The following is a 55,697-nucleotide window of genomic DNA, read 5'->3' on the forward strand; positions in this document are numbered from 1 at the left end:
GCGCCAGCGAGGCCACGCCCCGTACGGCCGCCCGCCGCGTCCGTGCGCCGCGCCCGACGACCGCCATCGCGGCCGCCGTGCCGAACCAGAGGAGCCCGTGGTTGGCGGACCGGCTGAGCCTCGGCAGAAACAGGTCCGCGCCCGGCCAGTGGCGGGTCGCCACCGTATGGAAGACGCGCCGGTCCCAGCCGGCCGCGGCCGAGGCGAGGTGCCGGGCAGTGCCGGGACGCGAAGTGGTGGCCGGCGAGGTTTCCGGGGCGAAGGCTGACATGGAACGCGGGTACCCCATGTGTCCGCGGCCCAAGCGGCCCTTCGCACAAGTTCCCCCGCAGCGCCGAGGTGCCCGGGGAGAGCGACCGGGCACCGTCGCAGTGCTCGCGTGGGCCACGGGGCGCCGTCCGAGGGCTCGGGTGGGTCCCGTGGGGCGCCGTCGGAGCGTTCGCGAGGGTCCCACGGGACGCCGTCGGAGCGTTCGCGTGCGCCGCGGCGCCGGAGCAGAGTGGACCGTATGGACAATCGCCTTCTGGACCGGCATGCCCGGGCGCTCGCACTCTTCACCGACCGGGTGCACGCCGTCCGGACCGACCAGTGGGACGCGGCCACGCCCTGCTCCGAATGGTCCGTCCGGGATCTGGTGAACCATGTGACGAGCGAGCAGTTCTGGGTGCCGCCCCTGGTCAGTGAGGGCCGCACCATCGCCGACGTCGGCGACGCCTTCGACGGCGACGTCCTGGGCGACCATCCGGCCGTCACCTGGGACCGCGCCGCCTCCGCGGCCAAGGCGGCCTTCAACGAGCCCGGCGCGCTGGACCGCACGGTGCGGCTGTCGTACGGCGAGAGCACCGTCGCCGACTACTGCTCGCAGATGGTGGCCGACACGGTGGTGCACACCTGGGACCTGTCGCGCGGCATCGGCGCGGACGAGACACTGCCCGACGAGCTCGTCGGCTTCACCGAGGAGGAGATCTCCCCGTACGCCGCGGACCTCGTCAAGAGCGGGCTGTTCGCCCCGGCGGTGAAGCCACCGGCGGGAGCGGACGCGCAGACGAAGCTGCTCTGTCTGCTGGGACGCCGTCCCTGACGATGCCCGGAGCAGTCTCCGGAAGGGCCTGACCCGGCGCGCGCGGCGCGCCTACGATCTCGGCATGGCCGTCAACAGGCAGGACCGAGCGGCTCGTACCACCCTCGCCGCCGAATCGTGCCACCGTGCGCCGCGGCACGCCTGTCGTCGCTGTTGCCGCTGCTGCTCTCGCTGACAGCGACTTTCCGCCTCCTTTCCCCTTCTGTGGCCTTTCTTCCTCTCTCCTGGCCTTTTCCCCGTACGTTCTCGCTCCCGCACTCGTTCTCGTAGCCGTACTCGTTTCCGTACTCCGCCACGCCCTTGGAGGAGCGCTGTGCCGATTCCGCCTGCCCGTACGCCTGCCCGCACACCCGCCCGACGTTCCCTGCTCAAACTGCTCGCCGCCGTGCCGGCGGCCGCCGGCACCCTCGCCACGGCCACCCCGGCCGGCGCCGCCGCTCCCGGCATCGTCAAGCCCCTCCCTCCTGAGCTGTTCACCGTCCGTGGCACCAACGCCGAGGCGAACTTCGCGGCGTTCCGGGACACCGGACCCCTCACACCCCTCGACCGGTTCTTCGTCCGCAACCACACGTCCACGCCCCGGCTGAACGAGACGGACTGGAAGCTCACCCTCTGGGGCACCGGGCTGCACGGCCGCCGCCCCGTCGAGTTCAGCTACGGCCAGTTGCGCTCGATGCCGTCCGTCACCCGCACCGCGTTCCTCGAGTGCGCCGGCAACGGCCGCAGCTTCTACACCAGTCAGCAGGGCGAGGCCGTCAGCGGCACGCCCTGGACACTCGGCGCGATCGGGACCGCGCGCTGGCGCGGCGTGCGCCTCGCGGAGGTGCTGCGCAGGGCCGGCGTGGCCTCGGACGCGGTGGACGTGATGCCGCGCGGCCTGGACGGCGAGTACGTCTCCGGCGGCGTCGGCCTCGGCCGGGTGCGCCGCCCCCTGCCGCTGGCGAAGGCACTTGACGATGTGCTCCTCGCCTACGAGATGAACGGCGAGCCGCTGCCGTACGACCACGGCTACCCCGTCCGGGTGATCGTGCCGTCCTGGGTCGGCATCGCATCGATCAAATGGGTCGGTGACATCGAGGTGAGCACGGCGCCGCTGCGCTCGCCCTGGACCACCGACACCTACCGGCTGTTCGGTGCGGCCTATCCGCCGGAGGGCGGCGCTCCGCTGACCCGGCAGACAGTCAAGAGTGCTTTCGAGCTGCCGCTGGGAGCGACGCTCGCGGCCGGGGAGACCCATCTGCTCACCGGACGTTCCTGGTCGGGTGCGGCGCCCGTGCGCCGGGTCGAGATCAGCGCGGACGGCGGCGCGCGGTGGCACCCGGTGCGGCTTAGGGACACCCCGCGCCGTGACGGCTGGGTACGCTGGTCGGCTCCCTGGCACCCGCGTCGCACGGGCGGGGCCGCGCTGCTGGCCCGTACGACGGACGCGGCGGGCAACACCCAGCCGGTGCGTACCGTCCACAACACCCAGGGCTATCTGTTCGACGCGGTGGTGCACCACGGGGTGACCGTGGTCTGACCCATGGGCCGGGGCGGGGCGGCTGCCCATCGCGGAGCCCTCGGCGGAACGGCCCGTCGCGGAGCCCTCGGCGGAACGGCCCGTCCGGTGCGGCGGCGCGGTCGGTCCGAAGCTGCCGAACGGCCCGTTCGAAGCTGCCGAACGGCTCGTCCGGAGCGGCGGAACGGCCCGAACCTTCGTATAAAGGGCACGTGGGCCGGGCAGGGGTTCCCGGGTGGTGAGCACGGGAGGTGGGCGCATGCAGCGGTCGGATCCGGAAGACCACGGTCCGGTCCGTTACGGTCCGCCCTCACCCGACCCCGGCCTGCCCGTACTGCCGGAGCTCGCCGCCGTCCTCGCTGCCGCCTCCGGGCGCACCTCGCCCGAACCGCCGGGCGGCGGACCGGTGCTGCGCGAGGCGGCCGCCGGGTACTGGTGGCGGCGCGGGTTGCGCAGCCGTCCCGAGGACATCGCGGCCGCGCCCGGCGCACAACCCCTGCTGCTCTCCCTGCTGGCCGCGCACGGCGGCGATGTGTTGATGCCGCGGCCCTGCCCCGCCTGGTGGACACCGCAGGCGCGGCTGCTCGGCCGGCCCGCGTACCACGTGCCCACCCCGGCGGAGTGCGGGGGCGTGCCCGACCCGTACGCGCTGCTGGAGACCGCGCGCAGGGTGCGGGCGGAGGGCGGTGCGCCGCACGTCCTGCTGCTCTCCGTCGCCGACGACCCCACGGCGACCGTGGCCCCGCCCGAACTGGTCCGCGAGGCCTGTGAGGCGGCGGTCGACGAGGGCATGCACATCATCAGCGACGAGACCTGGCGGGACACACTCCACCAGCCGCACGAACGGGTGCTGCTCAGCCCCGCCGAGATGTGCCCCGACGACGTGACCGTCGTCAGCGACCTGTCGGGCGCGCTCACCCCGGCCGCCTGGCCGGTGGCGGTTGCCCGGTTCCCCGCGACCGAGCGCGCCGTCGGGCGGCGGGCCAGGGTGCTCGACATCCTCACCGCGCTCGGGGCGTTCGTCGCAGGACCGGTCGCGGCCGCCGCCGCGCACGCCCTCGGCGAGCCGGGGCCGGTCAGCACCAGGTCCACGCAGGCCGCCGCGCTGCACGGGTGGGTCGCGGCCGCGGCCCATCGCGCGATCCTCACCGCCGGCGCAGTGGCCCGTCCCCCGCAGGCGGGGCGTCATCTCTATGCCGACCTCGGCCCGCTGCGCGGCCGCCTCGCGGAGCGCGGTGTCAACGACTCGATGGAGCTGGAGGACTATCTCAGCGACCGCCTCGGCACCCAGGTCCCGGGCGGCCACCGCTTCGGCGACGAACTCGGCGCCCTCCGCGCCCGGCTGCCCACCGGCCCGCTCCTCGGGGCGAGCCCCGAGGAGCGGCTGGAAGCCCTCGCCGCACCGGCCCCCCTGGAATTGCCCCACATCGCACAGGCGTTGACCCTCTTTGCATCGGCGTTCGACGAGCTCCGATGACCCGAACCGCGAACCGCGAACCGCGAGCCACCGACCGCGCTGAACGGAGCCGCAGATGACGGACCAGACGGAGCAGCCGCCGCCCCCCTCCCCGCCCACCGTTCCGAAGGCGCCGACCGCCCACACGACAGGGTCGGCCACCCCGGTCGGCACCGGTCGAGCGGCGCGCTCGACGCGACAGCAACCGCAATCGCACCCGCAGACGCAGTCGGCTCCGGGAACAGCTGCCGGGCAGGCCGGTCCCGGTCCCGGTCCCGGCACCGGCCCGGGCACCCGGCCGCGCCCGGCCGGAGCGACGAGCACCACCGGCGCCGACGCCGCTGTCACCACCGGCCTGCGGCCCCTCGGACTCACCCGTCGCTGGCCGAGATCGTTCGCCGACCGGCTCACCGCGCCGCTGCCCGGGGTGCGGGCCATGGCCAGACTGGCCAAGGAGGGCACGCTGCGGCCGGCGGCCGCCGGTCTCAGGGACATCCCGCAACTGCCGTTCGCGCCCGGGCCGCTGCCCGCCGCAGATCCGGGAACGGTCGCCGTCACCTGGGCCGGGCACGCCAGTTGGGTGCTGGCGATCGGTGGGCTGACCGTGCTCACCGACCCTGTCTGGTCCCGCCGGATCCTCGGCACCCCGGCCCGGCTGACCCCGGTGGGCGTCCGCTGGGAGGATCTGCCCACCGTCGACGCCGTCGTCATCAGCCACAACCACTACGACCACCTCGACGCCCCGACCATCGCCCGGCTCCCCAGGCGCACCCCCCTGTTCGTCCCCGCGGGCCTCGGCCGCTGGTTCCGGCGCCGGCGGTTCACCCGGGTGACCGAGCTCGACTGGTGGGAGGCGGCCGAGCTCCCCGCCAGGAACGGCTCGGACACGGTCCGCTTCGAGTTCGTACCGGCGCACCACTGGTCCAAGCGCACCCTGACCGACACCTGCCGCTCGCTCTGGGGCGGCTGGATCCTCAGCGACCGGCTCGGCCGGCAGGTCTACTTCGCGGGCGACACGGGATACGGCCACTGGTTCAAGGAGATCGGCCGCCGACACCCGGACATCGATCTGGCGCTGCTGCCGATCGGGGCGTACGCGCCGCGCTGGTGGCTCAGCACCGTGCACACCGACCCGGAGGAGGCCGTACAGGCCTTCGAGGACCTCGGCGCGCGCAACATGGCCCCGATGCACTGGGCGACCTTCCTGCTCTCCGCCGAGCCGGTGATGGAGCCACTCACCCGGCTGCTGACCGCTTGGGAGCACACCGGCCGGCCGCGCGACGAGCTGTGGGACCTGCCGGTCGGCGCCTCACGTGTGCTGGCCGACGGATGACCGGGGTGCCGTTCGGGCCGGCCACGGGATGACCGGGGTGGCGTTCGGGCCGGCCACCGGATGACCGGGGTGCTGCGCAGGCCGATGACCGGATGACCGGGCCCTCAGGCCTGCGGATCACCGGACGAGCCGGGCGGCCGCCGGACTCTGCGCCACAGCGCGGGCGCCCCGGCCAGCAGTACCGTCAGCGCCACGGCCGCCACCACGCCCTGCCAGGGCTCGGCGAACAGCGACCCGCCGAGAATCCCGATGAGCGCGTACGTCGCCGCCCACGCGAGGCACGCCGGCACATCGCCGCGCGCGAACCACCCCACCGGCATCCGCGCCAGCAGACACGCCAGCATCACCGGAATGCGCCCGGCCGGCACCAGCCGGGACAGCACCAGCACGGTCGCACCGTGCTCGTCGAGTCGGCGCTGCGCCAGCGCCAGCCGGTCCGGCGTCGCCCGTTCCCTCAGGGCCACCAGCCACTTCGAGCCGTTCCTGGACCCGACCCCCCGCTTACCCAGCCAGTACAACGAGATGTCCCCGAGGAAGGCCGCGGACGCCGCGACCAGGAACACGAACAGCAAGGAGAACGGCGCCGTCTGATGGAGCGCCACCACGGCCGCCGAGCTCACCACCGCCCCCGTCGGTACCACCGGCACCAGTGCCCCCAGTGCCACCAGCAGAAAGAGCGACGGATAGCCGACGGCCTGCTGCGTCGACTCCGGCGGCAACTCGGCCACCACGTCCACGATCGTCACCGGGCGACCTCCGGCCGGACGCTCTCGCCGTGCCCCAGCCGGTGCACCGCCACCCTCGGCGCGAGCCGCGCCGCCTTCCGTGCGAATTCGTCCCCCGGCGAGTGGAACTCGTGCGGCCGGATCGCGTCCATCCCGATCGGCCAGTACGTGCCGTAGTGCACGGGCACGGCCGAGCGGGGCGCGAGCGCCGCGAGAGCGCGCGCCGCGCGGTCCGGGTTGAGATGCCCGTGCCCCAGGAACGGTCCCCAGCCGCCGACGGGCAGCAGCGCCACGTCCACCGGCCCGACCGCGTCCGCCATGCTGTCGAACAGCCCGGTGTCCCCGGCGAAGTACGTCCGCGCCGCGCCACGGATCACATAGCCGAGAGCCGGCGAGCGGTGCGGCCCCACCGGCAGCCGCCGGCCGTCGTGAGCCGCCGGCACGGCCCGTACGCGCAGTCCCTCCACCGCCACCTCGTCGCCCGGCGCCACCTCGCTGATCCGCAGCCCGTCCAGCCTCCTGAGCCCGGGAACCGCGCGCTGCGCGCCGCGCGGCACGATCAGCAGGGTGCCCGGGGCGAGCCGGGCGAGCGACGGCAGATGCAGATGGTCGGAGTGCAGATGCGAGACGACCACGGCCTCGGCGACGGCGGCCTCGGGTGGCGGCAGCTCACCACGCCGACGGCGCAGATGGGCGAGCCTGCCCACGAACAGCGGGTCGGTCAGCACCCGGACCCCGGAGTCCTCGACCGTGCAGGTGGCGTGACCCCACCAGGTGACCTCCACCGGCACGCGATGCCTCCTTCTTCGGGGCTCGGTCCACCCGCTTCTTCGGGGCTCGGTCCACCCGCGGCCTCCGGCGGCGGGGACCGGCCGCCGTCTGCGTACGAGCGTAGGCGCTCGCAGGCCCGGCGGTCTTCCGCCAGCCCCCGTTGTGCGCCTCCCTCGCGCGGTCCCGGCCGGAGTAGTGTCGGCGGCGACAGCCGACGCAGGGGGACGGTCCATGGACGACGTACGGGACGACGTACCGGAAGCCGCACGAGACGATGTGCGGGTGGCGGCGATCGCCAGCCTGACCCCGCTGGAGGAGCTCGACAGCGACCCCTTTCTCGTCGACACCCGCAGCCAGCACGCCATGTGCGCGCGCTGGGCCGCGCGCAGGGGCTACGTCGTCATCAGGGAACTGCTCTTCTACGGGCTGCGCCCCGACCACTGTGGCCTGTGGGCCGATGTGGAGGCGGGTCTGGTCGACCTCTTCGTCGTCCCCAACGAGCGGGTGCTCGCCCGGGCGCTGAGCTCCGTGCCGGGCTTCTCCGCCGAATGCGAGCGCCGCGGCGTACGGCTGGAGACCGCGGGTCTCGACGAGCCCGCCTACGACGCCGCGATGAAGGCGAGTGTGCACCGGCGGCTGTCGATGCCGACGGCCGGGTACGACGGCTGCTGAGCCTACGGCTCGTCACCGGGCGCACAGCCCAGACCTCGGACCCCGGACCCGGTCCTCACTCCGAGCCCCGGGCCTCGAACCCCGGGCCCCGCACCCCGAACTCCGCACCCCGGACCTGGGGCCAGGGCCGGGGCCCGCGGCTTCGACCCCGTTCCTGTCGGCGCTGTGTGCCACGCTGGATCCGAGGCGAGTCGAGAGGCTGTGACGGCGCGTGGGTGAAGGGCGATGGCGGACCGCTGGCAGCGCCCTGTTCCGGGTGATCGTGGTGTGGGCGGTGTCCACCCTGACGCTGCTGGCGCTCGCCGCGGCCCTCCCGGACTTCCAGCTCCAGTCCGACGACGGGGACAGCATCACCAGGACGGCGATCACCGCGGCCTGGGGGGCCGGCGCGTTCGGTCTGCTCAGCGCCCTGGTCTGGCCCGTGGTCGTACGGGCGTTCCTGCTGGTCCCGGCCCTGGTGCTCGGGCTCCTGGTGTTCTTCCTCAACGGATCGCTGCTGCTGCTCGCCCTCTGGATGATCCCCGACGGACGTGGCGCGGCCGACCCCGAGACCGCCGTCGTGGTCGCTGCCGTCATGTCCGCCGTCGCCTCCGCCACCTCCACCGCGCTGGCCGTCCGTGACGACAACGCCTACCGGCGCCGCCTCTCCCGCCTCGCCCACCGCCGGCGCCGCAGACGCGGTGAACGGATCGCGGGCAGCGCCCCGCCCGGCGCGGTGTTCCTGCAGCTCGACGGGGTCGGGCACGCCGTGCTGATACAGGCGGTCAAGGACGGGCTGATGCCGACCGTGGCGCGCTGGCTCGACGAGTCACACCGGCTCACCCGCTGGCGCACGGACTGGTCCAGCCAGACCGGCGCCAGCCAGCTCGGCATCCTGCACGGCTCGAACCACGACGTCCCGGGATTCCGCTGGTACGAGAAGGACACCGGCCGGATCATGGTCAGCAACCGCCCGGCGAGCGCCGTCGAACTCCAGCGGCGCGCGGTGACCAGGACCCGTGACGCCGGACTGCTCAGCCTCGACGGGGCCAGCCGCGGCAATCTGTTCAGCGGCGGCGCCGACCAGCTCGCGCTGGTGCTCTCCGTGGCTGCCCGCCGCGGCCGTGCCAACCGCTCCCGAGCCGGCTACTTCGCCTATTTCTCCGACCCCGCCAACGCCGTCCGAACCGCCGTGTCGTTCGTCGCCGAAGTCGTCCGCGAGATCGGTCAGTCGATCCGCTCCCGGCTGCGCGGCGACGAGCCGCGGATCGGCCGCGGCGGCCTCTACCCGTTCATCCGGGCCTTCGCGACCGTCGTCGAGCGGGACGTGGTGGTCGCCGCGGTGATCGGTGACATGCTGGCCGGACGCACCGCCGTGTACGCCGACCTCGTCGGCTACGACGAGGTCGCCCACCACTCCGGACCGCACAGCCGCGATGCGTCGAAGGTCCTCGAGCGGATCGACCGTGCCGTAGCCCTGATCGCGAAGGCCGCCGAGCACGCCCCCCGCGGCTACCGGATCGTGCTGCTTTCCGACCACGGCCAGAGCCCCGGCGAGACGTTCCAGGGCGTGTACGGGCTGACCCTGAAGGATCTCGTCCGGGCGGGCTGCGGGCTGCCGGTGTCGCGGCGCGCCGGACGCACCAGGAGCGGCGCGGAGGCCCGTGACGCGGCCCGCGACGCGCTGCGCGGCGCACTGCACCGGCCGGTGGGGGAGGAGGACGCCGGGGAACGGCCGGCGTCCGGCTCGGACCCCGTCGTCCTCGCCTCCGGGAATCTGGGCCTGATCTTCTTCCCCGGCGTGCCGGGACGGCTCAGCCGGGAGCAGATCGACCGCCGGCACCCCGCCCTGCTGCACACCCTCGCCAGCCATCCCGGCATCGGCTTCCTGCTGGTGCGCAGCGAGCGGCACGGCTCGGTGGTGCTAGGCAAGGACGGGGCGGGGACGGCGGAGCTGCCGGTGGACACGCTCGACGGCTCGGGGCCGATGGCCACCTTCGGGCCCGGTGCGGCCGACGCCGTCCGCCGCACCGACTCGTTCCCGCACGTCGCGGACATCATGGTCAACTCCGTGTACGACCCCGGGACGGGCCGGGTGCACGCCTTCGAGGAGCAGATCGGCTCGCACGGAGGGCTCGGCGGCGAGCAGTCGTACCCCTTCCTCCTCTCACCGTGCGAGCTCTCCGAGCCGGTCGCGGGCGGCGGGGAACTGGTGGGAGCGGAGCAGGTGCACCAGGTGCTGCGGCGGTGGCTGGACGAGTGCCGGGGCGAGTCGCCGGGCTCGCAGGTGCCGCTCGGAGCCGTGGAGGATCGCCGGTCGCCGCGCCCGCCGGACGGAGCATTTCCGGCGGCCGGCGGGGCCGTGCAGGACAAAAGTGAGTGATTTGGTGCAGCGTTCACCGTCCCCGACCATGGTCGGGTTTGCACGGAGAAAGGCGTACCACCCTCATGACCAGCACTGTTCCTCAGCACGACGCGACCACGGCCACCGCCGGGGAACAGCGCAAAGAGCAGAGCAAAGTACAGGGCGCAGAGCAGGGCAGTGAGCCGAGCAGGCACGCCCGGCGCTTCGGGCTTCCCGTTGCCACCGCTCTGGTCATGGGCAACATCATCGGCGGCGGGATCTTCCTGCTCCCGGCGTCCGTCGCGCCGTACGGGACCATCAGCCTGCTGGCCTTCGCCGTTCTGACCGTCGGCGCGATCGCGCTCGCCCTCGTCTTCGGGCGGCTCGCCGAACGCCATCCGCGCACCGGCGGTCCCTACGTCTACGCCCGCGAGGCGTTCGGCGACTTCGCCGGCTTCCTGGCCGCGTGGTCGTACTGGATCACGGCCTGGGTGTCGAACGCGGCACTCGCCGTGGCCGCTGTGGGCTACCTCGACGTCCTCGTACCGCTCCATGACTCCACGCCCGCGACGATCGCGGCGGCCCTGCTCCTGCAGTGGCTGCCCGCCGCCGCCAATCTGGCCGGTACGCGGTACGTCGGCGCCGTCCAGCTCGTCGCTACCGTCATGAAGTTCGTACCGCTGCTGCTCGTCGCCGTCGGCGGACTGTTCTTCTTCGACGCGGACAACCTCGGCCCGTTCGAGGCGAGCAGCTCCGGCACGGTCGGCGCGCTCTCCGCCTCTGCCGCGATCCTCCTCTTCAGCTACCTCGGCGTGGAGTCCGCGGCGGTGAGCGCCGGCGAGGTCCGCGATCCGCAGCGCAATGTCGGCCGGGCCACCATCCTCGGCACCGTGGGTGCCGCGGTCCTCTATCTGCTCGGCACCCTCGCGGTGTTCGGCACCGTCGCCCATGACAAGCTCACCGAATCCACCGCGCCCTTCTCCGATGCCGTCAACGCGATGTTCGGCGGGGCCTGGGGCGGTACGGCCGTTGCCTGCATGGCTCTCGTGTCGATGGCCGGTGCACTGAACGGGTGGACGCTGCTCAGCGCCCAGACGCCCTACGCGGCTGCCCGCGACGGCCTGTTCCCGGCCGTCTTCGCCCGGAAGCGGCGCGGCGTGCCGACGGCCGGGGTGCTCGCGACCGTCGTGCTGGCCTCGCTGCTGACGGTCTACAACTACACGGTGGGCTCGGACGGCGTGTTCGAGATCCTGGTCCTCGTCACCACGTTCACGGCGACCGTGCCGTATCTGCTGTCCACGGCCGCGCAGATCTACTACCTGGCATCGGGCCGGTCGCACCGCGTCAGCCGGGCCCGGCTCGTACGTGACGGGGTCCTCGCGGCGGTCGCCGCCGGCTTCTCGGTGTGGCTGGTCGCCGGGTCGGGTTACGCGGCCGTCTACCAGGGTGTGCTGTTCCTGTTCGCCGGAGTGCTCGTCTTCGCGTGGATGTCGGCGCTGGGCCACCGGGCGGCGGCGCGGGCAGGGGATTCGGCCTAACGGACGTCCCCCGGAAGAGCGCATTACCGGCCGCGGACGGCGAGGCGGGGGTGGATCGCGGGCACAGGTGGCATGTCCAGGAGGTTGTGCCCCGTGAACCGTCCCGTGCGCTGTGCCGATCGTGTCGTGCTCGCCGTCCTGATGGCGCTCGTCGCCGTACTCGGTACGAAGGCGGGCGCCGCGGCCGTCCCGCAGCTCGGCGCGGAACGCACGTCGCCGGCGTCCTCACCCGCCGATCCCGCAGGTGAGGTACCACAGGACACGTCCGAGACGGAGCAGCCCCCACCCGGCCGGGCGGAACAGCGACGCGGACCGGCCTGCGGGCGGGACGCCGCCGTGATCACGGACGCCGCAGCGCCCGGCGCGTATCCGCGCGCCCCGGCCGCGGCCGGGGCGCCGCCGCCCGCGCCACCCGTCACGAGGTTCGTGGTCCTGCGTTGCTGAGGAGCCGTACGGGGCCGGCACCCGAGGTGCCCTGTCCCGCTCCGGACGCTCATCCCCTCAGCACACGCAAGGAGACAGCCATGCCCATCGACCCCTACGCCGCCCTGAACGCCATGATCCGTGCCGAGGTCGCCCGCACGGGCCCCGCCGTGCACGGCGCCCCCGGTTCAGCCGCCCGAGAACCGGAGCCTCCTGAGCCCGCCGAAGCGGACGACGGGCCCGAGCCCGGGACCGACAGGGCCCGCTGACCCGGCACTGCCGACGCAACCGCCGCCGAGGCCCCTGCCCCCGGTCCGACTTGCTTTCGGGTCCGACGCCTTCGGGTCCGACCCGCTTTCCGGTCCGCCACGCCGCCGGGCCTCCGCCGCGTTCGCCGCATCCGTCGGACCGTCCGGCGGATGCGGCGACGGCCGACCGGGCCCCGTCCCGCCGACGCGACAGCCGGCATGGCACCATCGGCTCATGACTGCCTATCAGGAACGCCTCGTCGTACCTGTGCGCTGGTGGCTGCTCGCCTGTGCGGCCTGCCTCGCCGTCGCTCTGACGGTCGCCCCGCTCGGCACCGGACCCGCACTGGCGGCTGCCGCGGCGAGCGCCGTGCTCCTCACGGCGGGACTCGTGAGCTACGGCGCGGCGCGCCTGCGTGTCCAGGACGGCGTTCTGATCACCGACGGCCTGGCCGTGCGGGTGGAGCGCCTCGGCTGGGTCGAGATCCTCGACGAGGACGAGGCGCTGGAGTGGCGTACCTTCCGGGCCGGCCCGCATGCGCGTTTCGCCCTGCGTGCCTACATCCCGACGGCGGTCAGGGTCGAGGTCGCCGATCCGACGGTGCCCTTCCGCTATCTGTACGTGTCCACCCGGCACCCCGTGCAGGTCGTGCGGGCGATCAACGCCGCCAGACCGGTTGTGCGCTGAGCCGCTCGCGGCGGGCGGCGACGGAATCCCGAATCCCCGGCCGGCCGACGGAAATTCCGGATCGTCCGGCCATCGGCATACGGAATGCCCCGCGTACCCCACGGACTGCCCCGGCGGTATTCGTGTCATATACATGAATAAGGTTGCCGATTATCCTGTTGGTGACGCTAGCGGAGGATCGATGGCTGGTTTCACGATCCACGACGACCCCGGCATCACCCCCGGCACCCACGCGCTGGTCATCGGTGTCGGCACGTACCCGCACCTCGCCGGTGGCGAGAAGCCGGTGGCCAATCCGGACGGGATGAGGCAGCTGTCCTCCCCTCCCGTCTCGGCTCGTGCCTTCGCGACCTGGCTGCGCGCCGATTACCACCATCCCGGCAAGCCCCTGGCCAGCCTCGCCCTTCTGCTGAGCGAGGAGGAACCCGCCCCGTTCACCGATCCGGAGACGGGTACGGACCACTCCGTCGCATTCGCCGGCATCGCCAACATCGTTGAAGCGGTCAAGGAATGGAAGGGGCGCGGCGAGAGCCATGAGGACAATCGTCTCGTTTTCTACTTCTGTGGCCACGGCGTCTCGCAGGGGGACGACATGTCCCTTCTCGCCGCCGATGTCTTCACGGACGAGGGCAATCCGCTGGGCGGCGCGCTGGACTTCAAGAACCTGATGAACGGGCTCAAGAATTGCCGGGCCAGTCAGCAGGTGTTCTTCGTGGACGCGTGCCGCGCGAGTTCCGATGTGCTCATCGAGCAGAGCGGCGGTTTCGCGGGCCTGGTGCCGCTCGGGCCCGGGAGCCGTCCGGCGAACCTGCCGAGGCGGCTGCACATCCCCTACTACGCCACCCTGGCGGGGGACCGGTCACATGCCCGCCCCGGCCAGGTCAGCCTGTTCACCCAGGCGCTGCTGAAAGGTCTCGACGGCGTCGGCAGCGACGATCCCGAAGGCGACTGGCGCGTCACCACGGCCGGTCTGCACGTGGCCATCGACCACTACATGAAGCAGCCGGTGTTCGCCGACGCGCTCACGGGCGTTCAGGTGCCGACGGTCGGTGAGTTGCCCGTGTTCGACCTGCATGAGCTGCGCGGCCTGCCGGTCGTTCCGGTCTACGTCACCTGCGTACCGCCCGAGCAGAACGCGATCGCCGACTTCACCTGCCGTCGGGCGGGGCAGGAACACCTGCGGCGTGCGGCCGCCGAGGCCGATGACGAGCACCCCGACGGAGAGTGGGCGATCGATCTGGTACTTGGCGACTATGAGTTCGAGGCACGGCTGAGCGCCCAGGACGTGCGGAAACTGGCGAGAGCCGTACGCCCGCCGTTCCGCCGTGTGCCCCTGGCGGCGCCGCCCGAGGCGGTCCCGCCATGACCGCCACCGCGATTCTCAGCGTGAGCGTCACCGTGCTCACCTACGAGCACGACCTCGCCGGCGGGGCGCGGATCGTCGGCAACATCTACCCGGCCGACGCCTCGGGAGCCGGGCTGCGCAATGTCGTCCTCCCTTGCGGGTCCGGAGTCAGGCCGGCCCGGTACGAGGTCGAGCCCGGCCGCTATGTCGTGTCGGCGACGCTGCCCTCCGGCGTCGTCCTCAGCGAGGACGCCGAAGCACGGGAGGGCGAGGAGACCCCCGTCGTTCTCGACGCCTCCGAATCGCCGTACGAGACGCACGCCTGGCAGTACCTCATGGGCAACATCGAGTCCGGTCCCGTCTACCACGGCCCGGCGACGGCCCCCGTTCCGCGCTCGACGGGGTCGCGCTACATCGACACCGGCCTTCAGCAGGAGGCCGCCCCGGCCCCGGGCGGGTCCGTCAAGGCCACCTGGATCAGCGACGCCACACCGGAGAGCTGGACCTTCGAGGCGATGAACACGCTGATCGCCGAGCCGGCGGACGCCTCGATCGCGGACGAGGTCGCGGCGGCGCCGCACTACGTCCTCCCTCGCCCCGACGAGACCGACGGCACCTCGCATCTGTTCCGCTTCGGCGGGACCAAGCTGACCGGCCCGGTCGGCTGGCCCACCGGGCGCCGGCAGTTCCTGCTCGTCGAGATGGCGGGCACCGCCCACCTCGTGACCCTGCCGGTGCCGTGGGGCTCCGCGAGGGTCGAGATCCTGGTCAACGCGCGCCAGAGCCCGACCGGCAGCCCCGTCGCCGTGACGGTCCGCGACCGTGCCGTGGGGGCGGGTCTGGCCTATATGGCCCGGGGAGCCCTCGACCTGGCGGCGGCACTCTTCACCGATGTCGAGGCGATGCTCTTCGGGGAGCGACGCAACCGGCTCGCGGCCACCGCGGGCGGCTACGTCCTGGTCGGCACCGACCTGGCGGACGGACCGAGGCCCTGGGATCCCTTGCTGGTCAGTCTGCGCGAACGGTACCCCTGGATGAGCGACGGCTCGGTGCTGTGGGCGGTGCGGCAGCTCCGCCGGGCCACGACGCAGGCCGACAGGGACACGGCCAGGGCCGGGCTCATCGAGGCTTACGACCGCGGCGTGCCCCTCTACACCCTCGGCCTGAGCTGGCTCATCGACGGCCTGTCCGAATTCCCGGACGACCCGGAGTGCGTACGCCGGCTCGGCCGGGCGCGGCAGTTGTCCTGGCGGGTGGACATGCGGGAACCGTTCGTCATCGTCAACGCGCGCAGGGGCCTCACGTGATACGGCTCAGAACGCTGCCTGGCGAGGACGGCGACTGTCTGCTCCTGGAGTACGGAGACGGTGACTTCACCCGGCGCGTTCTCGTCAACCGCAGACGTTGCTGCGCCGCTTCCTCGCTCTCGACGCCGTCGTCACCGGCGCCAACGGGCTGGCGTATCTCGCGGCTTCCGGACCCCTTGGGCGACTGCTCGGGGTCGACGCGACCCTGCTGCTGGAACTGGGTGTCTTCCTCACGCTGTTCGCGGCGGGCGTCGGCTTCCTCGCCTCGCGGCCGCAGCCGCCCGTCGCCCCCGTCAAGCTCGTCGTCGACGCCAATGTGGCCTGGGCGGCGCTGAGCATCGTCGCGCTCCTGCTGTGGCTGGAGCCCAGCGCCGCCGGGACCATGTGGATCCCGATGCAGGCCATGACCGTCGCCGGGTTCGCCGCACTGCAGTGGTCCGCGCTGCGTGCCGCGGCTACGGCGTGAGGGACTGCAGGTACTTCACCGTCGCGGGGTCGGCCGGGAGGAATGTCTCGATGGCCAGCTCGGCGACGGTGACATCCATCGGGGTGTTGAAGGTGGAGATCGACGACACGAAGGACAGCACCTGGCCTTCGTGTTCGATCTGCAGCGGAAGCGCGAAATAGGGGCAGGGAACCGGGTCTTCCCGGTCGTCGGGGCCGCCGCCCGTCTCCGGGAGGGGATACGCGGCCACCTCCTCGTACAGCTCACGCAGCGTCTCGGAGCGGGCCAGGGCGATCTGGCGCTCCATCTGGGCCAGCAGATGCCCGCGCCACTCCCGCAGGTTGCGGATCCGCGGAGCGAGGCCCTCAGGGTGCAGCGTGATCCGCATCGCGTTCAGCGGGGGAGCGAGCAGATGTTCAGGGAGGCCCTCCAGGAGCATCGCGATCCCCCGATTGGCCGCCACCACCGTGTACGTGCCGTCGACCACGAGCGCCGGGTACGGCTCGTACCCGTGGAGCAGTCGATCCAAGCCCGCGCGCAAGGACTCCAGCGACGGGTCGTCCAGCGGCGTCTGTGCGTATCGCGGTGCGTAACCGGCCGCCAGCAGCAGCGCGTTCCGGTCGCGGACCGGCACATCCAGATGCTCCGCGAGCCGCAGGATCATCTCCTCGCTCGGTCGGGACCGGCCCGTCTCGACGAAGCTGATGTGGCGGGCGGAGGAATCGGCGCGCAGAGCCAGTTCCAGCTGACTCAGCCTGCGCCGCTCCCGCCAGCCGCGCAGCAGTGGCCCTACTCCCGTGTCGGGCGCGACAGTTGTCATACGGAAACCGTAACGTCGCACGGAGACAACCCGGAGGGAGCCTCGCTCATGGCCACAGAGCCGCTGTCGCAGAAGGAGATCGAGGACAGACTGCGCGAACTGCCCGGCTGGTCCCAGGAGGGCGACCGGATCGCCCGTACGTACCGGCTCGGCACACATTTCGCCGCAACCGCGCTGGTCGTCCACGTCGCACAGATCCAGGACGAGCTGAACCACCACTCGGATCTCACCCTGGGCTACAACACGGTCAACCTCACCGTGAACACGCACGATGCGGGCGGCGCGATCACCGAACGCGATTTCGAACTAGCGCGCCGCGTGGAAGCCGCCGCCCCGAACCATGGTGTGAGCTGACCGTGCTGCACGACGACGAGACCCGCGAGACGGCGGGGGCCGTGGGCGCCGGCCGTGACACGCTGCTCGACTACGACGTGGAGGCCGCCGTCTACGACGCCACCCGCGGCGGCGTGCCCCGGGCCGCGGCCGCCGCCGCGGCCGTACTGTCCCTCGTCCCGGACGCCGCCCGCGCGCTCCTCGACATCGGCTGCGGTACCGGGCTGGTGACCGAGCGGTTGACCCGGCCGGGGCTGCGGGTACTGGGCGCGGACTCCTCGCCCGGCATGGCCAGGAAGGCAGCCGGCCGGGTCGCGGGTGTCGTCCTCGCCGATGTCCGCAGGCTGCCGCTGCCCGACGCCTCGGTGGACGCGGTCAGCGCGGTGTGGCTGCTCCATCTGGTCCGGGACGCCAGGGCCGTCGTGGCCGAGGCGGCGCGTGTGCTGCGCCCCGGCGGGGTGTTCGTCACCACCGTCGACAAGGACGCCGGGCACGACGTGAGCAGCGACATCGACGCCGTCCTCGCCCCCTACCGGACTCCCGAGGCGTACGACCGCGCCGACCGCATCGAGGCGTTCGGCGCGGCGCACGGTCTCGGCCCGGCAGGTGAGACCCGCTTCACGGGCCATGGTCAGGGCCGGTCGCCGCGCCGCACCGCCCAGGCGCTGCTGCGCGGCGAGTACGCATCCCGGCTCACGGCCCGTGGTCCGCTCGCCGAGAAACTCGCCGCGGAGCTGTCCGCCCTGCCCGACCCCGACGAGCCGCGCCCCGACCCCCGCTTCCGGCTCATGGCGCTGCGCCGTCCCGGCCCGTCTTCGTGAAGTCCATGACCCAGTTCGTCACCCACGTCCCGCCGTCGTCCACCGAGAACGCCTGTTCCCAGCGGGCCGTCGTGTCCGTGATGCCCGACCACACGAAGCGGACCACGACGTCCTTGCCCGCGTAGCTGTCCCGGCCGTGGAAGACGCCGGTGCCGTCCGGCCCGAACCGCCCCACCACGGGCGGGTCGAGCCGCCCGGTCCTGTTGCTCGACCAGTTCAGCGACCACTCCTCGCGCTCGGGGTCGTACAGCCTGAGCGTCAGCCCGGAGAAGCCCTTGGTGGGGAAGTCGATCTCGTCGAAGTGCGCGGCACCGCCGAAGTGGGTGCGGCCCTCGGTGGTGCCGTCGAACTCCTCCCAGCCGCTGTCCGGGTCGAGGAAGTCGAGGAGACGGCGGTTGCGGACGTCCCAGCGGCCGGTGAGGAAGCCGAAGCCGTGCGTGTCGTTGCTCATGTGCGGTCTCCGGTGGTGCCGTCGGGCAGTGAGTCGGCGAGATAGGCGTCGAGGTCCGGGCGGCCGGGCGCCAGCATGTGGCGGACCCAGGCGTCCCGCTCGTGGAGGATCGGCGGCAGCTCCCAGACACAGCCGATCCACGGCCGGCCGGTCACCTTGATGAAATGAGCGGGATCGCGGTCGGGGCAGCCGAGGACCGGCTGGCCCGCCGCCGCGCCGCCGAAGTGCAGGACGTTGTCCCAGACCCAGCTGTACGCGTTGAGGTAGGCGCCGTCGTCGGCGCCGCGGTGCAGCACGACGAAGGTCGCGGGCGGGGTGCCGTCCGGAGCGGGGAGCAGCTCGGGGAGGATCTCGTACGCCGCCTGCTCGACCCGGGGATCCATCCCGGCCGGGTCGGCAGTGACGTGGTAGCGCTTGACGCTGCGGCCGGCCGCCTCGACGGGCGGCAGAACCCGCAGCAGTTTCTCTGCGAAAGCCATGGCTGGACGGTAAGGGCGCTTCACTGACACCTTGTGTCAGTGAAAGCCGGGCGACTTCTCTCGATCCTGCTGCTGCTCCAGACCAGGGGGCGGATGACCGCGGCCCAGCTCTCCGAGGAGCTGGAGGTCTCCGTACGCACCATCTACCGCGACGTCGAGTCGCTGCACCTGGCAGGAGTGCCGCTGTACGGGGACGCCGGTCACGCGGGCGGATACCGGCTGCTCGCCGGCTACCGCACCCGGCTCACCGGTCTGAGCGCCGGTGAGGCGGAGGCGCTGTCGTTCTCCGGAATTCCCGGGCCTGCCGCCGAGCTGGGACTCGGCGCCGAACTGGCCGCCGCGCAGCTCAAGCTGCGGGCCGCCCTGCCCGATGGCCTGCGCGCCCAGGCGGACCGGATGCGCGCACGGTTCCACCTCGACGCGCCCGGCTGGTACGCCGAGGACGACGAAGTCCCGTATCTGCCGCAGGTCGCGGACGCGGTCTGGCACAGCCGGGTGCTCGACGTCCGCTACCGCCGCTGGAAGGAGCCGACGGATGTTGACCGGCGTCTTGAACCGTACGGTCTCGTGCTCAAGGCGGGGCGCTGGTACGTGGTCGCCGGGCCGGGGCCGCGTACGTACCGCGTGGACCAGATCCTCGGACTCACGGAGACCGGCGAGGAGTTCGCCCCGCCCGAGGGTTTCGACCTGGCCGGGTACTGGCAGCGCTACCAGGACGAATTCCACGCCCGGCTGCACCGCGACGAGGCGGTCGTCCGGCTGTCCCCGCGCGCCGCGGCCCGCCTCGGCGGGTCGGCGGCGCGAGCCCTCGTCGCGACCGGCACGCCCGAGCCGGACGGCTGGACCCGGGCGGTGCTGCCCATCGAGTCCCTCGACCACGCGCACGGTGAGTTCCTGGCACTCGGCGCGGAGGCGGAGGTCCTGGCCCCGCCGGAACTCCGCGACCGGCTGGCCCGGACGGCCCGTGACATCGTGGCCAGGTACGGCGCCGCCGGTGAGGGTGGCGGGGACCGCTCGTCCGGCATGGCCGCTTCGCCGGAGGGTGACCCGGTGGACCGGTCCGGGCCGGCTTGCGACGATTCCGGCATGACTCACGACGACGCCCCGGACCTCCCGGCCACCCTCGCCGCTCCTGCCCGCCGCGCCCTCCTCCAGGCGGGCCACACCCGCCTGGACGACCTCGCCGGCGCCGACCCCGCCGCGCTCGCCGCCCTCCACGGCATGGGCCCCAAGGCCCTCGCCCGCCTCCGCGAGGCCCTCGCGGAGCGGGGTCTCAAGCTCGCGGACCAGTGATCCCGCCCGGGGCGCGCGACTGACCGGTCCAGGGTGTTGGTGGCGGGCACTGTCCCCACCCCGCCCTTTCGCACTGCGTCGATGTGCGGCTCCCGCGGCTCCGCCGCGTGGGGGGGGCGAAGCCCCCGACCCCCGTACGCCCTCGGGCGTGTCCTCGAACTCCCGCGAGGTGCCTTCACGCTGCGTTGTCGGACCAACGCACCAGACGCTGGGGCCCCACCCTCCGGGCGGACGGCGCTACTTTCGCAACACGCCCTCACGGGCTGGACATGAGCCCGCCGGGGGTTCCCACACGCCCGCAGGGCGCAGGGGAGATCGAGGGGCGGGGTACCGGGGGCGGAGCCCCCGTCAGGCCGACCACGCTCCCGACGCCGCCGCGTCCTTCGCATACGCCGTGAAGTCCCTCGGCGCCCGGCCGAGGACGCGCTCGACACCGTCCGTCACATGCGCGTTGTGACCGTCCAGGAGCATCACGAACAGGTCCGTGAGCCACTGCGCGTCCGCCGCCGGGAAGCCGAACTCCTGCAGCATGCTGACGTACTCCGGGCCGGAGACCGGGACGTAGCGGATCGGGCGCCCCGTGGCGCCGGAGAGTTCCTCCGCGACGTCGGCGAACGTCAGCAGCCGAGGCCCCGTCAGCTCGTAGGTCTCGCCCTCGTGGCCGTCCTCCAGGAGCGCCGCGACCATCACGTCCGCGAGGTCGTCGAGGTCGAGGAAAGGCTCTGCCGTCGTGCCCGCCGGGAAGGGGATCTCCCCGGCGAGGACGCCGGGCACCAGCGCGCCCTCGCTGAAGTTCTGCGCGAAGAACGCCGCCCGCACCACCGTCAGCGGCACCCCGGCCGCCCGCAGCGCGTCCTCCGCGTGCACCGCCTCCGGCTCACCGCGGCCGGAGAGCAGCACCAGCCGGCGCAGGCCGTGCTCCGCCGCCAGCCGCCCGAAGTCCCGCATCGCGTCCCGCGCGCCCGGAGCCGCCAGGTCCGGGTAGTACGTCACATACGCGGCGTCCGCGCCCCGCAGCGCGGGACCCCACGTCGCCTCGTCCTCCCAGTCGAAGGGGACCGCGCCCTTGCGCGAACCGGCCCGCACGGTCACTGCCCGCTCCGTGAGCCGCTGTGCCACCCTGTGGCCGGTCTTGCCGGTCGCCGCCGTCACCAGCACCGTCATCTGCAGCTTGTCCTGCTTCAGGTTCTCCGTCATGGCTCCACCTTTGCGGCTGCGGCCTGGACTCTCCATGCGGCAGAGGCTCGATTCCATACGCGTGCGTCCAGGGCCTGATCCACCCGACAGCCCTTAGGCCGACCGCCTACGCTCGACACCATGGACGCACTCGCCGGACTGCTCGACGGGCCCCGGGCCAGAGGGGCCTTTCTGCTCCGCATGGTGATGGAGCCGCCCTGGTCCGTACGCGTCGAGGACCACGCCCCGCTCTGTCTGATGTGCGTCACCCGCGGCGAGGCATGGATCGTCCCCGACAACGGCGACCCGGTACTGCTGCGCCCCGGTGATGTCGCCATCGCCCGCGGACCCGAGCCGTATCTCGCCGCCGACACCCCGGCCACGCCGCCGTACGCGCTGATCGGCCCCGGCGGCACCTGTACGACCCTCCAGGGCGAACCGCTCGCCGAGTCCATGGGCCTCGGCGTACGCACCTGGGGGAATGCCCCCGACGGCGCCACCAGCATGCTCATCGGCACCTACCAGATGGACGGGGAGGTCAGCCGGCGGCTGCTGAACGTCCTGCCCGGGCTGCTGCACCTCCCCGCGGACGTGTGGAACTGCCCGCTGATGCCGGTGCTCGACGAGGAGATCACCCGCGACGAGCCGGGCCAGAGCGTGGTCCTCGACCGGGTGCTCGACCTGCTGCTGATCGCGGTGCTGCGGGCATGGTTCTCCCGGCCCGGTGCCGAGGCGCCCGCCTGGTACCGCGCGATGGGAGACCCGGTCGTCGGCCCCGCGCTGCGGCTGATGCAGAACGATCCGGCGCACCCCTGGACCGTCGCCTCGCTCGCCGCGAAGTGCGGGGTCTCCCGGGCCGGCCTCGCACGCCGCTTCACCGAACTGGTGGGGGAGCCGCCGATGGCGTACCTCACCGGCTGGCGGCTCGCCCTCGCAGCCGATCTCCTCCGGCAGACGGACGCGACCGTCGAGGCCGTGGCCCGGAAGGTCGGCTACAGCGGCTCGTTCGCGCTGAGCGCCGCGTTCAAACGGGTGCGCGGCATCAGCCCGCAGGAACACCGCACCGGCGCCCGCACCGCAGCCGCTTTGCCGGAACAGCAACAGATCTTGCCCTGACGCGCGCCGTGCGCGCACCCTGACGCCATGAGCCCACACCAGCACCGTCACGACGGCACCGACACCACCGACATCGAATGGGACGCATTCGTCCCGCTCCTCGAACACGGCGCCGAGCTGCAACGCCCGCTGTACACCGAGGCCGCGGCCTGGGTCCGGGAGCAGCTCCCTGCCGCAGCGGTACGCCGCATACTCGACATCGGCAGCGGGCCGGGCGTGATCACCTGCCTGCTCGCCGAGATGTTCCCTTACGCGGAGGTCGTGGCCGTGGACTCCACGCCCGCGCTCCTCGAGCTGGCCCGGGCCCGTGCCGAGCGCACCGGCCTCGGCGACCGCGTCCGTACCCTCTGTGCCGAACTCCCCGGCGGTACGGAAGAGCTGGGGGAGGCGGATCTCGTCTGGGCGGGTAACTCGCTGCACCATCTTGGTGATCAGCGTGCCGCCCTCACCGGCTTCGCGCGTCTGCTGCGCCCCGGCGGACTGCTCGCCCTCGTCGAGGGCGGACTGCAGCCTCGTCATCTGCCCCGCGACATCGGCATCGGCCGCCCCGGACTGGAAGCCCGTATCGACGCGGCCAGCAGCGCCTGGTACGAGGAGATGCGCACGGGGCTGCCGGACAGCAGGGCGGAGATCGAGGACTGGCGCGCCCTGCTCGCCGCCGCCGGTCTCACCCCCACCGTCACCCGCACCTTCCTCCTGGACATCCCGGCGCCGGTGACCGATGCCGTCCGCGAACACCTGGTCTCCACGCTCACCTGGCAGCGCCACGCGCTGGAGAAGTGGCTGGACGCCGAGGACGCCGCCGTGATGGACCGACTGCTGGACCCGGACGACAAGGAGGGGCTGCTGCGCCGCCCGGACTGTTTCCTGCTGGCGGCCCGTACGGTGCACACGGCCATCCGCGGGTAGGGAGTGTCCTCGAAGTAGCGTCGTCCGCCCGGAGGGCGTGCCAGGCGCCGCCGGGCAGGCGGGACTTCGAACGCACGGCCCAGGTCCTGTCCGGGTGGCCCAGAGCCTCGGGGCGCGCTGCTGACCTACGTCGTCAGCAGTACGCCCGCGTAGGACGCCGTGGCGATCAGCACCCAGGCCGTCAGCCCGACGGCGGCGACCCGTACACCGGTGCGGGTGAGGGACGGCAGATGCACCGCGCTGCCCAGGCCGAAGAGCGCTGCGGCGAGCAGCAGTTCCTGTGCCGTGCCGGCGACGGTCAGGACGGGTGCGGGCAGCAGGCCCGTCGTGCGCAGCGCCACCATGGCGAGGAACCCGAGGACGAAGAGCGGTACCAGCGGGGGACGTCCGGCGGCGGGGGCACCTCGGCCCCGGCGTCTGGCGGCGACCACGAAGCCCGCGACCAGCGGGGCCAGCAGTGCCACCCGCATGAGTTTGACCAGGACCGCCTCGCCCAGCGCACCGCTTCCGGCGGTCTGGGCGGTGGCCACCACCTGCCCCACATCATGCACGCCCGCCCCCACCCAGCGTCCGAACTCCGCGTCGGTCAGCCCCAACGGGCCGTGCAGCAGCGGGAGTACGGCGATGGCGAGGGTGCCGCACAAGGTCACCAGAGCGACCGACGTGACGGCGTCCTCGTCGTCGCTATCGCGCACGGCGCTCACCGCGCCGATCGCGGAGGCACCGCAGATGGAGTAGCCGGTGGCGATCAGCAGCGGCTGATCACCGGGCAGCCCGAGCCGGCGCCCCAGCCACCAGGTGCCCCAGAACGTGGCGGCCACCACGGCGAGCACCATGCCCACCGTCGCCCAGCCCAGACCCAGGACGTCCGCCATGCTCAGCCGGAGACCGAGCAGCACGACTCCGACGCGCATCAGCCGCTTCGCGGCCAGTGTGAGGCCCGTACGGCACCGGCCGTGCACGCGGGTGCGCAGCCAGGGGCTGTGCGCGGCGGCGATGCCGAGCACGACGGCGGCGGTGAGCATCGGTACGGCGGGCAGTACGGAGTGCACCAGCCATGCCGCGCCCACACCGGCGGCCGCCAGCACGAGCCCCGGACCGGGGCCGGTGGCCCCGGTTGACCCTGCGGCCTTGCCGCGGGCCGCGATGCCGTGCGCGCGTGAACCGGCGAGGGCCATCAGAGGTCGGCCGGCAGGCGGTAGACGCGCCGGATGCTGGTGCCCAGACGGGAGACGTCGGCGCCGTACACATGGAGGGACAGGGCCGTGCAGGTTCCGGCGTTGCGCACGAGGTGGATGTCGCCGGGCGGGGCGAAGGCGGAGACCGCGCCGCGCGGGTTCACCACGTCCTGGGTGGCGATCAGCCGGGCCGTGTCGCCGTGCGGGACCAACTGATAGCGGCGCTCGTGCTCCTCGCCCTCATGAACGCCGGTCACACACCAGGAGACGTGGTCGTGGATCGGTGTGACCTGCCCGGGCAGCCAGACCAGGGCCACGACGGAGAAGCTGCCGTCGTGCTCGGCGTGCAGCACATGCTGGCGGTAGCACTCGGGGTCGCCCTCGCACTGCTCGGCGGTGAGCAGGTCGGCCATGCCCAGGTGCGGGACGAGCCGTTCCGCCACGAGCCGCGCCGTGGGCTCCGGTGGCAGCCCGCGGTCCACGGTCTCGCGTATCTCCGCGACGAGGGCGCGCAGGCGTGCGGTGGCCCGGGGAGCGGTGGTCGTGGCCGCGTTCGGAGGCGTCATGCAGGCAGCGTCTGCCCGCCCGCTGACACGCGTCCAAGGAGGAATGCTTGCCGGGTATCCAACAAGCGCTTATGGGTGGGATGCGAGACCGTGGGGCGCAGACGGCCGGCTCAGCGGCCGGACTTCCCCTCAGCGGCCGGGCTTTCCCTCAGCAGTCGAGCGCTCAGCAGCCGAGCTTCCGCTCGGCCACCGCCACGAGCTGGTCCAGCACGAGGGCGGTCGCGGGGATCCGCCGGTGGTCGCGGAGCACATACGCATAGACCTGACGGCGGGTGTGCGGTTCCAGGATCCGGCCCGTGACCTTCTGGTGGCAGAGGAACGACAGCACCAGCGCCGGCACCATGGCGATTCCGACCCCGGCCGCGACCAGGCTCTGCATCACCAGATTGTCGTCCGTCGTGCACGCGACATCGGGCGAGAACCCTTCCTCGGCGCAGGCGTGCAGGAAGTTGGCACGACAGCGCAGACAGCCCGCGATCCACTTCTCGTGCGCAAGATCGGCCAGACGTACGGCGCGGCGCCGGGCCAGCGGATGCCCGGTGGGGAGCAGCACGGTCAGCGGGTCCTCCAGCAGCCGGATCTCCGACAGTTCATCCGGAATCTCCGCCGACTGGCCCGGATAGCGGAAGGCCAGGGTGATGTCGCAGGCGCCCTGGGCCACGAGCCGCACTGATTCGGGTGGTTCGCTCTCCACCAACTCCACCCTGATGCCGGGGTGCTCGGCAGCAAGCCGGGCCATGGCCTCGGGAATGATGGTCGCCCCGGCGCTGGGGAACGCGCACACCCGCACCCGCCCGGAACGCAATCTCGCGATGCCGTCGATCTGCTGCTGAGCCACCGTCAGGCTGTCCAGGATCGTCCCGGCGTGCCGGGTCAGCGCCTCCCCGGCTTCGGTGAGCCGGATGCCCCGCCCGACCCGGGTGAACAGAGGTGTGCCGACATCCCGCTCCAGCGCCTTCATCTGCTGGCTGACGGCCGGCTGGGTGTAGCCCAGCGCGCGTGCGGCGGCCGAGTAGGAACCGGTCCTGACAACCTCGTGAAAGGTCTTGATGTACCGGGAGTCGAACACAGCAAAAGCATAAGCAGAAATTGGGAGCACAGAAGAATGTGCGGGCGCCGCTTTTGAGCCGACATCGGCCAGGGAGTGGCTTCAAACCAGCGTCGCCCGCCGAGCGGCAGCTCAGGCACCCATGGAGAACGTCGCCGGGTCCGGGCCGAGCCGCCGGCCCTCGTCCAGGGCGCCGAACGCCGCCAGATCGTCGGCGTCCAGCTCGAAGCCGAACACTTCGATGTTCTCCCGGATCCGGGACGGGGTCACCGACTTGGGGATCACGATGTTGCCCAGCTGCAGATGCCAGCGGAGCACGACCTGCGCCGGGGTCTTCCCGTGCTTCTGCGCGATCGCGACGATCGTCGGGACCTCCAGCAGGCCCCGCCCCTGGCCCAGCGGGGACCAGGCCTCGGTGGCGATGCCGTGCTTGGCGTGGAACGCCCGCGACTCGGCCTGCTGGAGCTGCGGGTGGAGCTCGATCTGGTTCACCGCGGGCACGACCGAGGTCTCGCCCAGCAGCCGCTCCAGGTGCGCGGGAAGGAAGTTGGAGACGCCGATCGCCTTGGCGCGGCCGTCGGACAGGATCGCCTCGAAGGCCTTGTACGTGTCCACGTACGCGTCCTTGGCCGGCAGCGGCCAGTGGATCAGGTACAGGTCGACGTAGTCGAGGCCCAGCCTGGTGAGGGAGGCGTCGAACGCGCGGAGCGTCGAGTCGTAGCCCTGATCGGCGTTCCAGAGCTTGGTGGTGACGAAGAGCTCCTCGCGAGGGATCCCGCAGGCGGCGACGGCCTGGCCCGTGCCCTTCTCGTTCTCGTATACGGCTGCTGTGTCGATGCCGCGGTAACCGGCCTCCAGGGCCGTACCGACGGCCTTCGCCGCCTCGTTGTCCGGCACCTGCCACACGCCGAAGCCGAGCTGCGGCATGGAGACGCCGTTGTTGAGGAAGATGGAGGGGACCTTGCTCACGAGCGGTCGATCCTTACGTCGTCGGGTGGTGCTCCCATGGTCAACGAGCACTCCGGCGGGGGCATTCCCGTCCGGGAAGTTGGCCGATACAGCCCCGACCTTATTGGTCGGAACCATTGACCGCGACCCGCCGTGGCGCAACTCTATTGCACATCGCTGAACGTGGTACATCCATGTGAACGCCGGGTCCTGTCCCACCACGCCCGCCCCTTGGGCAGCTCCTGAACCCCCACCTCTCAGGAAGGCAGGTACAGAAATGAAGGAGACACAGGAAACATCGGAGGAGGCGGCCGTCTGGCAGACCCCCGAGTACGTGGTCGTCGACACCGCGCTCGAGGTCACCGCCTACGCCCTCACCGACCGGTAGTCCCCGCCGCCATGCTGCTGCAGGTGCTCGGCACCGCGGCGGGCGGCGGGCTGCCCCAGTGGAACTGCGCGTGTCCCGGCTGTGCCGGGGCACGCGCACACCCGCACCGGCGCCGCCGTCACGCCTCACTCGCCCTGCGCGCGGACGAGGGGCGCTGGTACCTCGTCAACGCCACCCCCGACATCGGTGACCAGATCGAGGACGCCCCCGCACTGCGGCCCGGACCCGGACCGCGCGACACACCGGTGGCCGGGATCGTCCTCACCGACGCCGAACTCGACCACACCCTCGGCATGGCCAGGCTGCGCGAGGCCGACGGCTTCGAGATCCTCGCCACCGCGCCCGTACGCGAAGCCCTCCTCGGGCGGCTGCGGCTCGGCGACATCCTCGACCCCTACACCCGGCTCGGATGGCGGGACCTGGGGGCGGATCCACAGCCGCTCGTCAAGGGCGGCACGGTCGAGATCGACGCCGTGCCCGTCTCGGCGAAACGGCCCCGGTACGCCGCCACCGAGGACGCCCGCCAACCGGAGGACCCCGACTGGGTCGTCGCCCTACGGCTGCGTGAGACGACGACCGGCAGGAGCCTGGTCTACGCCCCCGCCCTCGCCCGCTGGACCGACGGCCTCCAGAACGCCGTCGAGGACGCCGACTGCGTCATCCTCGACGGCACCTTCTGGGACGACGACGAACCCGTACGCACCGGGATCTCCGCGAAGTCGGCCACGGGCATGGGACATCTCCCCATCAGCGGCCCGAACGGCACCGCCCGGCGGCTCACCGGGCTGCGCGCCCGCTGCCTCTACACCCACCTGAACAACACCAACCCCCTCGGGGACCCGGATGCCGCACAGCACGCGCTGCTCTCCGGCTGGGGCCTCGACGTCGCCGCCGACCGGATGGTGATCGAGCTGTGAGTACGGCAACGAACGCTGGAACGAGTACAGGACCGAGTACAGGACCGAGTACGCGCACCTCAGGAGCGGGCACAGGCATCTGGAGCCGGGACGAGCTCACGGCGCGGCTGCGCGCCGTGGCCGCCGAGCGCTACCACGACCGCCACCCCTTCAACGTACGGATGCACGAAGGCAGCCTCACCCCCGCCGAACTGCGTCGGTGGATCGTCAACCGCTTCCACTACCAGCGCCACATCCCCGTCAAGGACGCGCTGATCCTCGCCAAGTTCGACGACCCGGCGCTGCGCCGTGCCTGGCTGCGCCGGATCCAGGACCACGACGGGGCGAAGGACGGCGACGGTGGCATCGAACGCTGGCTGCGGCTCGGCGAGGCCGCCGCAATCGACCGCGCCCGGCTGTGGTCAGGGGCCGAAGTCCTGCCCGGCGTCCGGCTCGCGGTCGACGGGTACGTCAACTTCTGCCGGCTGCGCGGCCCGCTCGAGGCCGTCGCCGCCTCGCTCACCGAACTCTCCGCACCTGGCATCATGCGCACCCGCATCGCCGCCTTCGAACGCCACTACCGCTGGATCGAGGCGGACGGGCTCACCTATTTCCGCGACCGCATCGGCCAGGGCGGCCGCGACAGCGAGGAGGCGCTCGGCCTGGTTCTCGAGTGGGCGCGCACGCGCGAGCAGCAGGAGGCGGCGGTCGCGGCGCTCGGCTTCAAGTGCGACGTGCTGTGGTCGCTGCTGGACGCGATCGAGGGCGCGGCGGAGCCGGGGAAGCCGGAGGAACCGGAGGAGCAGGGGGAGCGGACATGACATGGAAACCGGTGCTGTCGCGGTCGGTGATGCTCCGCCACGACCCGGTGCGCACGACGGATCTCCTGGTCCTGCCGGAGCGCGTCGTCGTCCTCAAGGGCAACGCGGGCTCCATCGTGCGGCTCTGCGACGGCGAGCACGACGTCGACGCGATCGTCGCGGAGCTCGCCGCACGCCATCCGGGTGCGCCGGTCGCCGCCGAGGTCCCCGCGTTCCTCCACCGGCTGAAGGAGGAGGGGTGGCTGCGATGACCACTGCCGGACCGTCCACCACCGAACCGCCCCCCGTCGAGCCCCCGTGGGCGCTGCTGGCCGAACTCACCCACGGCTGTCCACTGCGCTGCGCGTACTGCTCCAACCCCGTCGAACTGGTCGGTCGGTCAGCGGAGCTGACCACGCGGCAGTGGACCGACGTGCTGCGGCAGGCCTCCGGCCTGGGAGTCGTCCAGATGCATGTGTCCGGCGGCGAGCCCCTGCTGCGCCGCGACCTCACCGAGATCGTCGCGGCGGCCGACGCGTACGGCATCCACACCCAACTGGTGACGAGCGGCGTCGGCCTCCACGAGAAGCGGCTCACGGCGCTGACCGAGGCCGGCCTGCGCAGTGTCCAGCTCTCCGTCCAGCACGCGGACGCCGTCGCCTCCGAACTCGTCGCGGGCGCCCGCTCGTTCGCGGCAAAGGAACGGGCGGCCCGGCTCGTACGGGAAGCGGGACTGCCCCTCGGGCTCAATGTCGTACTGCACCGGGCCAACCTCGACGCACTGGACGACATCGTCGAACTGGGCCTCGCCTGGGGCGCCGACCGGATCGAGCTGGCCAACACCCAGTTCTACGGCTGGGCCCTGGTCAATCGCGACACCCTGCTGCCCGGCCGCGAGCAGGTCGCGCGGGCCCGGCGCTCCGTCGAGTCCTGGCGGGCCCGGCTCGACGGGCGCATGGACCTCGTCTGGGTCGTGCCCGACTACGTGGACGGCACGGCCAAGCCCTGTATGGGCGGCTGGGGTGCTGTCTCGCTCACCGTCGCCCCCGACGGGACCGTCCACCCCTGCCCGGCCGCGGCCCCGCTGCCCGGCCTCGACGCACCGAACGTCAAGGACAGCACGCTGGAGTGGATCTGGCGCGAGTCCCGGGCGTTCAACCTCTACCGCGGCGAGGAGTGGATGAGCGAACCGTGCCGCACCTGTGAGCTGCGTACCAAGGACTTCGGCGGCTGCCGCTGCCAGGCGTACGCGCTCACGGGGGACGCGGCGCGCACCGACCCGGTCTGCCGGCTCTCGCCCGACCACGAACTCGTACGCGCACTGGTGGACGCGCCGCGCGGCGGCGCGGACGAGAAGCCGGTTCCCGCGTACGTCTACCGCGAGGAAGGCCATCGAGCACCATGAAGCGCCGACAGCCGGAACCGAGCGACACCAGGGACCGGGCCATCGGCGCACCCCGTCGGCCGCGCGAGGGCGACGAACGATCTCCCCGTCCTCGGCACCTTCCTGATCATGACCGAACAACTCCGAGCGAGGTGACGTACGAGATGACCGCATCACATGGCACATCGCGCAGAGCCGTACTGGGCGCAGCCCTCGGCGGCGCCGTCGCGGCCGGACTGCCCGCCGCACCGGCCGCGTCCGCCGCCTCCTGGCAGCTGCGCTGGTCGCCCTCCGCGAGCGGCGACGGACTGAGGGCCTTCGAGACGATCGAGGACGACCGCGCCGACTCGCACACGGCCGGTCAGCCGCACATCTTCGCCGAGGGCGACAACTGGCGCTTCAACATGCACACCGTCGACCGCGACACCAGCACCGACCGCCAGCGCCAGGAGGTCACCGGCTGCCGCAACGGCTCCTCGTACCTGAAGTGGCTGCAGGGCGAGACCTGGCGGATCACCTACGCGATGTACATCCCCAGCAGCCTGAAGGCGACCACGAGCTTCACCCACATCATGCAGATGAAGCAGCCCGGCACGGGCAGCTCTCCGATCGTCGTGCAGTCGCTGCGCCGGGTGAGCGGGGTCCAGACGATCGAACTGAAGCTCTTCGACTCCGACACGCTGGTGGGCCGGACGAACCTGGAGCCCCTGCACAACAAGTGGATCGACGTCGACTTCCGGATCAGGATCGGAAACGGGACGTCGGGCTCGGTCCACTGGATCCTCAAGAACGGCTCGACGACCGTGGTCGACAGGTCGAAGTCCGGCGTCGACACCTTCCTCGCGGACCGGGTGCGCCCCAAGTGGGGCATCTACCGCTCTCTCGGCGACAGTTCGGGATCCCTGCAGAACTGCCACCTGCTCCTCACCGGCCTGCGCGCCTACCAGCTCGTCTGAGCCCGTCCGAGAGGACCGACAAGCGGGGGACAGGATCTTCCGGGTGACGATCGGGTAGCGCGTACGCGGCCGCCCGGCGCGGAGTCCCGCTCCGTGCCGGGCGGCGTGCGTCAGGCGGAGTCAGGCGGCGGTGTAGGGGCGGTCGCGGCGCGCGTCGTGCAGGACCGCCGCCCACCACTGGAGCTGGTCGAGAAGGACCTTCGCCGCCCCGTTCGGGCCCTCGGGATCGATGAGGGTGCCGTCGGCGGAGAACAGTTCGTAGTAGCGGGGGAACGAGACATAGTCGCGGATGGTGTGCGCGTGCAGCTCGCCGAAGACCTGCCGCAGCTGCTCGATCGCCAGCAGGCCGCCGCTCGCGCCGCTGTAGCCGACGAAGCCGACCGGCTTGGCCTGCCACTGGGTGAAGTGCCAGTCGATCGCGGACTTGAGGGACGCCGGGAAACTGCGGTTGTAGTCGGGCGTCACCACGACGAACGCGTCGGCCGCGTCGAGCCGCCGGGTGAGCTCCGCCATCGTGCCGGGGCGGGCCATGCCGGGCTCGAGCGCCGGCGGGACGGGCGGCAGCTCCAGTGGCAGCTCCGTGTCCGCCAGATCGATGACGTCCACCGCGAAGCGGCCGTGGTGCCGGGCCTGTTCGGTGAACCAGTTCGCGACGACGGGTCCGAACCGGCCCTGCCGGACGCTGCCGATGATCACTGCGAGGTTGAGAGTCCGTGAGGTCATGGCTCCAACCTGGCGGGCAGTGCGGACGGCAGGAAGGCCGGGCCGGGACTGGTAGTGGCAGGGCCACCCTCCGCGGCGGCCCGGCTGTTACGTTCGAAGGGTGAGCGACAACGAGCTGGGCCTGTTTCTGCGCAGCCGCCGGGAAGCCGTCACTCCGGCCGAGGCGGGGCTGCCCACGGGGCTGCGCCGCCGCACCCCGGGCCTGCGCAGGGCGGAGCTGGCCATGCTCGCCGGTGTGAGCGTCGAGTACGTGACCCGGCTGGAGCAGGGACGCGACCGCCGGCCGTCGCCGCAGGTGCTGTCCGCGCTGGCCGAGGCGCTCCGGCTGCCCCCGAGCGAACGCATCCATCTGCACCGGTTGACCAAGGCCGCCGACGGCGGCTTCAACTGCATGGGCGGGGCGCTGCCCGCCCGCACCGTCCGGCCCACCGTGCAGGCCCTGCTCGAACGCCTGGAGCCCGCCCCCGCCGTACTGCTCAACCGGCTGAGCGAGATCCTCTCCTGGACGGACGGGTACGCGCGGCTCGCGGGCCCGATCGGCCTGCTGGACGGCGACCCGCCGAACCTCGCCCGCTACGTCTTCACCGACGCGCGGGCACGTACCGCGTTCCCCGACTGGGACCACGCCGCCGACGAACAGGTGGCCGCTCTCAAGCAGGGGCCGTTCCGCGCCGACCCGCATGTCGCGGTCCTCGCCGACGAGCTGACGGTCACCGCCGGGGCGGACTTCACCGGACGCCTGGACACCGTGCCCGGCCTCGCCAGGTCCAGCGGCATCATGCGGCTGCACCACCCGGAGGCCGGCGAGCTGCGCCTCGCCTACGAAACGCTCGAACTGCCCGCCGACGACGATCAGCGCCTCCTCGTCCACCTGCCGGCGGACGAGGCCACGTCGGCGGCGCTGGACCGCCTCACCGGCCGGCGGCCGGGGGCGCTGCGGGCGGTGTCCGGCTGACGGGCGTGGTGCCGAGGTAGGCGTCCCGCACCGTGGGATCGGCCCGCACCTCGGCCGGGCTGCCCTCGGCGAGCACCTCGCCCAGATCGAGGACGACGACGCGGGCGCACAGCTCCATCACGAACGCGACGTTGTGCTCGACGAGCAGCACCGCGCAGTCCTCCTCGTCGGCCATGTGCCGTACCACGGCGGCCAGTTGGGCGCGCTCCGGCGCGGACATGCCGGACGCCGGCTCGTCGAGGAGCAGTACGCGGGGCGGGTCGGCGAGCGCGCGGGCCAGCTCGACCATGCGGGCCCGGCCGACGGGAAGCCCGCCGGCGTACGTCTGCGCGAACGCGTCGAGGCCGCACTCGCGCAGCACGGTGGCCGCCCGGTCGCGGCGGGCGGGTGCTGAACCGCGCCGCCACTCCTGAGCGACGAGGAGGTTGTCGGTGACGGTCAACTGCCCGAAGAGCTGCTGGCGTTGGAACGTGCGGCGCATTCCGTGGCGGGCCCGCCAGACGGGGGAGCGGCGCGTGATGTCCGCCCCCGCCAGCACGATCCGGCCCTCGTCGGCCCGGCGGATCCCGGACAGCACGTCGAACAGGGTGGTCTTGCCCGCCCCGTTGGGCCCGATGAGACCGCAGATCTCGCCTGCGCGCAGACCGATGCCCACGCCGTTCAGCGCCCGCACCCCGCCGAACCGCACCCCGATCGCGTCTGTCTCCAGTACGTACCGCGTCATCGCCGGACCCCTTCCCTGAACCCCAGGTACGCCTCGGTGAGCCGGTCCGCCTCCACTTCGGCACGCGGGCCGCACCAGGAGACCCGGCCCTGCGCGAGGTACGCCACGGTGTCGGCGATCCCGAGGACCTCCGAGGCCTTCTCCTCCACCAGCAGCAGCGCCGTGCCCGTCGTGCGGAGCTCTGTGAGCAGCTGGAAGACCTCCTCGACGATGCGCGGGGCGAGACCGAGTGACGGCTCGTCCGCGATGAGCACGGCGGGCGGGTGCCGGAGGAGCGGGGCGAGGGCGAGCAGCTGCTGTTCACCGCCGGAGAGGGAGCCCGCGTGCACGGTGCGGCGGGCGGCGAGCCCGGGGAATCGCTCATAGAGAGCTTCCCGCGCCTCCTTCTCCTCCAGCCGCAGCGCCAGGTTCTCCTCGATGGTCAGCCCCGGGAAGATTCCCCGCCCTTCGGGCGCGAGCAGCACGCCCCGTCGTGCCCGCCGTACGGCCCGGTCGCGGCTGACCTCCAGCCCGCCGAGGTACACGCCCCCGCGCTCCACGGCGAGCACTCCGGCGGCGACGCGGCAGGCGGTGGACTTCCCGGCGCCGTTGGGCCCGAGGACGGCGAGTATCTCCCCGCCGCGGACCGCGAGATCCACCCCGTGCAGGACGGGCGCTCCGCCGTAACCGGCGTGGACTCCGCGCAACTCCAGTGCGGCGGGGACGGTGGTCTCCGTCCGTGTGGGGTTCGGGCTCTCGGGGAGCGGCGCGGGGCCGCCGGTGCCGTTGGTACGGGGCGCCCGCTCCCGTACCTGTTCCTCCCGTACCGACGGGGGCCGCGGGCTCGCCCCCTGTTCCGGAACTTCCGGAACAACCCGCCCCCGCAACCGTTCCCGCCGCGCGTGCAGCCGCATCGGGATCGCCGCGCAGTACCCGTCCGGATCGTTCGCCAGAGCCAGACCCGCGAGCCCGAACAGGATTACCGGCAGATGCGAGGACTCCGTCACGTACTCCGCCATCAGATGCGGCACCAGCGCGAACACCAGCCCCGCCACCACCGCGAACTGCGGCCGCCGTACCCCCGCCGCGACCACGACCGCCAGCCACACCAGCCCGGTCATCGCGGTGAAGTCCGTCGCCGTGATACGCGTGTTGAACGACGCGTACATCACGCCGCCGAACCCCGCCAGCCCCGCCGACAGCGTGAACAGCAGCAGCTTCGTACGGACGACCGACACGCCCGACGCCAGTGCCGCCGCCGGGGCGGAGCGGACCGCCAGCATCGCCCGCCCCGCCGGAGAGGTCCGCAGCGCGCCGAGCGCCGCGACCGCGATCGTCACCAGCACCACGAGCGCCACACCCATCGCCCGGTCGTCGCCGAGGTCCACCGGGCCGAACACGGGACGCGGGATCTCCCACCCGGTGTCGCCGTTGCGCAGCGGGCGGAACTGGAACAGCACCTGGTCCGCCAGGAAGGCCAGGGCCAGTGTGGCCAGCGCCAGGGAGCGGCCGCCCAGGCGCAGGGCAGGAAGCGCCACCACCGCCCCGAGGACCGCCGCCGCGCAGGTGCCCACCGCGGCCGCCGCCACGAACGGCCAGCCCCGGCTCATCAGCAGTCCCGCCACCAGCGCCGCGCCCGTCACGAACGTGGCCTGCGCCAGCGACACCATCGCCCCGAGCCCGGTCACCACCGTGAAGGACAGGAACACCAGCGAGATCGCCAGCCCCTGCGCGAGGATCCCGCTCCAGAAAGGGGTCGTCACCGTGTAGAAGGCAGTGGCCAGCAGGACAGCGGCGATCGCCCAGGGGCCCCACCTGCGGCGCCACGAACGCCCCGCCAGATAGTCGACGGGCGGGGTGTCGGCCGCCGCCGTCCCGGCCGCCCGGCGCCGCTGCGCCATCACCAGGAGCCCCGCGAAGAGGATCAGGAACGGCACGGCGGTCCGGAACCCCGTGATCCCCTCCGCGAAGGACGTGTACCCGGCGACCAGGTTCTGCAGCACCCCCAGCGCCAGGCCGCCCGCGAAGGCGAGCGGCACCGAGACGAAGCGGCCGAGGACCGCCGCGGTCGCCGAGACGAAGAGGAAGAGCGTGTAGTCGTGGGCGGACAGGCCGAGCAGCGGGGTGGCCAGCACCCCGGCCAGGCCCGCCAGACCCGACGACAGCATCCACGCGACCGACGACAGCCGGTCCGCGCTGATGCCGCGCAGCTCGACCAGACCCCGGTTGTCGACGGCCGCCCGCAGCCGCAGCCCGAGCCGGGTGTGCCGCATCAGCACCCACAGCCCCACCGCGGCGACGGCCGTCGCCACCCAGGTGATCAACTGGTCGGAGTCGATACCGACACCGTCCACCGGCTGCCAGGACACGGCCGGGCTCGGCCCGACACCCGGCAGCCCGTACTGGTTCTCCGCGGGAAGCACCGGTGCGCCCGCGTCAGCGAGCAGCTCCACCGCCCACAGTCCCGCCGCGGGGAGCGCGACGAGCAGACCGATCGTCGCGACGATCTGCGCGGTCTCGCCGACCCGCGCGAGCCCGCGGAACATGAGCCGGTCGAGTCCCCACCCGATCCCGGGGGCCACCACGAACACCAGCAGCAGTGCGGTCGGCACGGCCGGCCAGCCGGATCCGGAGTGCAGCTCGTAGAAGGCGAGCGCGCAGAGATACGCGGTCGCACCGTGCGCGAAGTTGAACAGGCCGGACGCGGAGTACGACAGCACGAGCCCTGTCGCGAGCAGGGCGTACAGCGCACCCGAGACCAGTCCGCTCAGCACGAAGCCCAGCAGGTCACCCACGACTGACGACCCCTCACTTGAAGGGGACGGGCGGGTAGCACTTGAAGGGCGACGACACCTCGTACCGCCCGTTCCTCAGCTGTACGAGCGCACCGCAGCCGAAGCTCTCCTTCCGCCCCTTGGGCTCGGCCCGGTCGCCGACCAGCGTCCCGGTGTCGGAGAAGGAGGACGCCGCCTTCTGGAAGGACTCGACGGTCAGATCCTTGCCCGCCTTCTCCGCGATCGCGAGGAACAGGTCGGCGGACATGTAGCCCGTCATCATGTGCATGTTGAGCGGGACGTCCTTGCCGCCCGCCGCCTTCCGGATGTCCTCCTTGAACAGCTTCATCGCGGGGCTCGGCGACTCGAACGGCTCGAACTGCAGCAGCACATGCACCCCGTCGAGCGCCTGCCGTGTCGCGTCCTTGGCCAGCAGCCCCGGGTCGTAGTCGGTCGGATCGGAGATGACCCCCTTGAAGCCCGACCGCTTCAGGGCGGTGAACAGTCCGATGTTGTACGGGGTCTGCATGACGGAGACGACCGCGTCCGGCGCCTTGCCGCCGTTCGACCGCAGGATCTCCTTGGTGTATGCGGACCAGTCGCTCGGCATCGACGTGGCGGGCACGAGGGCTTTCGCGTACGAGACCTGGAAGCCGGCCGCAGTGAAGCCCTGAGTGAAGGTGCGGATACCGAACTTGCCCGCGTCGTTGTCGGTGGCGATCAGCGCGACCGACTTGCCGCTCGTGCCGCCGAGGACCGATCCGAGGCCCTCCGGCCAGGTCTGGTTGAGGGTCCCGCCCGGCATGGGAACGAGACAGCCGTTGAAGCCGTAGAAGTGCTCGGGCCCGCAGAACGAGGGCAGCGTCCCCCAGCCGAAGGTCGGCACTCTCTGCTGGTCCAGGAAGTCGGCGCCGGAGAAGGTCACCGAACTCATCGGGGCGACGGCGAAGACCTCTTCCTGCTGGACCAGTTTCCGGGCGGCGGCGAGGTTCCTGGCCGGATCCTGACCGTCGTCCTCGGCGCCCAGGTATGCGATTCTGCGGCCGTTGACGCCGCCTTCGGCGTTGGCGCGGTCGTAGCGGGCCCTGGCTCCGAGGTCGGTGTCCTTCTTGCTGTACCCGCTGGCGGTGGTCATGGAGACGATGCCGCCGACCTTGATGGAGTCGGCCGTGACGCCGCGCGCGGAGGCCGCGCCCTTCCCGCTGGGTTCGCCGGACGAGGAGGCGGAGTTGCAGGCGGTGGCGAGCAGCAGCGCTGCGGCGGCTGCGGCGATGGTGCGGATCGGTCGCAACACGGTAGGTCCCTCCGTCGAGGCTGAAACTTGTCGGGGGACACCCCGAACCCCCGGTGATTCTGTGCTCGACCTGATGGACCGTCAATAACTGACGCATCATCAATTGACGGTGCGTCAGTGCGGTGGATGTGCGGGTTGTCAGCGGTACAGCGCGTCCACCTCCGTCGCGTACGCCGTCTCGATCGCCTTCCGCTTCAGCTTCAGCGACGGAGTCAGCAGCCCGTGCTCCTCGCTGAACGGATGGGCCAGAATCCGGAACGTACGAATGGATTCGGCCTGCGACACCAGTGTGTTGGCGGCCACCACCGCCCTCCGGATCTCCATTTCCAGATCCGGGTCACGAACCAGCTCTGCCGGCCGCAGCGGCGCCTTGTCGCGCATCGCCAGCCAGTGGTCGACCGCCTCCTGGTCCACCGTGACCAGCGCCGCGATGTACGGCCGGTCGTTGCCCACGACAATGCACTGTGCCACCAGCGGATGCGCCCGTACCCGCTCCTCGAGTCCCACCGGCGACACGCTCTTGCCGCCCGAGGTCACCAGGATCTCCTTCTTCCGCCCGGTGATCGTCAGATAGCCCTCCTCGTCGAGCGAGCCCAGGTCGCCGGTGGCCAGCCAGCCGTCGTTCAGCACGGCGTCGGTGGACTTCGGGTCGTTGAGATAGCCGGAGAACACCTGACCGCCGTGGACCCACACCTCGCCGTCCTCGGCGATGTGGACGGTCGTCCCGGGAATGGGCTGCCCGACCGTGCCGTACTTGGTGCGCTCCGGCGGGTTGGCGGTCACGGCCGCGGTCGACTCCGTCAAGCCGTACCCCTCGAAGACGGTCACGCCCGCGCCCTCGAAGAAGAGGCCGAGCCGGCGGTCCATGCCGGACCCGCCGGACATCGCGTGCCGCACCCGGCCGCCCATCGCCGCGCGGACCTTGTGGTACACGACCTTCTCGAAGAACTGGTGCTGCAGTCGCAGAGCCGCCGACGGGCCCGGACCCAGCCCGAACTCCCGGTGCTCCAGGGACTCCGCGTACCGCACCGCCACATCGACGGCCTTGTCGAACGGACCGGCCTTGCCCTCGGCCTCCGCCTTGCGCCGGGCGGCGTTGAAGACCTTCTCGAAGATGTACGGGACGGCCAGGATGAACGTCGGCCGGAACGCCGCAAGATCCGGGAGCAGTGCGCTGGCCTGCAGCACCGGCTGATGGCCCAGCTTGACGCGCCCGCGGATCGCCGCGACCTCCACCATCCGCCCGAAGACATGCGCGAGCGGCAGGAAGAGCAGCGTCGACGCCTCGTCGCCCGGCTTGGAGTGGAAGACCGGCTCCCAGCGCTCGATGAGCGTGTCGGTCTCGTACATGAAGTTGGCGTGCGTGATCACGCACCCCTTGGGCCGCCCCGTCGTCCCCGACGTGTAGATCACCGTCGCGACGGACTCCGGCGTCACCGCCCGCCGGTGCCGGTGCACCACGTCGTGGTCGACGTGCGCACCCGCTGCGAGCAGATCGCCGAGGGCCCCCTTGTCCAGCTGCCACAGCCGCTTAAGATGGGGCAGCCGGTCGATGACCGAGCCGATCGTCATGGCGTGGTCCTCGTGCTCGACCATGCAGGCGGACACCTCGGCGTCGTGCAGCATCCAGAAGACCTGCTCGGCCGACGAGGTGGGGTAGACGGGGACGGACTGGGCCCCGACCGTCCACAGCGCGAAGTCGAAGAGCGTCCACTCGTAACGGGTACGGCACATGATCGCGACCCGGTCGCCGAACCGTACGCCCTGCGAGAGGAGCCCCTTCGCCAGGGCGAGGACCTCGTCCCGGAACTCGCCCGAGGTCACATCGCGCCACTGACCCTCGTCGTCCTTGCGGCCGAGCGCGACCCGCTCCGCATCGGCCTGGGCGTGATCGAACACGGCATCCGCCAGCCCGCCGACAGGGGGTGTCGTCGCCAAAGGTGGAACCGTGAACTCACGCAATGACCTGCTCCTCGTGGCGCTCCGCACAGCGCCGGTGACGGTACCCCAAGGGGCTTTCCTGCGGGAGGGCCTTCAACAACTCGGCACATATCGCATTGGCGCTGGTCAGCCGCCTACATCCAGCCACATGGGGTGGCCCCGGGACCAGCCCTGACCGAAGAGTAAGTAACGTCCGGTGGAATCTGCACCGAATCTGTACGCGGCAGACACCCCTGCCCCACGCCTCCTGCCGGTGTGACCGGACGGCCGTGCTTACGGGATTCAGTGCGGGCCGCCGGACGGACGGTGCAGCCGGTCGCCGCCCGCGAGGACCGTGGCGGCGAGGGCGTCCGCCGCCTCCCGGGTGCCGACCGGAGCGCCCGCCCGGTGGCCGTGCAGCAGGACGAAGTCCACCCCGCCCAGCTCCGGCAGGCCGGCGCGGGCCGGGACGGGCGCAAGGCCCGGCGGGATCAGCCCGCGCGTGTGCGCCATGACGCCGAGACCCGCACGCGCCGCCGCGATCAGACCGCTCAGGCTCGTGCTCGTACAGGCGATGCGCCACGCGCGGCCGTGCGCCTCCAGGACCTCCAGGGCGCGGGCGCGGGTGATGCCGGGCGGCGGGAAGACGATCAGAGGCACCGGGCGGTCCGGGTCGAGGCGCAGCCGAGGCGCGCCGATCCAGGTCAGGGCGTCCTGCCAGACCAGTTCGCCGTGCGTCCCGCCGGCCCGGCGCTTGGCGAGGACGAGGTCGAGGCGGCCCGCCTCCAGTTGCTCGTGCAGGGTGCCGGAGAGCTCCACCGTCAGCTCCAGATCGACCTCGGGATGCTCGCGGCGGAACGACTCCAGAATCTCCGGGAGCCGAGTGAGCACGAAGTCCTCGGAGGCGCCGAAGCGCAGCCGGCCGCGCAGCCGGGTGCCGGTGAAGAAGGCCGCCGCACGCTCGTGTGCCTCCAGGATCGTCCGGGCGAAGCCGAGCATGGCCTCGCCGTCCTCGGTGAGCTCCACACTGTGGGTGTCACGGGTGAAGAGCTGCCGCCCCGCCGCATCCTCCAGGCGCCGCACATGCTGGCTGACCGTGGACTGCCGTACGCCGAGCCTGCGGGCGGCCTGTGTGAAGCTCAGCGTCTGGGCGACGGCGAGGAAGGTACGCAGCTGTGCGGGGTCGTACACGAAGCCAGGCTATCGCCGATCGTGATGACAGTCAGAGCGGTGTACGGGATTCCCGATCGGCTCGACGGCGTGGACGATGGAGAGGGCACGATCTGAACCGAGAGCAAGTGGAGCACATGAGTCGCCGCACCCCCCTACGACCGCCGTCCTGGCTGCCGGTCGACCCGTACATCGCGGTGCTGCTCTCCACCGTGCTCCTCGCCGCACTCCTCCCCGCCTCGGGCACGGCCGCCACGGTCACCGACGGGGCCGCCACCGGAGCGGTCGGCCTGCTCTTCTTCCTCTACGGGGCACGGCTGTCGACCCGGGACGCGCTGGACGGACTTCGGCACTGGCGGCTGCATCTGACCGTGCTCGTCAGTACGTTCGTCGCCTTCCCGCTGCTCGGGCTCGCGACGCAAGGGCTCGTCCCCTGGCTGCTGACCCCGCAGCTCCACAGCGGTCTGCTGTTCCTGTGTCTCGTGCCCTCGACCATCCAGTCGTCGATCGCCTTCACCTCCATCGCCCGCGGCAATGTGCCCGCGGCGATCTGCGCGGGCTCCTTCTCCAGCCTCGCCGGGATCCTCCTCACCCCGCTGCTCGCGGCGCTGCTCCTCGGGCAGAGCGCGGGTGGCTTCTCCGCGGACTCCCTGGTGAAGATCGTGCTGCAGCTGCTGGTCCCGTTCCTGGCGGGGCAGGTGCTGCGCCGGTGGACCGGGGGATTCCGCACCCGCCACAAGAGGCTTCTCGGCTACGTGGACCGCGGCTCGATCCTGCTCGTCGTCTACACCGCGTTCAGCGAGGGCATGGTCGCGGGCGTGTGGCACCAGGTCACCCCGGTGCGGCTGGGTGCGCTGCTCCTCGTCGAGGCGGTGCTTCTCGCGGTGATGCTCACGCTGACCTGGTACGGCCCGAAGCGGCTCGGCTTCGGCCGCGCCGACCGCATCGCGATCCAGTTCGCCGGCTCCAAGAAGAGCCTCGCGGCCGGACTCCCGATGGCGAGCGTCCTGTTCGGTCCCCAGGCGAGCCTCGCCGTGCTGCCGCTCATGCTCTTCCACCAGATGCAGCTGATGGTCTGCGCGGTCATCGCGAAGCGGCGGGCGAAGGACTCGCAGCCGGTTCCAGCGAGCCCGGCGGAACCGGCGGCACGGCCGCGCTCGCGCGCGACGGTGCGCGACTGATCCGGGGGTTCGCCCCCGGACCCCGTACGGCCTCCGGCCGATTCCTCAATTGCCGGACGGGCCGGCGAATCCAGCCCCGCCGCAGGTGTCTCGTCCCCGCCCCCACCAGGGGTACGAGATCATCGGCCGATAGCGTGAGCCCATGCCCGCACTCGATGCCCGCACCACCGCGCTCGTCCTCGTCGATCCGATGGAACGCATCGTCGCGCTCCCGCTCGCACCCCGGACCGGTGACGCCGCGCTCGCCACCGCCGGCCGGCTGGCTGCCGCCTTCCGCGCGGCGGATGCGCCCGTCGTCCTGATCCGCACGGAGCGGCCGGGCGCCGCCACCCAGCCGCCCGGCAGTGGTCTTGTCGCCGCGCTCGCCGCGCCCGACGACGTCGTGGTCGTCAAGCGCACCGTCGGGGGCTTCCACGGCACGGGGCTGCACGACATCCTGGCGGGACGCTCCATCCGTACGGTCGTGTTCGGCGGCATCGCCACGAACCTCGGCGTCGAGTCGACGGCCCGCGCCGCGTCCGACCTCGGCTACGAACTCGTCTTCGCCGAGGACGCCATGGCGGCCCTCACCGCGGAAGAGCACCGCGCCGCCGTCGAGTTGAACTTCCCGCGCCTCGGCACGGTCGCCGCCGCCTCGGCCATCACGCTGGGCGCCGCGCAGTGACGGCCGGAGCGACGGCCGGAGGCACCCGTACCTGGATACGCCCCGGCGCCTCCCGCCCGTGCACACTCGTCGTCTGCCGTGGCTGCTGCTGCGGTGATGCCCGCAAGCACCCGGGCACCGACCACGAGACCCAGCTCAGCCGGCTGCGCGAGGCCGCGGCGGGCTCGGCCGGCCGGTTCGCCGTCCGGACCAGCGAGTGTCTCGGCCCGTGCGGGCAGGCCAATGTGGTCGTGGTGCAGCCGTCCTCCGCCGCCCGCGCCCGCGGCGCCCGCGCGGTCTGGGTCGGCTGGGTACTGGACGACGACGCCACGGACGACATCCTCGCCTGGGTCGAGGCCGGGGGACCGGGCCTCGCGGAGCCTTCGCCGACCCTGTCGCTCCAGCTGATCCCGCCACCCGCCACACGCCCCCGCGGAACTCGCTGACCCCGCTGACCCCGGCCCCACCGCCGGCCGGCCCCTGCCCCTCGGAGCCCAGTTCCTGGGCCCCGCACCCGTTCACGCAGTCTTCTTCCCGGTGTTGCCGATGCGAGGCGTGGGACGTGCGAGGCGCACATAGCGTGCGGGGCGTCACGTGGGCCAAGGGTGGGGAGAAGAGATGTCCAGTCAGCTTCTTGAGCCGGACGCGCCGGACGCGCCAGGCACATCGGACGCGCCGGACGCGGGCGGCGCGAGTGGGGCCAGCCGGCGCTCGGTACTGCGGGCGGCCGGTGCCGTCGGCGCGGCGACCGCCGCCGTGGGGCTCACGGGCACCGCAGCGGCCACGGCAGCCGCAGCGCCCCCGGCAGCCACGACGACGTCTGACAACGTTGCCGGATGGCGGTCCGACCCCGACAGCCCCCGCTTCACGCTCGCCGTCATGCCCGACACCCAGTACCTCTTCGACGGCGCGAGCATCCACAAGGAGCCCGTCGAGGCGGCGCTGCGATACGTCGTCGACCACGCCCACGACGAGAACATCGTGTTCCTGTCCCATCTGGGCGACCTCACCGAGAACGGCCGGCCGGAGGAATTCGCCCCGCTCAGCGACGCGTTCCGGATCCTGGACCGGCGCGGGGCCGGGTACAGCGTCCTCGCCGGGAACCACGACATCGACTCGCGCACCGACGACCAGCGAGGCCGTACCCCGTACCTCGATGCCTTCGGCCCGCAGCGGCTGCGGCGTATGCGCACCTTCGGGGGCGCGTCCCCGGACGGCTACAACACCTACCACCGCTTCCGCGCCGCGGGCCGGGAATGGCTGGTCCTCGCCCTCGACTGGCGTCCCTCGGCGGCCGGCGTCGCCTGGGCGAAGAGCGTCATCGCCCAGCACCCGAAGACGCCGGTCATCCTCACCACCCACGAGCTGGTGTACGCCGACCACGCAGGGGACGAGGCCCGGCTTTCGGGGTTCGGGCAGCGCCTGTGGGACGAGCTGATCGACGGCCACGACCAGATCTTCCTCGCGCTGGGCGGACACTTCTGGCCGGCCGCCCGCACCGTACGCGAGAACGCCGCGGGCAACGACGTCCATCTGCACATCACCAACTACCAGGACCGTTACTTCGGCGGCAGCGCGATGATCCGCCTCTACCGCTTCGACCTGGCGCGCAACACCATCGACGTCTCCACGTTCTCCCCGTGGCTCCTCGCCAAGGAGGAGTCGGGCCGGCTCAACGCCCTGGAGCGCCGCGAGCTGGAACTCACCGACGCCGCGAACTCCTTCTCCGTGCCGTTCGACTTCGAGAAGCGGTTCGTCGGCTTCGCTCCCGTCACCCCGCGCCGCCCCCGCCCCGCCTCCCGGATGCTGATCCCCGGCACCGTCGCGTACTGGCGCTTCGACAACGGCCGGCCCGACGGATCCGCGGCCGACGAGACCCTCCGCGTCCCCGACCTGTCCGGGCACGGCAACGACCTCATCCGCACCGCCGTCCCCGGCAGCCCCGCGGGCGCCCTGCGCTGGTCAGCAGGCCACCACCCCGACCAGCCCGGCCACGGGAGCCTCTGGTTCGACGGCGGCAGGCCCCCGCTGCGCGGCGCCTTCCTGCAGACCGTGAAGGACGCCCCGCTCAACACGGCAACCTTCCGCTCCGGTTACACGATCGAGGCGTTCTTCAAGCTCCCCGCCGACTGGACCAGCTCCCGCAACGCCTGGTCCGCGCTCCTCAGCCGCCAGGGCACCCTCGGCGCGGCAGGAAAGACCGGCGACCCCGAAGAGCCCGCCGTCACACTCTCCCTCTCCGACGGCCACGCCCTCCAGTGGGCCGCCGCCCCCCTCGACCAGAAGGGCCTCGTCACCAACTGGGGCCATGAACTGCCGCTCGACACCTGGTGGCACGTCGCCGTCGTCAACGACGGCCGCCACACCACGATGTACGTCGACGGCTGCCCGGTCGCCCGCAACCCCGCCACCGCCACCAACGGCCTGACCACCCTCGGACTGTCCTGGCTGCTCGGCGGCTACGAGTACGGCGGCGGTCTCGACCAGCTGTACCGCGGCTGGATCGGCGATGTCCGTGTCACCGAACGCGCCCTTCCCGTAGGCGCGTTCATGAACGCCTGACCGCCAACGTCCGACTGCCAACGTCCGGCTGTCGCCTGATCGTCAACGTCCGACTGCCAACGTCCGGCCCTCGCCTGATCGTCAACGTCCGACCGCCGCCGAACCCTCGCAAGGAGCACGAGCCATGCACAGCCCCCAACCCCTGCCGCGCTGGGCCGACCCCGACGTCCCCGCCGCGTCGCTCGACCCCCAGAGCCTGTCGCGCCGTGGCCTCCTGCGCCGCGCCGGACTGTACGGCGCCGCCTTCGCCGGGGCCGCCTGGACCGGCGCGGCAGCGCTCGCCCCGACCCCGGCCGAGGCCCGCACCCCGTCGCACCACCCGTCCCACGGCGGGGACGACCCGCACCTCGCGTACCTGGTCGGCGACCACCACATCCACTCGGTGTACAGCCACGACGCGAAGTACACCTTCTCCCAGCTCGCCACCGCGGCCTCCCGCTACGGCCTCGACTGGATGGTCCTCACCGAGCACAGCAACATCGGCCACCATCAGGCCGGCGGAGCCGAGGCCGAGCACCGGGAGATCCTCAGGGCCCGCGCCGAGAACCGCCGCATGCTGATCTTCCAGGGCCTGGAGTGGTACATACCCGGAGCCGAGCACGCCACCGTCTTCTCCGCCCCGGGCCGCCACGAGGTCGACCTGCTCACCCGCTTCGAGCGGGAGTACGACGGCAAGCTCCTCGGATACACCGCGGGCGCCCCCGGCCACCCCCGACACCCCGCGCAACGAGGCGCACGCCGTCAAGGCCCTCCAGTGGCTCGACCGGCAGCGCAACAGCGGATACGTCGACGACGTCCTCGTTCTCGCCAACCACCCGCTGCGCCTCGGCATCGACTCCCCGCACGAGCTGCGGGCCTGGCGGGACGCCGCACCCGGCATCATGATCGGCATGGAGGGTGCACCGGGCGCCCAGGGCGCCGCACATCCCGGCCGCGGCGCGCACAGCATCCGCGGCGAGTACGAGAACGCCCCCTCCGCGAACTCCTTCCCCGGCTACCCGCGGGAGGCGTACGTGACCTACGGCGGCTTCGACTGGGCGACCGCCACCGTCGGCGGCCTCTGGGACGCCATGCTCGCCGAGGGCAAGCTCTTCTCGATCACCTCCAACTCGGACGTGCACCGGGTCGTGTCCGACACCTGGCGCAACGGCGACTGGCTGCCGGGCCAGAACTTCGACAACACCGGCCGTCTCCCCGACCCGGTCGACACCACCGAGCCGCAGCCCGGCAGCGATCTGTGGCCCGGCCAGTTCAGCCGTACGCACGTCGGCGTGACCCGCTACGGCTACCGCCACGTCATGGCCGGACTGCGGGCCGGCCGGGTCTGGGTCGACCACGGCCAGCTCGTCGACGGCATCGAGGTACGTGTCCACCGCCCGTACGGGACCGGCCGTGGCGTCACGCTCGGCGGCCGGCTGCGGGTCCGCCGCGGTGAGCAGGTGACCTTGACCGTCACCGTCACCACCGCGTCCCGCCCGAACCACCACGGTGAAGTGCCCGGCCTCGCCCATCTCGACGTCATCCGGGGCGCGGTCGGCGGCCCGGTCGCGGACCGCGACGAGTGGCGCGCCCCCGACACCCGGGTCGTGCACACCGCCGACGTCTCCGGCCGCCGCGGCTGCTACACGTTGCGCATCCCGCTCGGCCGGATCGACGAGTCCTGCTACGTACGGCTGCGCGGCAGTGACGGCAAGCGCAACGGCCCCGGTCTCCTCGGCGCGGCGGTCGACCCGCACGGGCCGATCGCGCACGAGCCGGGCAACGGCGACCCGTGGCTGGACACCTGGTGTTACACGAATCCGGTGTTCATCGACGTCGTGCGGTAGGGCGTGTTGCGAAGGCCCGCCTGGCCCGCGACGCCTGGCACGCACTACCCAATAGCCCTTCGGGCACGGGAGGTACCCCCACGCTGCGTTGTCGGACTCATCCACGTACGTCCAGTACGAGGATGATCTCCCCCAGAGCTGCGCCTGGGAGGTGCCCTCTGTGCCTTGCGATCGCACGCACCAGACGCCGCGGACCCCGCCCTCCGGGCGGACGGCGCTACTTTCGCAACACGCCCTGGACCGTCGCGGGGCGGTCCGGGAAAGGACCCGGCCGGCGCAGGGGCGCTCCCCGCCGGCCGGGCCCGTCACACCCCCGTATGCAGGGCGATGCGCTCCTCGCCCGCGTACACGTTCATGTCGGGGCCACGGAGGAAGCCGACCAGCGTCAGCCCGGTCTCCGCGGCCAGATCCACGGCCAGCGAGGACGGCGCCGACACGGCCGCCAGCACCGGAATCCCGGCCATCACCGCTTTCTGCACCAGCTCGAACGACGCCCGCCCCGACACCAGCAGGATCGCCCGCGACAGCGGCAGCAGATCCTCCCGCAGCGCCCGGCCGATGATCTTGTCGACCGCGTTGTGGCGGCCCACGTCCTCGCGGACGTCGAGCAGTTCGCCGTCCTCCGAGAACAGCGCGGCCGCGTGCAGCCCCCCGGTCCGGTCGAAGACCCGCTGCGCCGCCCGCAGCCGGTCGGGGAGGGCGGACAGCAGTGCGGGCTCCACCCGTACCGGGGGAGTGTCGGCGACCGGGAAGCGGGTGGTGGTGCGCACGGCGTCGAGGCTGGCCTTGCCGCACAGACCGCACGACGACGTCGTGTACACATTCCGTTCCAGCGTGATGTCCGGCACCTCGACGCCCGGGGCGAGCTGCACATCGACCACGTTGTACGTGTTCGAGCCGTCGTCCTTGGCGCCCGCGCAGTACACGATCGACCGCACCTCGGCCGCGGCGCCGATCACGCCCTCGCTGACGAGGAAACCGGCCGCGAGCGCGAAATCGTCACCCGGGGTGCGCATGGTGATCGCCAGGGGCCGTCCGTTCAGCCGGATCTCCAGCGGCTCCTCGGCGACCAGCGTGTCCGGCCGGGCGGAGACCGCCCCGTTCCGGACGCGGATGGTGCGGCGGCGCTCGGTGACCCGTCCCATGGTGATCAGTCCCGATTCTGTACGTGTTGGAAGCCGAAGCGGCCCTTGATGCAGAGGTTGCCGTGGGTCACGGGGCTGTCGTGCGGTGACGTGACCTTGACGATCTCATTGTCCTGGACGTGCAGGGTCACATTGCACCCCACTCCGCAGTACGCGCAGACCGCCGTCGGCTCCGTCTGCGCCGACTCGTCCCACAGGCGTCCACGCACTTGTAGCAGAGGATGCACTTGCTGTAGTCGCGCACGTACAGCTCGTTGTCGGTCCTCGGGTCCTCCTCGACACGGGCGGCCTCCGGGCCGAAGCGTCCGGGCTCGGCGCCGTACTCCTCGATCCACTCGGCGGCGCGCGGAGCGCGCGTGTGTCGACGATATATTGTCTACAGTATGGATTTGCCGCCGACAAGGCGTGTGGCAGCGTGGAGAAGAAGGACAGCCCGTCGAACGACAGGAGCCAGCGATGGCCGGGGAGATCTCGTTCTTCGAACTGGGTGTGGACGACCCCAAGAAGGCCCGCACTTTCTACGGAAGCCTTTTCGGCTGGACCTTCGAGGAGGTGCCGACCGGAACCGGCTTCTCGATCACCACGCCCACCGTCCCCGGCGGCGTCCACGGCGCCGACGCCGAAGCGAACCCGTATCTCTTCTTCAAGGTCGACGACCTCGACACCGCGCTCGCCCGGGTCGTCGAGCTGGGTGGCACGGTCGAGGGCCCCGACAGCGAGGGTCAGGAGAGCGTCGAGCGCTTCGGGCGCTTCCGCTTCTGCCGCGACGACCAGGGCTCGCCCTTCGGGGTGCACCAGCCACCGGCGCGCTGAGCGGAGTCTCCAAGACGCGCGGGCGAATCCTGTCGGTTTACCTGCCCTCGTACCCGTGAGTCGCTGACCAGACTGGATGGCTCCTGACGTCGACAGCAGAGGGGGTTACCCGGGCATGACCGGCACTCGTATCGCCGCGCTCGGGCACTACCAGCCCGCCAAGGTGCTCACCAACCACGACCTGGCGGCAATGGTCGACACCAGCGACGAATGGATCACCAGCCGGGTCGGCATCAGGACCCGCCATGTCGCGGGCCCGGACGAGCCGGTGGACGAGCTGGCCGCCAACGCCGCCGCGAAGGCTCTCGCCGCGGCCGGACTGACCCCCGCCGACATCGATCTGGTCCTGGTCGCCACCTCCACCGCCGTCGACCGCTCCCCGAACACCGCCGCGCGCGTCGCCGCCCGGCTCGGCATGGCAGCTCCCGCGGTCATGGACCTCAACGTCGTCTGCGCGGGCTTCACCCACGCCCTCGCCACCGCCGACCACGCCGTACGCGCCGGGTCCGCGACCCGCGCCCTGGTCATCGGCGCCGACAAGATGTCCGAGGTCACCGACTGGACCGACCGCACCACCTGCGTCCTCACCGGCGACGGTGCGGGCGCCGCGGTCGTGGAGGCGTGCGACGAGGCAGATGCGGGCATCGGGCCCGTGCTGTGGGGTTCGGTCCCGGAGATGGGCCACGCCGTACGGATCGAGGGCACCCCGGCCCGCTTCGCCCAGGAGGGCCAGTCCGTCTACCGCTGGGCCACCACCCAGCTCCCGCCGATCGCCCGCCGGGTGTGCGAGAAGGCCGGCATCGCGCCCGAGGACCTGGCCGCCGTCGTGCTGCACCAGGCGAACCTGCGGATCATCGAGCCCGTCGCCCGCCGGATCGGCGCGGTGAACGCGGTCGTGGCCCGCGATGTCGTCGAATCGGGCAACACCTCGGCGGCCTCGATCCCCATGGCTCTGTCCAAACTGGTGGAGCGTGGCGAGGTCACCTCGGGAGCGCCGGCTCTGCTCTTCGGATTCGGCGGAAACCTCTCGTATGCGGGCCAGGTCATTCGCTGCCCCTGAGCGGATCGGCCTCGGTAGACTGTAGACGATAGCCGATCGCCTTCCAGTCAACCGCTTTCCAGTCGACCGCCTTCTAGTCAACTGCAGGCACTGAGTGCATCTGAGTACATCTGACTGCACGGAATCGACCGCACTCGGTACTGATCGCACCGGAGGGGACACGATGTTGTCCGCAGGACTGCCGCAAGGAGCCGTGCCCAGGCTGGAGCGACCGGGGCCGCTGCGCGAGCGCGTGTACGAGGCGCTGCTGGAGCTCATCACCACCCGCGCCCTGCGGCCCGGCCAGCATCTGGTCGAGAGCGAACTCGCCGGCCATCTCGGGGTCTCCCGCCAGCCCGTACGAGAGGCGCTGCAGCGGCTCAACACCGAGGGATGGGTGGATCTGCGCCCCGCCCAGGGCGCGTTCGTCCACGAGCCCACCGAGGAGGAGGCCGACCAGCTGCTGTCGGTCCGAACTCTCCTGGAGGCCGAGGCCGCCCGCCTCGCCGCGGCCAACTCCGGATCGGCGGGCATCAAGGCACTCGAAGAGCTCTGCGCCAAGGGAGAACAGTCCGTCGCCGACGACGACGTGGACCTGGCGGTGGCGACCAATGCCGCCTTCCACGCCAAGGTCATGGAGCTGGCCGGCAACGTCGTCCTGGCCGAACTGGCGGGCCAGGTCGACCGCCGGGTCCGCTGGTACTACACCCCGGTCGCCCGGCAGCGCGGCAAGCAGTCCTGGATCGAGCACCGGGAGCTGATCGCGGCCATCTCCGCCCGCGACGAGCAGCGGGCCACCGAGATCATGCGGGCGCACACCGAACACACCCGCAGGACCTACCACCAGCGTGAGGCCTGAGCCGCACGCAGGCCGTGACCGGTGACGGGTCACCGGTCACGGGTGACGGGTGACCGGGCGGCCGACGACCGGTGGCGGTCACCGGTCACGGCCTGCGTGCGGCCGCGCTGGAGGTGCGTTTCCGGCCGGCACTGACGCATCCTTGCTATGTGACCTGGTACGGCGCGGCCAGGGCTGGCCCGCAAGCTGAGAGCGGGCCGCAGCGCGGGACGAGCGGCAGTGCTGTCCGCGGCCCGGACGAGCTCGGCCTGGTGCTCGCCGAGGCCGCGGTCAAGGCGGCCGGTGCGGTGGGCGGCTACGCGGGCGGGGTGTACCTGCGCTCCGAGACGCAGGGCCGGCTGCGGCTGGCCGTGCTTTCGGGGCTGCCAGGCATGATGTTCCGCCCCTGGTGGCGTATGCATGTGAACCGGCCCTTCCCGGTGGCCGAGTGCTATCGCAGCTGTCAGCCCATCCACCTCGCCGACGGCGAAGCGGCCATGCGCCGGTTCCCGCAGCTCATAGCCGGTCTGCCGTTCCCGTTCGGGTCCCTCTACGTCCCCGCCCTGAGCGAAACCGACCGGTTCGGGGTGCTCATGGTGCTGCGTCCCGCCACGCCCGGGAAGCCGGTCGACGAGACCGACAAGCGCCGCATGGACGACGCGGGCCATCGACTCGGCGCCGCCCTCGCGGAACTGCAGAAGGGCGGCACCGAGGTGCTGTGGCGGGGGGAACCGATCGTGGTCCAGCCCCCCGAACCCGCGGTCCGCCCCGTCCGGATCGGCACCTTCGACTGGGACCTCGGCAGCGGGGCCCTCACGGCCGACGAGGAACTCTGCGCGATCCTCGGCATCGACCCCGCCCACTTCGACGGCACCATCGACGCCCTCACTGCGAAGATCACCTCCGAGGACGCGTACCAGCTGTGGGCCGTCGCACGGGAGGCCGCCCAGGACGGCCGTCCCGTCGCCCGCAGACTGCGGATCCAGCACGGCGAGGGCCCGCCGTCCCTCGTGGAGTTCACCGGCCGCCCGGTGCACCCGGCCGACGGCATCGCAACGCGCCGCATCGCCGGATCCGTCATCGACCTCGGCGCGGGTGCGATCGCCACCGAGGCGGGCGACCGCCTTCCCGACGGCGTCTTCTCCCTCGACCGGGGCGGGCGGATCACCTACGTCAACCCCAAGGCCGAGGAACTGCTCGGGCTCGCCCGCACCGAACTGGCCGGCAGGGTGCTGTGGGAAGCCGTGCCCTGGCTCGCCCGGCCCGCCTACGACGACTACTACCGGGCGGCGCTGATCTCCCACGAGCCCGTCAAGTTCCAGGCGAACCGCGGCGAGCAGGACTGGCTGACGGTCACCCTCTACCCCGGCCATCGCGCACTGACCGTCACGGTCGCCGCCGCCGAAAGCCCCGCCCACACACCGGGTTCCGTCAGCCGGCCGGGCACCGGGACCGGCACCTTCGCCTCACCCGCCGACCGGGCCACCGCGCTCTACCGCCCGGTCGCCCTCGCCATTGCGCTGACCGAGGCCGTCACCGCCCGTCAGGTGTCCGCCGTCGTCACCGAAGAGCTGCTGCCCGCGTTCGGCGGCCGCCAACTGGCCATCTACGTCCTTCACGAGCGCCACCTCTATCTGGCCTGGGAGACCGGATTCCCGCCCGGCTTCCTCGCGCCCTTCGAAGGCGTCGGACTCGACGCCCGCATCCCCGGCGTCGAAACGCTCACCACCGGCCGCCCGATCTTCTTCGAGTCCATGCAGCAGCTGGCCGCGGCCTATCCGGGTCTCGCCCTCGACGCCTCCGTCGGCGCCCGTGCCTTCCTCCCCCTGATCGCCTCCGGCCGTCCCGTCGGCTCCTGCATCCTCGGCTTCGACCAGCCGCGCGGCTTCGCACCCGAGGAGCGCACCGTCCTCACCGCCCTTGCCGGACTCATCGCGCAGGCCCTCGAACGAGCCCAGCGCTACGACACCGAAGCCGGCGTCGCCCGCGGCCTCCAGTCCGCCCTCCTGCCACACCGGCTGCCCACGGTCGAGAACGTGGAGACGGTCGGGCGCTACCTCCCCGGCACCCTGGGCATGGACGTCGGCGGCGACTGGTACGACGTCATCGAGACCCACGACGGCCTGGCCCTCGTCATCGGCGACGTCCAGGGCCACGGTGTCGCCGCCGCGGCGATCATGGGACAGCTGCGCAGCGCCGTGCGGGCGTTCGCACTGGCCGGCCGGGAACCGGACGAGGTCATGAGCGGCACCAACCGGCTCCTCATCGACCTCGACCCCGCACAGTTCGCCACCTGCTGCTACGTCCGGTTCGACCCGGCGACGGGCGTCGCCCAGGCCGTGCGCGCCGGACATCCGCAGCCTCTGCTGCGCAGGCCCGACGGCGGGACCGAGGTCCTGAGCCTCCCCGGGGGCCTCGTCCTCGGTGTCGACGCAGAGGAGACGTACCCCGTCAGCGAGCTGGTCCTGGAGCCCGGGGCGGTGCTGGCCCTGTACACCGACGGACTGATCGAAAAGCCGGGCACGGACATCGACATCGGCATCGAGCTGCTGCGTGCCACCTTCGCCGAGACCGGTGCCCAGACCATCGCGGAGACCGCCGACCGTCTGATCCGCGAGGCACGCAAAGCCACGGACCGCCCCGACGACATCGCGCTGCTGCTCACGGCCCGCTGGTCGGACCAGGACTCCGGCCGGCCCGGCAAAATCACAGCGACGGAGGTCAGGGACGCGCCCTGAACGCGTCGGCGTGCGCTGCCGCCCACTGCCCGAACGTGCGCGGTGGCCGTGCCAGCAGATCGCCGACGGTCGGCAGCACCTGTGACTCGTCGAGCGTCCCGTCGACGTAGAAGCTGAAGAAGGCGTCGACGTACGCGACAGGCATCTGCTCCTCCATCAGCACCCGGGCCTCCTCGTCGGACAGGGCCACGAAGTCCAGCTCACGGCCGAGCACGGAACCCAGAATCCGCGCCCGGTCGGCGGGCAGCAGTGCCTCCGGGCCGGACAGCGCGTAGGCCTTGCCCTCGTGGCCGGACGACGTCAGCGCCAGCGCCGCCACAGCGGCGATGTCGTACGGGTCGACGGTGGCCACCGGCACCCCGGCGAACGGCGCGCGCACCGTGTCGTCCCCGGCGCGCAGACCCTCCGCCCACTCCAGGGTGTTGGACATGAACGAGTACGGCCGCAGGAACGTCCACGGCAGTCCCGACTCCTCGACCGCCGTCTCCGACTCGGTCAGGTAGCGGGTCACCGCGTTCGTCATGTCGCCTGTCGCCACCGATCCGCCGGAGAGCATCACGACCCGCTCGACGCCCGCCGCGCGCAGGGCCGCGAGCGACTCGCGCGCCTGCTGATAGCCCGGCATCAGGAAGACAGCCCGTACATCCTTGAGGACCGCGGCCACCGATTCCGCGCTGTTCAGATCGCCCGACACCCCTTCGGCGCCCTTGGGCAGCGCGGCCGAAGCACCCGATCTGCTGAACGCCCGCACGGGAGCGCCCGCTTCGGCCAATGCGCGAACGAGCTCGGAGCCGACGTTCCCCGTGGCTCCCGTGACCAGAATCATGCGGCAGTCCTTCCGTCGTTCCCTGTCCCGTCCGGCCCATCGTGCTTCGCCACCTGTGGCGACACCAGCGGCACGGCACCGCGCGGGGCCCGATCTACGCGGACGGACGCACCCGAACGGCTTTGTCCTCGGTGTGGAGAAAGTTGTGGTGGATTCATGCTCAACTTCTTCCCACCCCGGGAAAGCGCTGCTACGTTCCCCTCGAAAGCCGGCGGACACGTCCGCCGGAGACGGCCTTCGGAAGGGCGGGGAGGGGCGCGTGAGACGTATGACGGCTCGACCCGCCAACGCGCACCAGGCGCGACTGCTGCGGCTGCTGCGCGACGGCGGGCCCAACTCCCGCGCCCAGCTGGGCGATCAGGTCGATCTCTCGCGGTCGAAGCTCGCCGTCGAGGTCGACCGGCTGCTGGAGACCGGCTTGGTCGTCGCGGACGGGCTCGCCGCCTCCCGCGGCGGCCGCCGCTCGCACAACATCCGGCTCGCCCCCAACCTGCGCTTCCTCGGCGTCGACATCGGCGCCACGTCCGTCGATGTCGCCGTCACCAACGCCGAACTGGAGGTCCTCGGCCACCTCAACCACCCGATGGACGTCCGCGAGGGCCCGGTCGCCGTCTTCGAGCAGGTCCTCGCGATGGCCGCCAAGCTCAGAACCTCCGGGCTCGCCGAAGGCTTCGACGGAGCGGGCATCGGAGTGCCCGGCCCCGTCCGCTTCCCCGAAGGCGTGCCCGTCGCACCGCCGATCATGCCCGGCTGGGACGGTTTCCCGGTCCGCGAGGCGCTCAGCCAGGAACTCGGCTGCCCCGTCATGGTCGACAACGATGTGAACCTGATGGCGACGGGGGAGCAGCACGCGGGTGTCGCACGCTCCGTCGGTGACTTCCTCTGCGTCAAGATCGGTACGGGCATCGGCTGCGGCATCGTCGTCGGCGGCGAGGTCTACCGCGGTACGACCGGCAGCGCCGGCGACATCGGCCACATCCAGGTCGAGGCCGACGGACGCGCCTGCGCCTGCGGCAACAGGGGCTGCCTGGAAGCCCACTTCAGCGGCGCCGCGCTCGCCCGCGACGCCGAGGACGCGGCCCGTACCGGACAGTCGCCGGAACTCGCCGCACGACTGGAGGCGGCCGGGAGG

General features: G+C 72.1%; 52 protein-coding genes and 3 pseudogenes (2 of these 55 running past the window's edge). 35 read left to right on the top strand and 20 right to left on the bottom strand.

Translation table 11 applies throughout. The annotated features are described in order from the left end of the window. Window positions 1-271: the start of a phosphatase PAP2 family protein gene (locus tag ACZ6ZQ_RS00800; RefSeq protein ID WP_469766384.1), read on the bottom strand. The gene continues 1,391 nt to the left of window position 1, outside the view; the window shows 271 of its 1,662 coding nt (coding positions 1-271); it begins with the start codon at window positions 269-271; its stop codon lies beyond the left edge, outside the window. 237 nt (window positions 272-508) lie between these two features. Here ACZ6ZQ_RS00800 and ACZ6ZQ_RS00805 point away from each other — a divergent pair, with 237 nt between their 5' ends. The 4 genes from ACZ6ZQ_RS00805 (at window position 509) to ACZ6ZQ_RS00820 (ending at window position 5,368) form a co-directional block, all read left to right on the top strand. After that, window positions 509-1,081: a TIGR03086 family metal-binding protein gene (locus tag ACZ6ZQ_RS00805; RefSeq protein ID WP_469766385.1), complete on the top strand. Its 573-nt coding sequence runs from the start codon at window positions 509-511 to the stop codon at window positions 1,079-1,081. Window positions 1,082-1,394: 313 nt separating this feature from the next. After that, entirely contained in the window at window positions 1,395-2,600 is a 1,206-nt protein-coding gene (locus ACZ6ZQ_RS00810) for a sulfite oxidase (RefSeq protein ID WP_469766386.1), read from the top strand. Window positions 2,601-2,838: 238 nt separating this feature from the next. Beyond that, complete coding sequence (locus ACZ6ZQ_RS00815) at window positions 2,839-4,056, top strand: aminotransferase class I/II-fold pyridoxal phosphate-dependent enzyme (RefSeq protein ID WP_469766387.1); 1,218 nt, start codon at window positions 2,839-2,841, stop codon at window positions 4,054-4,056. Between the two features lie 55 nt (window positions 4,057-4,111). Then, window positions 4,112-5,368, top strand: coding sequence for an MBL fold metallo-hydrolase (locus ACZ6ZQ_RS00820; RefSeq protein ID WP_469766388.1), 1,257 nt, complete (start codon window positions 4,112-4,114; stop codon window positions 5,366-5,368). A gap of 104 nt (window positions 5,369-5,472) precedes the next feature. Here the strand turns inward: ACZ6ZQ_RS00820 and ACZ6ZQ_RS00825 are convergent, their stop codons facing one another. Both ACZ6ZQ_RS00825 and ACZ6ZQ_RS00830 read right to left on the bottom strand, forming a co-directional pair. Continuing rightward, the gene (locus ACZ6ZQ_RS00825; protein ID WP_469766389.1) at window positions 5,473-6,114 is read right to left on the bottom strand and encodes a DedA family protein; all 642 of its coding nucleotides are present in this window, start codon (window positions 6,112-6,114) and stop codon (window positions 5,473-5,475) included. Continuing rightward, window positions 6,111-6,884: an MBL fold metallo-hydrolase gene (locus ACZ6ZQ_RS00830; protein WP_469766390.1), complete on the bottom strand. Its 774-nt coding sequence runs from the start codon at window positions 6,882-6,884 to the stop codon at window positions 6,111-6,113. Before ACZ6ZQ_RS00830 ends, ACZ6ZQ_RS00825 begins: the two co-directional genes overlap by 4 nt. Window positions 6,885-7,095: 211 nt before the next feature. Here ACZ6ZQ_RS00830 and ACZ6ZQ_RS00835 point away from each other — a divergent pair, with 211 nt between their 5' ends. The 9 genes from ACZ6ZQ_RS00835 (at window position 7,096) to ACZ6ZQ_RS00875 (ending at window position 15,874) form a co-directional block, all read left to right on the top strand. Further along, window positions 7,096-7,536: a recombinase family protein gene (locus ACZ6ZQ_RS00835; RefSeq protein ID WP_469766391.1), complete on the top strand. Its 441-nt coding sequence runs from the start codon at window positions 7,096-7,098 to the stop codon at window positions 7,534-7,536. A 211-nt stretch (window positions 7,537-7,747) separates the two neighbouring features. Next, window positions 7,748-9,898 carry an alkaline phosphatase family protein gene (locus ACZ6ZQ_RS00840; RefSeq protein WP_469766392.1) on the top strand — a complete coding sequence of 717 codons (2,151 nt, stop codon included), beginning with the start codon at window positions 7,748-7,750 and terminating at the stop codon, window positions 9,896-9,898. A gap of 65 nt (window positions 9,899-9,963) precedes the next feature. Next, window positions 9,964-11,397 carry an amino acid permease gene (locus ACZ6ZQ_RS00845; protein WP_469766393.1) on the top strand — a complete coding sequence of 478 codons (1,434 nt, stop codon included), beginning with the start codon at window positions 9,964-9,966 and terminating at the stop codon, window positions 11,395-11,397. Window positions 11,398-11,490: 93 nt separating this feature from the next. After that, window positions 11,491-11,841 (top strand): hypothetical protein, encoded by a 351-nt coding sequence (locus ACZ6ZQ_RS00850; RefSeq protein ID WP_469766394.1) that lies wholly within the window; start codon window positions 11,491-11,493, stop codon window positions 11,839-11,841. An 80-nt stretch (window positions 11,842-11,921) separates the two neighbouring features. Beyond that, on the top strand, window positions 11,922-12,089 hold the full coding sequence (locus ACZ6ZQ_RS00855) for a hypothetical protein (RefSeq protein ID WP_469766395.1): 168 nt from the start codon (window positions 11,922-11,924) through the stop codon (window positions 12,087-12,089). A gap of 214 nt (window positions 12,090-12,303) precedes the next feature. Next, a complete protein-coding gene (locus tag ACZ6ZQ_RS00860) occupies window positions 12,304-12,756 on the top strand; it encodes a DUF3093 family protein (RefSeq protein WP_469766396.1) in 453 nt (150 codons plus the stop codon). A 181-nt stretch (window positions 12,757-12,937) separates the two neighbouring features. After that, window positions 12,938-14,122 carry a caspase family protein gene (locus ACZ6ZQ_RS00865; protein ID WP_469766397.1) on the top strand — a complete coding sequence of 395 codons (1,185 nt, stop codon included), beginning with the start codon at window positions 12,938-12,940 and terminating at the stop codon, window positions 14,120-14,122. Then, a complete protein-coding gene (locus ACZ6ZQ_RS00870) occupies window positions 14,119-15,408 on the top strand; it encodes a hypothetical protein (protein WP_469766398.1) in 1,290 nt (429 codons plus the stop codon). The genes ACZ6ZQ_RS00865 and ACZ6ZQ_RS00870 overlap by 4 nt, the downstream gene beginning before the upstream one ends. Window positions 15,409-15,505: 97 nt before the next feature. Next, window positions 15,506-15,874, top strand: a complete 369-nt coding sequence (locus tag ACZ6ZQ_RS00875; protein WP_469766399.1) for a hypothetical protein — start codon at window positions 15,506-15,508, stop codon at window positions 15,872-15,874. Here ACZ6ZQ_RS00875 and ACZ6ZQ_RS00880 read toward each other — a convergent pair. Next, window positions 15,864-16,673: a helix-turn-helix domain-containing protein gene (locus tag ACZ6ZQ_RS00880; protein ID WP_469766400.1), complete on the bottom strand. Its 810-nt coding sequence runs from the start codon at window positions 16,671-16,673 to the stop codon at window positions 15,864-15,866. The two genes, ACZ6ZQ_RS00875 and ACZ6ZQ_RS00880, sit on opposite strands and share 11 nt — an antisense overlap. Before the next feature lie 48 nt (window positions 16,674-16,721). Here ACZ6ZQ_RS00880 and ACZ6ZQ_RS00885 point away from each other — a divergent pair, with 48 nt between their 5' ends. Both ACZ6ZQ_RS00885 and ACZ6ZQ_RS00890 read left to right on the top strand, forming a co-directional pair. Beyond that, window positions 16,722-17,027: a 4a-hydroxytetrahydrobiopterin dehydratase gene (locus ACZ6ZQ_RS00885; protein WP_453664879.1), complete on the top strand. Its 306-nt coding sequence runs from the start codon at window positions 16,722-16,724 to the stop codon at window positions 17,025-17,027. Window positions 17,028-17,089: 62 nt separating this feature from the next. Beyond that, window positions 17,090-17,827, top strand: a complete 738-nt coding sequence (locus tag ACZ6ZQ_RS00890; protein WP_469766800.1) for a class I SAM-dependent methyltransferase — start codon at window positions 17,090-17,092, stop codon at window positions 17,825-17,827. Here ACZ6ZQ_RS00890 and ACZ6ZQ_RS00895 read toward each other — a convergent pair. Together ACZ6ZQ_RS00895 and ACZ6ZQ_RS00900 are read right to left on the bottom strand one after the other, a co-directional pair. After that, window positions 17,793-18,278, bottom strand: coding sequence for a hypothetical protein (locus ACZ6ZQ_RS00895; protein ID WP_469766401.1), 486 nt, complete (start codon window positions 18,276-18,278; stop codon window positions 17,793-17,795). The two genes, ACZ6ZQ_RS00890 and ACZ6ZQ_RS00895, sit on opposite strands and share 35 nt — an antisense overlap. Further along, complete coding sequence (locus ACZ6ZQ_RS00900) at window positions 18,275-18,757, bottom strand: hypothetical protein (RefSeq protein ID WP_469766402.1); 483 nt, start codon at window positions 18,755-18,757, stop codon at window positions 18,275-18,277. Before ACZ6ZQ_RS00900 ends, ACZ6ZQ_RS00895 begins: the two co-directional genes overlap by 4 nt. Before the next feature lie 39 nt (window positions 18,758-18,796). Here ACZ6ZQ_RS00900 and ACZ6ZQ_RS00905 point away from each other — a divergent pair. Beyond that, a pseudogene (locus ACZ6ZQ_RS00905) lies at window positions 18,797-19,768 on the top strand (helix-turn-helix transcriptional regulator); the annotation flags it as partial. 630 nt (window positions 19,769-20,398) lie between these two features. On the opposite strand, the gene ACZ6ZQ_RS00910 reads toward ACZ6ZQ_RS00905, so the two are convergent. Continuing rightward, window positions 20,399-21,247 carry a Rossmann-fold NAD(P)-binding domain-containing protein gene (locus tag ACZ6ZQ_RS00910; protein ID WP_469766403.1) on the bottom strand — a complete coding sequence of 283 codons (849 nt, stop codon included), beginning with the start codon at window positions 21,245-21,247 and terminating at the stop codon, window positions 20,399-20,401. Window positions 21,248-21,367: 120 nt separating this feature from the next. Between ACZ6ZQ_RS00910 and ACZ6ZQ_RS00915 the strand changes: the two genes are divergently transcribed. Beyond that, window positions 21,368-22,342, top strand: coding sequence for an AraC family transcriptional regulator (locus ACZ6ZQ_RS00915; RefSeq protein ID WP_469766404.1), 975 nt, complete (start codon window positions 21,368-21,370; stop codon window positions 22,340-22,342). A gap of 27 nt (window positions 22,343-22,369) precedes the next feature. After that, window positions 22,370-23,251: a class I SAM-dependent methyltransferase gene (locus ACZ6ZQ_RS00920; protein WP_469766405.1), complete on the top strand. Its 882-nt coding sequence runs from the start codon at window positions 22,370-22,372 to the stop codon at window positions 23,249-23,251. Between the two features lie 125 nt (window positions 23,252-23,376). Here ACZ6ZQ_RS00920 and ACZ6ZQ_RS00925 read toward each other — a convergent pair whose 3' ends face one another. The 4 genes from ACZ6ZQ_RS00925 to ACZ6ZQ_RS00940 all read right to left on the bottom strand — a co-directional run bounded on the left by ACZ6ZQ_RS00925 (window position 23,377) and on the right by ACZ6ZQ_RS00940 (window position 27,012). Beyond that, window positions 23,377-24,429: a YeiH family protein gene (locus ACZ6ZQ_RS00925; RefSeq protein ID WP_469766406.1), complete on the bottom strand. Its 1,053-nt coding sequence runs from the start codon at window positions 24,427-24,429 to the stop codon at window positions 23,377-23,379. Then, complete coding sequence (locus ACZ6ZQ_RS00930) at window positions 24,429-24,995, bottom strand: cysteine dioxygenase family protein (protein WP_469766407.1); 567 nt, start codon at window positions 24,993-24,995, stop codon at window positions 24,429-24,431. Before ACZ6ZQ_RS00930 ends, ACZ6ZQ_RS00925 begins: the two co-directional genes overlap by 1 nt. 163 nt (window positions 24,996-25,158) lie before the next feature. Continuing rightward, a complete protein-coding gene (locus ACZ6ZQ_RS00935; protein WP_469766408.1) occupies window positions 25,159-26,064 on the bottom strand; it encodes a LysR family transcriptional regulator in 906 nt (301 codons plus the stop codon). A 111-nt stretch (window positions 26,065-26,175) separates the two neighbouring features. Next, on the bottom strand, window positions 26,176-27,012 hold the full coding sequence (locus ACZ6ZQ_RS00940; RefSeq protein ID WP_469766409.1) for an aldo/keto reductase: 837 nt from the start codon (window positions 27,010-27,012) through the stop codon (window positions 26,176-26,178). 256 nt (window positions 27,013-27,268) lie between these two features. Here ACZ6ZQ_RS00940 and pqqA point away from each other — a divergent pair, with 256 nt between their 5' ends. The 6 genes from pqqA to ACZ6ZQ_RS00970 all read left to right on the top strand — a co-directional run bounded on the left by pqqA (window position 27,269) and on the right by ACZ6ZQ_RS00970 (window position 31,415). Further along, on the top strand, window positions 27,269-27,379 hold the full coding sequence (gene pqqA / locus ACZ6ZQ_RS00945) for a pyrroloquinoline quinone precursor peptide PqqA (protein ID WP_469766410.1): 111 nt from the start codon (window positions 27,269-27,271) through the stop codon (window positions 27,377-27,379). Between the two features lie 11 nt (window positions 27,380-27,390). Then, window positions 27,391-28,296 (top strand): pyrroloquinoline quinone biosynthesis protein PqqB, encoded by a 906-nt coding sequence (gene pqqB, locus ACZ6ZQ_RS00950; protein ID WP_469766411.1) that lies wholly within the window; start codon window positions 27,391-27,393, stop codon window positions 28,294-28,296. Window positions 28,297-28,412: 116 nt separating this feature from the next. Further along, window positions 28,413-29,096 carry a pyrroloquinoline-quinone synthase PqqC gene (pqqC, locus tag ACZ6ZQ_RS00955; RefSeq protein ID WP_469766412.1) on the top strand — a complete coding sequence of 228 codons (684 nt, stop codon included), beginning with the start codon at window positions 28,413-28,415 and terminating at the stop codon, window positions 29,094-29,096. Further along, window positions 29,093-29,347 carry a pyrroloquinoline quinone biosynthesis peptide chaperone PqqD gene (gene pqqD / locus ACZ6ZQ_RS00960; protein ID WP_469766413.1) on the top strand — a complete coding sequence of 85 codons (255 nt, stop codon included), beginning with the start codon at window positions 29,093-29,095 and terminating at the stop codon, window positions 29,345-29,347. The genes pqqC and pqqD overlap by 4 nt, the downstream gene beginning before the upstream one ends. Beyond that, window positions 29,344-30,480, top strand: a complete 1,137-nt coding sequence (gene pqqE / locus ACZ6ZQ_RS00965; RefSeq protein ID WP_469766414.1) for a pyrroloquinoline quinone biosynthesis protein PqqE — start codon at window positions 29,344-29,346, stop codon at window positions 30,478-30,480. The genes pqqD and pqqE overlap by 4 nt, the downstream gene beginning before the upstream one ends. Window positions 30,481-30,623: 143 nt before the next feature. Next, the gene (locus ACZ6ZQ_RS00970; protein ID WP_469766415.1) at window positions 30,624-31,415 is read left to right on the top strand and encodes a Tat pathway signal sequence domain protein; all 792 of its coding nucleotides are present in this window, start codon (window positions 30,624-30,626) and stop codon (window positions 31,413-31,415) included. 120 nt (window positions 31,416-31,535) lie between these two features. Here the strand turns inward: ACZ6ZQ_RS00970 and ACZ6ZQ_RS00975 are convergent, their stop codons facing one another. Then, on the bottom strand, window positions 31,536-32,138 hold the full coding sequence (locus ACZ6ZQ_RS00975) for an NADPH-dependent FMN reductase (protein ID WP_469766416.1): 603 nt from the start codon (window positions 32,136-32,138) through the stop codon (window positions 31,536-31,538). 100 nt (window positions 32,139-32,238) lie between these two features. Here ACZ6ZQ_RS00975 and ACZ6ZQ_RS00980 point away from each other — a divergent pair, with 100 nt between their 5' ends. Next, window positions 32,239-33,093: a helix-turn-helix domain-containing protein gene (locus tag ACZ6ZQ_RS00980; protein ID WP_469766417.1), complete on the top strand. Its 855-nt coding sequence runs from the start codon at window positions 32,239-32,241 to the stop codon at window positions 33,091-33,093. Here ACZ6ZQ_RS00980 and ACZ6ZQ_RS00985 read toward each other — a convergent pair. The 5 genes from ACZ6ZQ_RS00985 to ACZ6ZQ_RS01005 form a co-directional block, all read right to left on the bottom strand. Next, window positions 33,050-33,817, bottom strand: a complete 768-nt coding sequence (locus tag ACZ6ZQ_RS00985; protein WP_469766418.1) for an ABC transporter ATP-binding protein — start codon at window positions 33,815-33,817, stop codon at window positions 33,050-33,052. The genes ACZ6ZQ_RS00980 and ACZ6ZQ_RS00985 overlap by 44 nt on opposite strands. Then, window positions 33,814-36,591: an ABC transporter permease subunit gene (locus tag ACZ6ZQ_RS00990; RefSeq protein WP_469766419.1), complete on the bottom strand. Its 2,778-nt coding sequence runs from the start codon at window positions 36,589-36,591 to the stop codon at window positions 33,814-33,816. The genes ACZ6ZQ_RS00985 and ACZ6ZQ_RS00990 overlap by 4 nt, the downstream gene beginning before the upstream one ends. Before the next feature lie 13 nt (window positions 36,592-36,604). Next, window positions 36,605-37,864, bottom strand: a complete 1,260-nt coding sequence (locus ACZ6ZQ_RS00995; protein WP_469766420.1) for an ABC transporter substrate-binding protein — start codon at window positions 37,862-37,864, stop codon at window positions 36,605-36,607. 138 nt (window positions 37,865-38,002) lie between these two features. Further along, window positions 38,003-39,802 (bottom strand): AMP-dependent synthetase/ligase, encoded by a 1,800-nt coding sequence (locus ACZ6ZQ_RS01000; protein WP_469766421.1) that lies wholly within the window; start codon window positions 39,800-39,802, stop codon window positions 38,003-38,005. 285 nt (window positions 39,803-40,087) lie between these two features. Continuing rightward, entirely contained in the window at window positions 40,088-40,975 is an 888-nt protein-coding gene (locus ACZ6ZQ_RS01005; protein ID WP_469766422.1) for a LysR substrate-binding domain-containing protein, read from the bottom strand. Window positions 40,976-41,091: 116 nt separating this feature from the next. Here ACZ6ZQ_RS01005 and ACZ6ZQ_RS01010 point away from each other — a divergent pair, with 116 nt between their 5' ends. The 5 genes and pseudogenes from ACZ6ZQ_RS01010 to ACZ6ZQ_RS01030 all read left to right on the top strand — a co-directional run bounded on the left by ACZ6ZQ_RS01010 (window position 41,092) and on the right by ACZ6ZQ_RS01030 (window position 47,166). Next, window positions 41,092-42,135 carry a bile acid:sodium symporter family protein gene (locus ACZ6ZQ_RS01010; protein WP_469766423.1) on the top strand — a complete coding sequence of 348 codons (1,044 nt, stop codon included), beginning with the start codon at window positions 41,092-41,094 and terminating at the stop codon, window positions 42,133-42,135. A gap of 142 nt (window positions 42,136-42,277) precedes the next feature. Continuing rightward, complete coding sequence (locus ACZ6ZQ_RS01015) at window positions 42,278-42,799, top strand: isochorismatase family protein (RefSeq protein ID WP_469766424.1); 522 nt, start codon at window positions 42,278-42,280, stop codon at window positions 42,797-42,799. Continuing rightward, window positions 42,796-43,224 (top strand): (2Fe-2S) ferredoxin domain-containing protein, encoded by a 429-nt coding sequence (locus tag ACZ6ZQ_RS01020; RefSeq protein WP_469766425.1) that lies wholly within the window; start codon window positions 42,796-42,798, stop codon window positions 43,222-43,224. Before ACZ6ZQ_RS01015 ends, ACZ6ZQ_RS01020 begins: the two co-directional genes overlap by 4 nt. Before the next feature lie 172 nt (window positions 43,225-43,396). Further along, a complete protein-coding gene (locus ACZ6ZQ_RS01025; RefSeq protein WP_469766426.1) occupies window positions 43,397-45,340 on the top strand; it encodes a LamG-like jellyroll fold domain-containing protein in 1,944 nt (647 codons plus the stop codon). A gap of 124 nt (window positions 45,341-45,464) precedes the next feature. Further along, a pseudogene (locus ACZ6ZQ_RS01030) lies at window positions 45,465-47,166 on the top strand (PHP domain-containing protein). A gap of 305 nt (window positions 47,167-47,471) precedes the next feature. On the opposite strand, the gene fdhD reads toward ACZ6ZQ_RS01030, so the two are convergent. Together fdhD and ACZ6ZQ_RS01040 are read right to left on the bottom strand one after the other, a co-directional pair. Further along, window positions 47,472-48,311 (bottom strand): formate dehydrogenase accessory sulfurtransferase FdhD, encoded by an 840-nt coding sequence (fdhD, locus tag ACZ6ZQ_RS01035; protein ID WP_469766427.1) that lies wholly within the window; start codon window positions 48,309-48,311, stop codon window positions 47,472-47,474. Window positions 48,312-48,316: 5 nt separating this feature from the next. Beyond that, window positions 48,317-48,660, bottom strand: a pseudogene (locus ACZ6ZQ_RS01040) (2Fe-2S iron-sulfur cluster-binding protein); the annotation flags it as partial. A gap of 107 nt (window positions 48,661-48,767) precedes the next feature. Between ACZ6ZQ_RS01040 and ACZ6ZQ_RS01045 the strand changes: the two are divergent. From ACZ6ZQ_RS01045 to ACZ6ZQ_RS01060, 4 genes are all read left to right on the top strand, one after another. Next, on the top strand, window positions 48,768-49,124 hold the full coding sequence (locus ACZ6ZQ_RS01045; RefSeq protein ID WP_469766428.1) for a VOC family protein: 357 nt from the start codon (window positions 48,768-48,770) through the stop codon (window positions 49,122-49,124). 115 nt (window positions 49,125-49,239) lie between these two features. Continuing rightward, window positions 49,240-50,184 carry a beta-ketoacyl-ACP synthase III gene (locus ACZ6ZQ_RS01050; protein ID WP_469766429.1) on the top strand — a complete coding sequence of 315 codons (945 nt, stop codon included), beginning with the start codon at window positions 49,240-49,242 and terminating at the stop codon, window positions 50,182-50,184. Between the two features lie 163 nt (window positions 50,185-50,347). Next, complete coding sequence (locus ACZ6ZQ_RS01055) at window positions 50,348-51,022, top strand: GntR family transcriptional regulator (RefSeq protein WP_469766430.1); 675 nt, start codon at window positions 50,348-50,350, stop codon at window positions 51,020-51,022. A gap of 149 nt (window positions 51,023-51,171) precedes the next feature. Continuing rightward, window positions 51,172-53,739, top strand: coding sequence for a SpoIIE family protein phosphatase (locus tag ACZ6ZQ_RS01060; RefSeq protein WP_469766431.1), 2,568 nt, complete (start codon window positions 51,172-51,174; stop codon window positions 53,737-53,739). Here ACZ6ZQ_RS01060 and ACZ6ZQ_RS01065 read toward each other — a convergent pair. Further along, a complete protein-coding gene (locus ACZ6ZQ_RS01065) occupies window positions 53,723-54,565 on the bottom strand; it encodes an NAD(P)H-binding protein (protein WP_469766432.1) in 843 nt (280 codons plus the stop codon). The two genes, ACZ6ZQ_RS01060 and ACZ6ZQ_RS01065, sit on opposite strands and share 17 nt — an antisense overlap. A gap of 268 nt (window positions 54,566-54,833) precedes the next feature. Here ACZ6ZQ_RS01065 and ACZ6ZQ_RS01070 point away from each other — a divergent pair, with 268 nt between their 5' ends. Further along, on the top strand, window positions 54,834-55,697 hold the 5' portion of the coding sequence (locus ACZ6ZQ_RS01070) for an ROK family transcriptional regulator (protein ID WP_469766433.1). 318 nt of this gene lie beyond the right edge of the window; 864 of the gene's 1,182 nt are visible here — the first part of the coding sequence; it begins with the start codon at window positions 54,834-54,836; the stop codon falls past the right edge of the window.

Source organism: Streptomyces sp. NPDC053673 (assembly GCF_055585225.1).

What these genes read in the sequence shown, in the direction of transcription:
- ACZ6ZQ_RS00805 (WP_469766385.1), top strand. Translation starts at nt 509, where the DNA reads ATGGACAATCGCCTTCTGGACCGGCATGCCCGGGCGCTCGCACTCTTC.
- ACZ6ZQ_RS00815 (WP_469766387.1), top strand. Translation starts at nt 2,839, where the DNA reads ATGCAGCGGTCGGATCCGGAAGACCACGGTCCGGTCCGTTACGGTCCG.
- ACZ6ZQ_RS00820 (WP_469766388.1), top strand. Translation starts at nt 4,112, where the DNA reads ATGACGGACCAGACGGAGCAGCCGCCGCCCCCCTCCCCGCCCACCGTT.
- ACZ6ZQ_RS00835 (WP_469766391.1), top strand. Translation starts at nt 7,096, where the DNA reads ATGGACGACGTACGGGACGACGTACCGGAAGCCGCACGAGACGATGTG.
- ACZ6ZQ_RS00845 (WP_469766393.1), top strand. Translation starts at nt 9,964, where the DNA reads ATGACCAGCACTGTTCCTCAGCACGACGCGACCACGGCCACCGCCGGG.
- ACZ6ZQ_RS00855 (WP_469766395.1), top strand. Translation starts at nt 11,922, where the DNA reads ATGCCCATCGACCCCTACGCCGCCCTGAACGCCATGATCCGTGCCGAG.
- ACZ6ZQ_RS00860 (WP_469766396.1), top strand. Translation starts at nt 12,304, where the DNA reads ATGACTGCCTATCAGGAACGCCTCGTCGTACCTGTGCGCTGGTGGCTG.
- ACZ6ZQ_RS00865 (WP_469766397.1), top strand. Translation starts at nt 12,938, where the DNA reads ATGGCTGGTTTCACGATCCACGACGACCCCGGCATCACCCCCGGCACC.
- ACZ6ZQ_RS00870 (WP_469766398.1), top strand. Translation starts at nt 14,119, where the DNA reads ATGACCGCCACCGCGATTCTCAGCGTGAGCGTCACCGTGCTCACCTAC.
- ACZ6ZQ_RS00880 (WP_469766400.1), bottom strand. Translation starts at nt 16,673, where the DNA reads ATGACAACTGTCGCGCCCGACACGGGAGTAGGGCCACTGCTGCGCGGC.
- ACZ6ZQ_RS00885 (WP_453664879.1), top strand. Translation starts at nt 16,722, where the DNA reads ATGGCCACAGAGCCGCTGTCGCAGAAGGAGATCGAGGACAGACTGCGC.
- ACZ6ZQ_RS00895 (WP_469766401.1), bottom strand. Translation starts at nt 18,278, where the DNA reads ATGAGCAACGACACGCACGGCTTCGGCTTCCTCACCGGCCGCTGGGAC.
- ACZ6ZQ_RS00900 (WP_469766402.1), bottom strand. Translation starts at nt 18,757, where the DNA reads ATGGCTTTCGCAGAGAAACTGCTGCGGGTTCTGCCGCCCGTCGAGGCG.
- ACZ6ZQ_RS00910 (WP_469766403.1), bottom strand. Translation starts at nt 21,247, where the DNA reads ATGACGGAGAACCTGAAGCAGGACAAGCTGCAGATGACGGTGCTGGTG.
- ACZ6ZQ_RS00915 (WP_469766404.1), top strand. Translation starts at nt 21,368, where the DNA reads ATGGACGCACTCGCCGGACTGCTCGACGGGCCCCGGGCCAGAGGGGCC.
- ACZ6ZQ_RS00920 (WP_469766405.1), top strand. Translation starts at nt 22,370, where the DNA reads ATGAGCCCACACCAGCACCGTCACGACGGCACCGACACCACCGACATC.
- ACZ6ZQ_RS00925 (WP_469766406.1), bottom strand. Translation starts at nt 24,429, where the DNA reads ATGGCCCTCGCCGGTTCACGCGCGCACGGCATCGCGGCCCGCGGCAAG.
- ACZ6ZQ_RS00930 (WP_469766407.1), bottom strand. Translation starts at nt 24,995, where the DNA reads ATGACGCCTCCGAACGCGGCCACGACCACCGCTCCCCGGGCCACCGCA.
- pqqA (WP_469766410.1), top strand. Translation starts at nt 27,269, where the DNA reads ATGAAGGAGACACAGGAAACATCGGAGGAGGCGGCCGTCTGGCAGACC.
- pqqB (WP_469766411.1), top strand. Translation starts at nt 27,391, where the DNA reads ATGCTGCTGCAGGTGCTCGGCACCGCGGCGGGCGGCGGGCTGCCCCAG.
- pqqD (WP_469766413.1), top strand. Translation starts at nt 29,093, where the DNA reads ATGACATGGAAACCGGTGCTGTCGCGGTCGGTGATGCTCCGCCACGAC.
- pqqE (WP_469766414.1), top strand. Translation starts at nt 29,344, where the DNA reads ATGACCACTGCCGGACCGTCCACCACCGAACCGCCCCCCGTCGAGCCC.
- ACZ6ZQ_RS00970 (WP_469766415.1), top strand. Translation starts at nt 30,624, where the DNA reads ATGACCGCATCACATGGCACATCGCGCAGAGCCGTACTGGGCGCAGCC.
- ACZ6ZQ_RS00975 (WP_469766416.1), bottom strand. Translation starts at nt 32,138, where the DNA reads ATGACCTCACGGACTCTCAACCTCGCAGTGATCATCGGCAGCGTCCGG.
- ACZ6ZQ_RS00985 (WP_469766418.1), bottom strand. Translation starts at nt 33,817, where the DNA reads ATGACGCGGTACGTACTGGAGACAGACGCGATCGGGGTGCGGTTCGGC.
- ACZ6ZQ_RS01010 (WP_469766423.1), top strand. Translation starts at nt 41,092, where the DNA reads ATGAGTCGCCGCACCCCCCTACGACCGCCGTCCTGGCTGCCGGTCGAC.
- ACZ6ZQ_RS01015 (WP_469766424.1), top strand. Translation starts at nt 42,278, where the DNA reads ATGCCCGCACTCGATGCCCGCACCACCGCGCTCGTCCTCGTCGATCCG.
- ACZ6ZQ_RS01025 (WP_469766426.1), top strand. Translation starts at nt 43,397, where the DNA reads ATGTCCAGTCAGCTTCTTGAGCCGGACGCGCCGGACGCGCCAGGCACA.
- fdhD (WP_469766427.1), bottom strand. Translation starts at nt 48,311, where the DNA reads ATGGGACGGGTCACCGAGCGCCGCCGCACCATCCGCGTCCGGAACGGG.
- ACZ6ZQ_RS01045 (WP_469766428.1), top strand. Translation starts at nt 48,768, where the DNA reads ATGGCCGGGGAGATCTCGTTCTTCGAACTGGGTGTGGACGACCCCAAG.
- ACZ6ZQ_RS01050 (WP_469766429.1), top strand. Translation starts at nt 49,240, where the DNA reads ATGACCGGCACTCGTATCGCCGCGCTCGGGCACTACCAGCCCGCCAAG.
- ACZ6ZQ_RS01055 (WP_469766430.1), top strand. Translation starts at nt 50,348, where the DNA reads ATGTTGTCCGCAGGACTGCCGCAAGGAGCCGTGCCCAGGCTGGAGCGA.
- ACZ6ZQ_RS01065 (WP_469766432.1), bottom strand. Translation starts at nt 54,565, where the DNA reads ATGATTCTGGTCACGGGAGCCACGGGGAACGTCGGCTCCGAGCTCGTT.